The organism is Streptomyces sp. 11x1, assembly GCF_032598905.1.
Taxonomy (GTDB): domain Bacteria; phylum Actinomycetota; class Actinomycetes; order Streptomycetales; family Streptomycetaceae; genus Streptomyces.
The window spans coordinates 1,426,470-1,482,563 of the sequence record NZ_CP122458.1 but is presented as its reverse complement, the minus strand read 5'-3'; the positions used below and the strand labels follow the sequence as shown (position 1 = coordinate 1,482,563).

The 56,094-nt window shown below is 71.2% G+C and carries 54 protein-coding genes and 1 riboswitch (2 of these 55 running past the window's edge); of the genes, 29 read left to right on the top strand and 25 right to left on the bottom strand.

What is annotated here, in order from left to right:
• The 3 genes from P8T65_RS06660 to P8T65_RS06650 form a co-directional block, all read right to left on the bottom strand.
• Positions 1–2,019, bottom strand: partial view of a Tex family protein gene (locus tag P8T65_RS06660; protein ID WP_316724437.1) — the 5' portion only. The gene continues 369 nt to the left of window position 1, outside the view; 2,019 of the gene's 2,388 nt are visible here — the first part of the coding sequence; the start codon lies at positions 2,017–2,019; its stop codon lies off the left edge, out of view.
• Between the two features lie 156 nt (positions 2,020–2,175).
• The gene (locus P8T65_RS06655) at positions 2,176–2,319 is read right to left on the bottom strand and encodes an LPFR motif small protein (RefSeq protein WP_316724436.1); all 144 of its coding nucleotides are present in this window, start codon (positions 2,317–2,319) and stop codon (positions 2,176–2,178) included.
• 86 nt (positions 2,320–2,405) lie between these two features.
• A complete protein-coding gene (locus P8T65_RS06650) occupies positions 2,406–3,272 on the bottom strand; it encodes an SCO6745 family protein (protein ID WP_316724435.1) in 867 nt (288 codons plus the stop codon).
• A 125-nt stretch (positions 3,273–3,397) separates the two neighbouring features.
• Between P8T65_RS06650 and P8T65_RS06645 the strand changes: the two genes are divergently transcribed.
• Positions 3,398–4,360 (top strand): GlxA family transcriptional regulator, encoded by a 963-nt coding sequence (locus P8T65_RS06645; protein ID WP_316724434.1) that lies wholly within the window; start codon positions 3,398–3,400, stop codon positions 4,358–4,360.
• An 11-nt stretch (positions 4,361–4,371) separates the two neighbouring features.
• Positions 4,372–5,007 carry a DJ-1/PfpI family protein gene (locus P8T65_RS06640; RefSeq protein WP_316724433.1) on the top strand — a complete coding sequence of 212 codons (636 nt, stop codon included), beginning with the start codon at positions 4,372–4,374 and terminating at the stop codon, positions 5,005–5,007.
• A gap of 18 nt (positions 5,008–5,025) precedes the next feature.
• Here the strand turns inward: P8T65_RS06640 and P8T65_RS06635 are convergent, their stop codons facing one another.
• Positions 5,026–5,769 carry an enoyl-CoA hydratase/isomerase family protein gene (locus tag P8T65_RS06635; RefSeq protein ID WP_316724432.1) on the bottom strand — a complete coding sequence of 248 codons (744 nt, stop codon included), beginning with the start codon at positions 5,767–5,769 and terminating at the stop codon, positions 5,026–5,028.
• A gap of 243 nt (positions 5,770–6,012) precedes the next feature.
• On the opposite strand from P8T65_RS06635, the gene P8T65_RS06630 reads away from it, so the two are divergent.
• Complete coding sequence (locus tag P8T65_RS06630; protein WP_316731505.1) at positions 6,013–6,528, top strand: ATP-binding protein; 516 nt, start codon at positions 6,013–6,015, stop codon at positions 6,526–6,528.
• A gap of 30 nt (positions 6,529–6,558) precedes the next feature.
• Here P8T65_RS06630 and idi read toward each other — a convergent pair whose 3' ends face one another.
• The 4 genes from idi to galE form a co-directional block, all read right to left on the bottom strand.
• A complete protein-coding gene (idi, locus tag P8T65_RS06625) occupies positions 6,559–7,152 on the bottom strand; it encodes an isopentenyl-diphosphate Delta-isomerase (protein ID WP_184901999.1) in 594 nt (197 codons plus the stop codon).
• 123 nt (positions 7,153–7,275) lie between these two features.
• Positions 7,276–7,794, bottom strand: coding sequence for an N-acetyltransferase (locus P8T65_RS06620; RefSeq protein WP_316724431.1), 519 nt, complete (start codon positions 7,792–7,794; stop codon positions 7,276–7,278).
• Positions 7,785–8,723, bottom strand: coding sequence for a cation diffusion facilitator family transporter (locus tag P8T65_RS06615; RefSeq protein ID WP_316724430.1), 939 nt, complete (start codon positions 8,721–8,723; stop codon positions 7,785–7,787). Before P8T65_RS06615 ends, P8T65_RS06620 begins: the two co-directional genes overlap by 10 nt.
• 178 nt (positions 8,724–8,901) lie before the next feature.
• The gene (gene galE / locus P8T65_RS06610; protein WP_316724429.1) at positions 8,902–9,873 is read right to left on the bottom strand and encodes a UDP-glucose 4-epimerase GalE; all 972 of its coding nucleotides are present in this window, start codon (positions 9,871–9,873) and stop codon (positions 8,902–8,904) included.
• A gap of 403 nt (positions 9,874–10,276) precedes the next feature.
• Between galE and P8T65_RS06605 the strand changes: the two genes are divergently transcribed.
• From P8T65_RS06605 to P8T65_RS06515, 20 genes are all read left to right on the top strand, one after another.
• Positions 10,277–12,088 (top strand): DUF5941 domain-containing protein, encoded by a 1,812-nt coding sequence (locus tag P8T65_RS06605; RefSeq protein ID WP_316731504.1) that lies wholly within the window; start codon positions 10,277–10,279, stop codon positions 12,086–12,088.
• Positions 12,085–12,837 carry a sugar phosphate nucleotidyltransferase gene (locus P8T65_RS06600; RefSeq protein WP_184902007.1) on the top strand — a complete coding sequence of 251 codons (753 nt, stop codon included), beginning with the start codon at positions 12,085–12,087 and terminating at the stop codon, positions 12,835–12,837. Before P8T65_RS06605 ends, P8T65_RS06600 begins: the two co-directional genes overlap by 4 nt.
• Positions 12,825–13,886, top strand: a complete 1,062-nt coding sequence (locus P8T65_RS06595) for an iron-containing alcohol dehydrogenase family protein (RefSeq protein WP_316724428.1) — start codon at positions 12,825–12,827, stop codon at positions 13,884–13,886. The genes P8T65_RS06600 and P8T65_RS06595 overlap by 13 nt, the downstream gene beginning before the upstream one ends.
• 28 nt (positions 13,887–13,914) lie before the next feature.
• Positions 13,915–14,643: a CDP-alcohol phosphatidyltransferase family protein gene (locus P8T65_RS06590; protein ID WP_086801655.1), complete on the top strand. Its 729-nt coding sequence runs from the start codon at positions 13,915–13,917 to the stop codon at positions 14,641–14,643.
• 8 nt (positions 14,644–14,651) lie between these two features.
• Entirely contained in the window at positions 14,652–15,524 is an 873-nt protein-coding gene (locus P8T65_RS06585; protein ID WP_399102997.1) for a glycosyltransferase family 2 protein, read from the top strand.
• Between the two features lie 95 nt (positions 15,525–15,619).
• Positions 15,620–16,549 carry an ABC transporter permease gene (locus P8T65_RS06580; protein ID WP_316724426.1) on the top strand — a complete coding sequence of 310 codons (930 nt, stop codon included), beginning with the start codon at positions 15,620–15,622 and terminating at the stop codon, positions 16,547–16,549.
• Positions 16,542–17,309 (top strand): ABC transporter ATP-binding protein, encoded by a 768-nt coding sequence (locus tag P8T65_RS06575; protein ID WP_316724425.1) that lies wholly within the window; start codon positions 16,542–16,544, stop codon positions 17,307–17,309. The genes P8T65_RS06580 and P8T65_RS06575 overlap by 8 nt, the downstream gene beginning before the upstream one ends.
• A gap of 429 nt (positions 17,310–17,738) precedes the next feature.
• The gene (hpnC, locus tag P8T65_RS06570) at positions 17,739–18,641 is read left to right on the top strand and encodes a squalene synthase HpnC (RefSeq protein WP_316724424.1); all 903 of its coding nucleotides are present in this window, start codon (positions 17,739–17,741) and stop codon (positions 18,639–18,641) included.
• A complete protein-coding gene (gene hpnD / locus P8T65_RS06565; protein WP_316724423.1) occupies positions 18,638–19,588 on the top strand; it encodes a presqualene diphosphate synthase HpnD in 951 nt (316 codons plus the stop codon). Before hpnC ends, hpnD begins: the two co-directional genes overlap by 4 nt.
• On the top strand, positions 19,588–19,725 hold the full coding sequence (locus P8T65_RS47205; protein ID WP_399098453.1) for a DUF6380 family protein: 138 nt from the start codon (positions 19,588–19,590) through the stop codon (positions 19,723–19,725). Before hpnD ends, P8T65_RS47205 begins: the two co-directional genes overlap by 1 nt.
• Positions 19,725–21,152, top strand: coding sequence for a hydroxysqualene dehydroxylase HpnE (gene hpnE, locus P8T65_RS06560; protein WP_316731503.1), 1,428 nt, complete (start codon positions 19,725–19,727; stop codon positions 21,150–21,152). Before P8T65_RS47205 ends, hpnE begins: the two co-directional genes overlap by 1 nt.
• Positions 21,149–22,294 (top strand): polyprenyl synthetase family protein, encoded by a 1,146-nt coding sequence (locus tag P8T65_RS06555; RefSeq protein ID WP_316724422.1) that lies wholly within the window; start codon positions 21,149–21,151, stop codon positions 22,292–22,294. The genes hpnE and P8T65_RS06555 overlap by 4 nt, the downstream gene beginning before the upstream one ends.
• 138 nt (positions 22,295–22,432) lie before the next feature.
• Positions 22,433–24,427, top strand: coding sequence for a squalene--hopene cyclase (gene shc, locus P8T65_RS06550; protein ID WP_316724421.1), 1,995 nt, complete (start codon positions 22,433–22,435; stop codon positions 24,425–24,427).
• Positions 24,427–25,071 (top strand): 1-hydroxy-2-methyl-2-butenyl 4-diphosphate reductase, encoded by a 645-nt coding sequence (locus P8T65_RS06545; RefSeq protein ID WP_316724420.1) that lies wholly within the window; start codon positions 24,427–24,429, stop codon positions 25,069–25,071. Before shc ends, P8T65_RS06545 begins: the two co-directional genes overlap by 1 nt.
• A gap of 5 nt (positions 25,072–25,076) precedes the next feature.
• On the top strand, positions 25,077–26,108 hold the full coding sequence (gene hpnH / locus P8T65_RS06540) for an adenosyl-hopene transferase HpnH (RefSeq protein WP_184902021.1): 1,032 nt from the start codon (positions 25,077–25,079) through the stop codon (positions 26,106–26,108).
• Between the two features lie 4 nt (positions 26,109–26,112).
• The gene (ispG, locus tag P8T65_RS06535; RefSeq protein ID WP_316724419.1) at positions 26,113–27,270 is read left to right on the top strand and encodes a flavodoxin-dependent (E)-4-hydroxy-3-methylbut-2-enyl-diphosphate synthase; all 1,158 of its coding nucleotides are present in this window, start codon (positions 26,113–26,115) and stop codon (positions 27,268–27,270) included.
• A gap of 40 nt (positions 27,271–27,310) precedes the next feature.
• Positions 27,311–29,305, top strand: a complete 1,995-nt coding sequence (gene dxs / locus P8T65_RS06530) for a 1-deoxy-D-xylulose-5-phosphate synthase (protein ID WP_316724418.1) — start codon at positions 27,311–27,313, stop codon at positions 29,303–29,305.
• Entirely contained in the window at positions 29,302–30,711 is a 1,410-nt protein-coding gene (locus P8T65_RS06525; protein WP_316724417.1) for an aspartate aminotransferase family protein, read from the top strand. Before dxs ends, P8T65_RS06525 begins: the two co-directional genes overlap by 4 nt.
• A 93-nt stretch (positions 30,712–30,804) precedes the next feature.
• Entirely contained in the window at positions 30,805–31,437 is a 633-nt protein-coding gene (locus P8T65_RS06520) for an XRE family transcriptional regulator (protein WP_316724416.1), read from the top strand.
• On the top strand, positions 31,434–31,556 hold the full coding sequence (locus P8T65_RS06515; protein WP_184902031.1) for a DUF6126 family protein: 123 nt from the start codon (positions 31,434–31,436) through the stop codon (positions 31,554–31,556). The genes P8T65_RS06520 and P8T65_RS06515 overlap by 4 nt, the downstream gene beginning before the upstream one ends.
• Positions 31,557–31,573: 17 nt before the next feature.
• Here the strand turns inward: P8T65_RS06515 and P8T65_RS06510 are convergent, their stop codons facing one another.
• Positions 31,574–32,371, bottom strand: coding sequence for a tyrosine-protein phosphatase (locus P8T65_RS06510; RefSeq protein ID WP_316724415.1), 798 nt, complete (start codon positions 32,369–32,371; stop codon positions 31,574–31,576).
• A 256-nt stretch (positions 32,372–32,627) separates the two neighbouring features.
• Between P8T65_RS06510 and P8T65_RS06505 the strand changes: the two genes are divergently transcribed.
• The 3 genes from P8T65_RS06505 to P8T65_RS06495 all read left to right on the top strand — a co-directional run bounded on the left by P8T65_RS06505 (position 32,628) and on the right by P8T65_RS06495 (position 37,253).
• On the top strand, positions 32,628–34,703 hold the full coding sequence (locus tag P8T65_RS06505; protein WP_316724414.1) for an alpha-galactosidase: 2,076 nt from the start codon (positions 32,628–32,630) through the stop codon (positions 34,701–34,703).
• Between the two features lie 302 nt (positions 34,704–35,005).
• Positions 35,006–35,164: riboswitch (cyclic di-AMP (ydaO/yuaA leader) on the top strand.
• Between the two features lie 4 nt (positions 35,165–35,168).
• The gene (locus P8T65_RS06500) at positions 35,169–36,182 is read left to right on the top strand and encodes a M23 family metallopeptidase (protein WP_316724413.1); all 1,014 of its coding nucleotides are present in this window, start codon (positions 35,169–35,171) and stop codon (positions 36,180–36,182) included.
• A gap of 285 nt (positions 36,183–36,467) precedes the next feature.
• Complete coding sequence (locus P8T65_RS06495) at positions 36,468–37,253, top strand: SGNH/GDSL hydrolase family protein (protein WP_184903979.1); 786 nt, start codon at positions 36,468–36,470, stop codon at positions 37,251–37,253.
• A 62-nt stretch (positions 37,254–37,315) separates the two neighbouring features.
• Here the strand turns inward: P8T65_RS06495 and P8T65_RS06490 are convergent, their stop codons facing one another.
• The 6 genes from P8T65_RS06490 to P8T65_RS06465 all read right to left on the bottom strand — a co-directional run bounded on the left by P8T65_RS06490 (position 37,316) and on the right by P8T65_RS06465 (position 42,998).
• Complete coding sequence (locus P8T65_RS06490) at positions 37,316–37,999, bottom strand: IS630 family transposase (RefSeq protein ID WP_316724412.1); 684 nt, start codon at positions 37,997–37,999, stop codon at positions 37,316–37,318.
• The gene (locus tag P8T65_RS06485; protein WP_316731502.1) at positions 37,996–38,403 is read right to left on the bottom strand and encodes a helix-turn-helix domain-containing protein; all 408 of its coding nucleotides are present in this window, start codon (positions 38,401–38,403) and stop codon (positions 37,996–37,998) included. The genes P8T65_RS06490 and P8T65_RS06485 overlap by 4 nt, the downstream gene beginning before the upstream one ends.
• A 380-nt stretch (positions 38,404–38,783) precedes the next feature.
• Positions 38,784–39,368 carry a TetR/AcrR family transcriptional regulator gene (locus P8T65_RS06480; protein WP_215454085.1) on the bottom strand — a complete coding sequence of 195 codons (585 nt, stop codon included), beginning with the start codon at positions 39,366–39,368 and terminating at the stop codon, positions 38,784–38,786.
• A 51-nt stretch (positions 39,369–39,419) separates the two neighbouring features.
• The gene (locus tag P8T65_RS06475; RefSeq protein WP_316724411.1) at positions 39,420–39,908 is read right to left on the bottom strand and encodes a hypothetical protein; all 489 of its coding nucleotides are present in this window, start codon (positions 39,906–39,908) and stop codon (positions 39,420–39,422) included.
• Positions 39,901–41,829 (bottom strand): primary-amine oxidase, encoded by a 1,929-nt coding sequence (locus P8T65_RS06470; protein ID WP_316724410.1) that lies wholly within the window; start codon positions 41,827–41,829, stop codon positions 39,901–39,903. Before P8T65_RS06470 ends, P8T65_RS06475 begins: the two co-directional genes overlap by 8 nt.
• Before the next feature lie 182 nt (positions 41,830–42,011).
• Positions 42,012–42,998, bottom strand: coding sequence for a helix-turn-helix domain-containing protein (locus P8T65_RS06465; RefSeq protein WP_316724409.1), 987 nt, complete (start codon positions 42,996–42,998; stop codon positions 42,012–42,014).
• 351 nt (positions 42,999–43,349) lie between these two features.
• Between P8T65_RS06465 and P8T65_RS06460 the strand changes: the two genes are divergently transcribed.
• Complete coding sequence (locus P8T65_RS06460) at positions 43,350–44,840, top strand: APC family permease (RefSeq protein ID WP_316724408.1); 1,491 nt, start codon at positions 43,350–43,352, stop codon at positions 44,838–44,840.
• A 64-nt stretch (positions 44,841–44,904) separates the two neighbouring features.
• On the opposite strand, the gene P8T65_RS06455 is transcribed toward P8T65_RS06460, so the two are convergent.
• The 10 genes from P8T65_RS06455 to P8T65_RS06410 all read right to left on the bottom strand — a co-directional run bounded on the left by P8T65_RS06455 (position 44,905) and on the right by P8T65_RS06410 (position 54,668).
• Positions 44,905–45,339: a carboxymuconolactone decarboxylase family protein gene (locus P8T65_RS06455; RefSeq protein ID WP_215454078.1), complete on the bottom strand. Its 435-nt coding sequence runs from the start codon at positions 45,337–45,339 to the stop codon at positions 44,905–44,907.
• Positions 45,336–45,674 carry an NIPSNAP family protein gene (locus tag P8T65_RS06450; RefSeq protein WP_316724407.1) on the bottom strand — a complete coding sequence of 113 codons (339 nt, stop codon included), beginning with the start codon at positions 45,672–45,674 and terminating at the stop codon, positions 45,336–45,338. The genes P8T65_RS06455 and P8T65_RS06450 overlap by 4 nt, the downstream gene beginning before the upstream one ends.
• Positions 45,671–47,353, bottom strand: a complete 1,683-nt coding sequence (locus tag P8T65_RS06445) for a bifunctional 3-(3-hydroxy-phenyl)propionate/3-hydroxycinnamic acid hydroxylase (RefSeq protein WP_316724406.1) — start codon at positions 47,351–47,353, stop codon at positions 45,671–45,673. Before P8T65_RS06445 ends, P8T65_RS06450 begins: the two co-directional genes overlap by 4 nt.
• Positions 47,350–48,222 carry an alpha/beta hydrolase gene (locus P8T65_RS06440; RefSeq protein ID WP_316724405.1) on the bottom strand — a complete coding sequence of 291 codons (873 nt, stop codon included), beginning with the start codon at positions 48,220–48,222 and terminating at the stop codon, positions 47,350–47,352. Before P8T65_RS06440 ends, P8T65_RS06445 begins: the two co-directional genes overlap by 4 nt.
• 1 nt (position 48,223) lies before the next feature.
• Positions 48,224–48,826 carry an amino acid synthesis family protein gene (locus P8T65_RS06435; RefSeq protein WP_230213839.1) on the bottom strand — a complete coding sequence of 201 codons (603 nt, stop codon included), beginning with the start codon at positions 48,824–48,826 and terminating at the stop codon, positions 48,224–48,226.
• A gap of 65 nt (positions 48,827–48,891) precedes the next feature.
• Positions 48,892–49,419, bottom strand: coding sequence for a VOC family protein (locus tag P8T65_RS06430; protein ID WP_316724404.1), 528 nt, complete (start codon positions 49,417–49,419; stop codon positions 48,892–48,894).
• Positions 49,420–49,421: 2 nt separating this feature from the next.
• Entirely contained in the window at positions 49,422–50,444 is a 1,023-nt protein-coding gene (locus P8T65_RS06425) for a glycosyl hydrolase (protein ID WP_316724403.1), read from the bottom strand.
• A 90-nt stretch (positions 50,445–50,534) separates the two neighbouring features.
• On the bottom strand, positions 50,535–51,329 hold the full coding sequence (locus P8T65_RS06420; RefSeq protein ID WP_316724402.1) for an SDR family oxidoreductase: 795 nt from the start codon (positions 51,327–51,329) through the stop codon (positions 50,535–50,537).
• A 217-nt stretch (positions 51,330–51,546) separates the two neighbouring features.
• Positions 51,547–53,067 (bottom strand): aldehyde dehydrogenase family protein, encoded by a 1,521-nt coding sequence (locus P8T65_RS06415; protein ID WP_316724401.1) that lies wholly within the window; start codon positions 53,065–53,067, stop codon positions 51,547–51,549.
• Between the two features lie 11 nt (positions 53,068–53,078).
• Positions 53,079–54,668, bottom strand: a complete 1,590-nt coding sequence (locus P8T65_RS06410; protein ID WP_316724400.1) for an acetolactate synthase large subunit — start codon at positions 54,666–54,668, stop codon at positions 53,079–53,081.
• Positions 54,669–54,783: 115 nt separating this feature from the next.
• On the opposite strand from P8T65_RS06410, the gene P8T65_RS06405 reads away from it, so the two are divergent.
• Complete coding sequence (locus P8T65_RS06405) at positions 54,784–55,572, top strand: helix-turn-helix domain-containing protein (RefSeq protein WP_316724399.1); 789 nt, start codon at positions 54,784–54,786, stop codon at positions 55,570–55,572.
• 182 nt (positions 55,573–55,754) lie between these two features.
• Positions 55,755–56,094: the 5' end (the start) of an APC family permease gene (locus P8T65_RS06400; RefSeq protein ID WP_316724398.1), read on the top strand. 1,139 nt of this gene lie beyond the right edge of the window; the window shows 340 of its 1,479 coding nt (coding positions 1–340); it begins with the start codon at positions 55,755–55,757; its stop codon lies off the right edge, out of view.

The window sequence follows — 56,094 nt, the reverse complement described above, 5'->3', positions numbered from 1 at the left end:
CGCTCCGAACGCCGCGACGTTCGTCACGACCCCTTCGAGCACCATCCCGGCCTCCAGGTCGGAGATCTTCTCGACGCCCTCCTTGAAGGTGGCGGTCTTGAAGGCGGGCCGGGGATCCCGCCCCGGCTTCTCCAGCTCCTTGAGGATGTCCGACACGGTCGGCAGACCGAAGGTCCCGTCGACGAAGTCCGCCGGCCTGAGCGACCGCAGGACCCCCGTGTTGCCGATGAGCGCCGCCACCTCCTGCCCCGAGCTCTTCACCATCCGCCGGACCACGGGGTACGCCTCCGGGTGCACGCTGGACGCGTCCAGCGGGTCCGAGCCGCCCCGGATCCGCAGGAAGCCCGCGCACTGCTCGTACGCCTTGGGGCCGAGCCGTGCCACGCCCTTGAGCTCGGAACGCGAGGTGAAGGGGCCGTTGGCGTCGCGGTGGGCCACGATGTTCTCGGCGAGCCCGGAGGAGATGCCGGAGACCCGGGCCAGCAGTGGCGCGGAGGCCGTGTTCACGTCCACGCCCACGCCGTTCACACAGTCCTCGACCACCGCGTCCAGGGAACGGGAGAGTTTCACCTCGGACAGGTCGTGCTGGTACTGCCCGACACCGATCGACTTGGGGTCGATCTTGACCAGCTCGGCCAGCGGGTCCTGCAGCCGGCGCGCGATCGACACGGCGCCCCGCAGCGAGACGTCCATCCCGGGCAGCTCCGCGGAGGCGAACGCCGACGCCGAGTACACGGAGGCGCCCGCCTCGGACACCATCACCTTGGTGAGCTTCAACTCCGGGTGCTTGGTGATCAGTTCACCGGCGAGCTTGTCCGTCTCCCGGGACGCTGTGCCGTTGCCGATCGCGACCAGTTCGACCGCGTGCTCCTTGGCCAGGCGCGCCAGCTTGGCGATGGCCTCGTCCCACTTGTTGGCCGGGACGTGCGGGTAGATGACGTCGGTGGCGACGACCTTGCCGGTGGCGTCCACCACGGCGACCTTCACACCCGTACGGAAGCCCGGGTCCAGGCCCAGCGTCGCGCGCGTCCCGGCCGGGGCGGCGAGGAGCAGGTCGCGCAGGTTCGCCGCGAACACGTTCACCGCCTCGTCCTCGGCGGCCGTCCGCAGCCGCAGCCTGAGGTCGATGCCGAGGTGGACGAGGATGCGGGTCCGCCAGGCCCAGCGGACCGTGTCCGTGAGCCACTTGTCGGCGGGCCGGCCCCGGTCGGCGATCTGGAAACGATGCGCGACGATCCCCTCGTAGGAGGAGGGGCCGGGCTGCTCGGAGGGCTCCTCCGGCTCCAGGACGAGATCGAGGACGTCCTCCTTCTCGCCGCGCAGCATCGCCAGGATGCGGTGGGAGGGCAGCTCGGTGAACGGCTCCGAGAAGTCGAAGTAGTCGGCGAACTTGGCGCCCGCGTCCTCCTTGCCGTCCTTGACCTTGGCGGCGAGCCGGCCCCGTACCCACATGCGCTCGCGCAGCTCGCCGATCAGGTCGGCGTCCTCGGAGAACCGCTCGGTGAGGATCGCCCGCGCGCCGTCCAGGGCGGCCTGCGGGTCGGACACACCCTTCTCGGCGTCCACGAACGCCGCGGCGGCGGCCAGCGGCTCGACGGTCGGGTCCCCGAGCAGGCCCTCGGCCAGCGGTTCGAGACCGGCCTCGCGGGCGATCTGCGCCTTGGTGCGCCGCTTCGGTTTGAAGGGGAGGTAGATGTCCTCCAGACGGGCCTTGGTCTCGGCGGCGCGGATCTGCGCCTCGACCTCGGGCGTCAACTTGCCCTGCTCGCGCACCGAGTCGAGGATCGCGCTCCGCCGCTCCTCCAGCTCCCGCAGATAGCGCAGCCGCTCCTCGATCGTGCGCAGCTGCGCGTCGTCGAGCATCTCGGTCGCTTCCTTGCGGTAGCGGGCGACGAAGGGCACGGTCGAACCGCCGTCGAGCAGTTCCACCGCGGCCTTGACCTGCCGCTCCCGTACGCCGAGCTCCTCGGCGATCCTGCCTTCGATGGACCGTACTTCGATGGACCCGGGTGTCGTCACGTTCCCGTACCGCCTTCTCCACTGAGGTTGCGCGGCAATTGTGGCAGGTGGCACGGACAGCGGGGGCTCAGGGCGGCAAACGCGCGGGTCCCGGACAGCGGAGGAGCCGGACGCGATCCCGCGTCCGGCTCCCAGGTCTGTACGGCCTGGCCGTCCTCAGGCCCGGCGGGCCCGCCCGGTGCGGCGCGTCGAGCTCGACGTGCCCCCGAAGAGCCGGGCCACGGCCCGGAACGGCAGCGTGACCACCGTCGCGATGGCCCCACCGATCTGCCGCAACACGTCTGCGATCGCACGGAACACGTACTTCCCCTTTCGTCTCCCGGCTGACTGGGCCAGGAACGATCGAGTACCGCGTCCGGTGTCGTTCATGCCTGCGCGTCGCGCGCTCAGCCCTTGCCGATCATCCCCGCCGGGAACGCCCCCGCGCCGAGCATCGTCGTCACCAGCCCGGTCATCAGCTCGGTCAGCCGCTCCACCCCGGCCGCGCCCAGATGCTCGTAGGGGGCCAGGTCGAGGCGGTCGGTCGCGTCCTCGATGTCCCTGCGGAGCGCCACGCCCGCCTCCGTCAGTCCGCCGTCGGCGTCGAGCAGCCCGCGCTCGCGCAGCCGGGCGTTCGCGGCGTCCCAGTCGACCCGCGTCCAGCCGCGGGTGGCGACCGCCCACTTCGGGGACATGCCCTTCCCGGTCGCGGAGTGGCTGGCCAGTGCCTCGACCGGGTCGAGACCGGCGTCGAGGAGCACCGCGAGATGTCCGTCGCCCCGGTGCTCGCGCAGCAGGGTGGTCGCGTGCCAGAGCGCGAGATGAGGGCGCTCGGGTACGGGCAGGTCGGCGTGCGCGGCGTACAGGGGGCGTGCGGTCCGCACACACGCCTCGGTGGCGCGCAGCGCCAGCTCCGCCGCCTCGGCGACCTCCGCGGAGGCGAGCAGTTCCTCGCCGAGCAGCCGTCGCAGCGTGGCGTCGACAGCGCGCTCACGGGCCGCCAGCACCGTGGACGGCGACGCCGTTTCCCACACGGCGGGCACATGCTCCGCCACCAGTTCGTGACGGAAGTTGAAGAACGTCGCCGTCACGACGCCCGCTCCGACGCGCCCGAGGGCGGCGGCCCGGACGGCGAAGTACGCCGCCCGCGGGTCCTCGACCCCCACGGCGGCCAGTTGCCGCCCGAGGTCCGGCGAGAAGTAGTGCGCGGAGTGGAACGGATTGAGGAGGCTGTGGCAGCGCCGCCCGGCGCGCTCCGGCAGGGAAGAGGTCATGACGGCAGGTTACCGACCGGTTGGTACGTGAGTGCGGGGCGGTCCCGCCCGTCCACCCCCCGATGGCAGGAAAGGTGGGGTACTCGTCATTGCGGTCATGGTCCGGCCGCCGAAGAATCGAAGGCATGCGCACAGTCCTGGTCGTCCTCTTCGACGGCGTGCAGAGCCTCGACGTCACCGGCCCGCTGGAGGTCTTCGCCGGCGCGGAACAGCACACACCGGGGACCTACCGCATCAGCACGGCCTCCCTGGACGGCGCGCCCGTGCGCACCTCCAGCGGCCTCACCCTCGTCCCGGACCACAGCCTCGCCGCCGCCCCCGCCGCCCCGCACACCCTGCTCGTCCCGGGCGGCCAGGGCACACGGAGCCCGGCTCCCGAGATCGTGGACTGGCTGCGCGAGCACGGTCCGCGCGCGGAGCGCCTGGTCTCGGTCTGCACCGGCGCCATCCTCCTCGCCGAGGCCGGCTTCCTGGACGGCCGCCGGGCGACCACCCACTGGGCGTACTGCGACACCCTCGCCCGCCACCACCCGGCGGTCGAGGTCGACCCCGACCCCATCTACGTCCGCGACGGGCACATCGCCACCTCCGCCGGTGTCACCTCCGGCATCGACCTCGCCCTGGCGCTCGTCGAGGAGGACATCGGCCGCGAGGCCGCTCTCACCATCGCCCGCCATCTCGTGGTCTTCCTGCGCCGCCCGGGCAACCAGGCCCAGTTCAGTGCCCAGCTCGCCGCCCAGACCGCGCAGCGGGAACCGCTCCGCGAGGTCCAGCAGTGGATCACCGAGCACCCCGGCGACGACCTGAGCGTCGAGCACCTGGCCGCCCGTGCCCGGCTCTCGCCCCGCCACTTCGCCCGCGCCTTCCGGACCGAGACGGGGACGACCCCGGGCAGGTACGTCGACCGCGTCCGCCTCGAACACGCCCGCCGCCTCCTGGAGGACACCTCCGACGGAGTGGAGGAGATCTCCCGCACCTGTGGCTACGGCACCGCCGAGGCCATGCGCCGCGCCTTCGTGAAGGCCCTCGCCACCTCCCCGGCGGAGTACCGCCGCCGCTTCCGCCCGGCCGCCGATCCCACTCGCTGAAAGGAATCCCGATGCAGATCGCCATCGTCCTCTTCGACCGCTTCACCGCCCTCGACGCCGTAGGGCCCTACGAGACCCTCGGCCGTCTGCCCGACGCCGAACTCGTCTTCGTCGCCGAGGAGACGGGCCCCGTGCGCTCCGACACCGGCGCCCTCGCGCTCACTGCCGACAGGCCGCTCGCCGAGGTCCCGAGTCCGGACGTCGTCGTGGTGCCGGGCGGCCCCGGCCAGTTCGCGCAGATGGAGAACGAGACCCTCTTCGACTGGCTGCGCACGGCCGACCGTACGAGCACCTGGACGACCTCCGTGTGCACCGGTTCCCTGCTCCTGGCCGGCGCCGGGCTCCTCGAAGGCCGCCGGGCCACCTCGCACTGGCTGGCGCTGGACTTCCTGAAGCAGTACGGCGCCGAGCCGACGGGGGAGCGGGTCGTCATCGACGGCAAGTACGTCACCGCGGCCGGGGTGTCCTCCGGCATCGACATGGGCCTGACCCTGGTCGGCCGGATCGCGGGCGACGAGCACGCCCAGGCCGTCCAGCTGATGATCGAGTACGACCCGCAGCCGCCCTACGACGCCGGTGCCCCGCACAAGGCGCCGGCCCACCTCGTGGAGGAGTTCCGGACCAACAGCCGCTTCGCCCTGATGTGACCGCCGTCGCGGCGGCTCTCACACCGGCCAGGTGAAGCGGGGCGGTCTGCGCTCCAGGAACGCGGCGACGCCCTCCGCGGTGTCGCCGCTGCCGCGTGCCTGTTCGGCCCAGTGGGCGTCGCGGTCGGTGCGGCCGTTCGCGAACTCCTTGGCCGCCGCCTGCGTCAGCCGCGAGCGCGAGACCAGGACCCGGGTGAACTCCTCCACCCGGTCGGCGAGTTCGCCCTCACGCAGCACCTCGTCCACCAAGCCCGTGCGCAGCGCCCGCTCCGCGTCGATCAACTCGCCGGAGAACAGCAGGTACTTGGCCGTGCTCGGCCCGACCAGCGACACCAGCCGCCGGGTGGAGGAGGCGGGATAGACGAGGCCCAGCTTCGCCGGGGTGATCCCGAACAGCGCTCCCTCCCGCGCGAACCGCAGATCGCAGGCCGCCGCCAACTGGGCCCCGCCACCCACGCAGTGCCCCCGGATCGCCGCGAGGGTCGGCTTGGGGAAGGCGGCGAGGGCCTCCTCGGCGAGAACCGCCAGCCTCTGGGCCTCGTCCGGGGACCCCCGCAGCGTGGAGATGTCAGCCCCCGCGCAGAACGTCCCGCCCTCCCCGGTGAGCACCAGTGCCCGGACCGCCGGGTCGGCGGCCAGCCGGTCGAGCAGCGGCGGCAGCGCCCGCCACATCCCGGCCGTCATGGCGTTGCGCTTGGCGGGGTGATGGATGACGACGGTCGCGATCCCGTCGGCGACGGTGTCCAGCAGCTGAGGCTCCATGCCCCGGATGCTAACCACCGGCGTCGAGACCGGCTTCGCGACCGGCGTCGAACCCGTACAACCCGAATAGTTCCAAGAGCGACGCAGCTCGAAAAACTGTTGTCATGCGACCGACCGACTCATTCACAAGTGACCCGAAAGTCGCCGATACATGCTGACTTCTGTTCAGTTCGTTGTGTGCGGCGTCGAGTTACCAACACTCGACATGTGGTGACAATCGAGCGCAAGGGTGGCGACCGGACCATGGACGACCAAGGGCGCGGGAGCGACCCACGCCCTGACGGCGACGGGCACCGACCCGACGACCCGAGGCTGCCGGAGCCACTGCCTTACGAAGGGGTCTGGCGGTTCACCGCTGCCGCCGTCGACGCCTCGGTGCCGCAGGCGCGGCGCGCCGTCCGGGAACTGCTCGCCCGCCAAGGCGTGCCGATCTCGGGCGATCTCGTCCAGGGACTCCTGCTGATCGTCTCCGAGCTGGTGACGAACGCCGTGAAACACGCGGCGCTCCTGTCGCCCACGCTCGCCGTCGAGGTCGCCGTCGGAGCCCAGTGGGTGCGGGTCTCGGTGGAGGACAACCACCCCTACCGCCCGACCGCCCTGGAGACCGACCACGGCCGGCTCGGCGGCCGTGGTCTGCTCCTGGTGCGGGAGATCACCCTGGAGGCGGGCGGCGTCTGCGACGTGGAGCACACCGCGAGCGGCGGCAAGGTGGTCTGGGTCGCCCTGCCGCTCGAACCCGCACATCTGATCCAGGGGTGAGGGCCCGAGACCCCGGGCCGGAGCCCGCGCTCACCAGCCCGCGGCGGGCCCCGTCAGCTCCCTGACCGCCGGCCGCGCCGCGTCCAGGACCGTCATGAACCAGGCCGAGAAGGGGTCCTTGGCATGCCGCTCCGCGAGCTCGGCCGGGGTGACGAACGCGGTGTCCCCGACCTCCTCCGGGTCCGGCCGGAGCGGCGCCTGGAGCAGCCCGACGAACAGATGGTTGAACTCCTGCTCCACCAGGCCCGAGTCCGGGTCCGGGTGGTTGTAGCGGACCGTGCCCGCCTCGCCGAGCAGCGCCGGGGAGACCCCCAGCTCCTCGTGGGTCCGCCGGGCGGCCGCCGCGAAGGGGGACTCGCCCGGGTACGGGTGGCCGCAGCAGGTGTTCGACCAGACGCCGGGGGAGTGGTACTTGCCGAGGGCCCGCTGCTGCAGCAGCAGCCGACCGCGCTCGTCGAAGAGGAAGACGGAGAACGCCCGGTGCAGCTGACCGGGCGGTTGGTGAGCGGCCAGCTTCTCCGCGGTGCCGATCGTGGTGCCGTCCTCGTCGACCAGCTCCAGCAGGATCGCTTCCGTGGTGCCGCTCTCGGGACTGTGCATCGCGGTGGCAGGTGTGATCGGCATGCCCATCCTTCGCCTCGTTCTTCGAGCCTCAAGTCTGCCGCAACGAACCGGTGCTTCCGGCACTTCGCGGTCGACCCGCATGTCCTACCCGCACACCCCCGCCGAAGACACCTGGCCCGTGGATCAGACCCCGAAAGCCGCCGGATACCTGATGGTGCCGGACGCGACCGGGGCGGAACCGTCGAGGACCAGCGCCATCATCGCCTCGTCCGGCACTTCGAATCCGGGCCGGATGCCGTACTCGGACGCACGGACGAAGCCGAAGCGCGGGTAGTACCCGGGATGCCCCAGGACGAGGACGAGCCGCTCCCCGCGCGCGCGTGCCGCCTCCAGCACCGCGCGTACGACGGCCGCGCCCGCCCCCTGCCGCTGGTGGTCCGGCAGGACCGCGACGGGGGCCAGCGCCAGCGCGGGCACCTCGTCGACATGGCAGCGGGTGATCAGCGCGTACGCCGCGAGCGTGCCGTCCGGGGCCTCGGCGACGTACGACAGGTCCGGCAGCCAGGCGCCGGGGTCCTCGCGCAGCGCGTCGACCAGCCGGGCCTCCGCGTCGGTCTCGAAGGCGGCGGCGTTGACGCCGTACGCCCCCTCGCGGTCGGCGGACGTCTCCGGTCGCGTGGTCCAGTCGGTGGTCAGTGACACAGCTTCGCCTCGTGTTCCGCGTGGCCGCTCGGCTCCAGCTGGAAGGTGCAGTGCTCGACGTCGAAGTGGTCGCCGATGCAGCCCTGGAGGTCGTGCAGCATCTTCTCGTGGCCGATGGAGTCCAGCGTGTCGGAGCTCACCACCACATGGGCGGAGAGCACCGGCATGCCGGAGGTGATGGTCCAGGCGTGCAGATCGTGGACGTCCTCCACACCGGGCAGGGCCAGTATGTGGGCCCGTACCTCGGCCATGTCGACGTTCTTCGGCGCCGCCTCCAGCAGGACGTCTAGGGTCTCGCGCAGCAGCTTCACCGTACGCGGGACGATCATCACACCGATGACGAGCGAGGCGATCGGGTCGGCGGCCTGCCAGCCGGTGAGCAGGATGACCGCCGCGGAGACGATCACCGCCAGGGAACCGAGCGCGTCCGCGGCCACCTCCAGGAAGGCGCCCCGGACGTTCAGGCTCTCCTTCTGGCCTCGCATCAACAGGGTCAGCGAGATCATGTTCGCGACCAGACCGATCGCGCCGAAGACGACGGTCAGTCCGCCCTGCGTCCCGACCGGTGTGATGAACCGCTGGATCGCCTCGAACAGCACATAGCCGCCGACGCCGAGCAGCAGCAGGCAGTTGGCGAGTGCCGCGAGTATCTCGGCGCGGGCGTAGCCGAAGGTGCGGTTGCCGCTCGGCGGGCGGTTGGCGAAGTGGATCGCGAGGAGCGCCATGCCGAGTCCCACCGCGTCCGTCGCCATGTGCGCCGCGTCGGCGATGAGCGCCAGCGAATCGGCGAGCACGCCGCCGACGATCTCGACCACCATGACGGTGAGCGTGATCGCCAGCGCGATCCGCAGCCGCCCGCGGTACGCGGCTGCCGCCGTACCGCTGGTCGGCGCGTGATGCGCGTGCCCGTGGTCGTGACCGGCCCCCATGGATCCGCCTCTCTCAAGCGTCCGTGTTGCGTCCGTGTGTTCGGCTCCGGAGCACAGTCAACTACGGGTGGGGGGTATCCGGCAACGCGGCACTGAACACCGTTGTCATATCCTCTGACCTGCGGAAACGACCCGCAGGTCAGAGCGTTGCCATGATCGGGGCGGGGACCGGGGAGGGTCAGAGACCGTGGTGCAGCCGCCAGCCCGCCCAGGCCGACTCGACCATCTCGCGCACCTCGCGCCGGGCCGTCCAGCCGAGTTCGCGCCGGGCCCGCTCGGCCGAGGCGACCGCGCGCGGCGCGTCACCGGGGCGGCGGGGTTCGACGAGTGCGGAACGGCGGTCCCCGGTCACCTCGCCGATGAGGTCGACGAGTTCGCGGACCGAAACGCCCTCGCCCCGGCCGATGTTCACGGTCAGGTCGCCCGAGACGTCCCCGGCGGTGAGACGGCGGGCCGCCGCGAGGTGCGCGTCGGCGAGATCGGCGACATGGATGTAGTCCCGGACACAGGTGCCGTCCGGGGTGGGGTAGTCATCGCCGAAGATCCTCGGGGCCTCGTCACGGGTGAGGCGGTCGAAGACCATCGGGACGACGTTGAAGATGCCGGTGTCGGCCAGGGCGGGTTGGGCGGCGCCGGCCACGTTGAAGTAGCGCAGACACACGGTCGCGATGCCGTGTGCCTTCCCCGCCGCCCGGACCAGCCATTCCCCGGCCAGCTTGGTCTCGCCGTACGGGCTCATCGGGGCGCACGGGGTGTCCTCCGTGATGAGGTCCGTGTCCGGGTTGCCGTAGACGGCGGCGGAGGAGGAGAAGAGAAAGCGCTCGACGCCGGCGGCGGCCACCGCCTCCAGGAGCGTGGCGAGTCCGCCGACGTTCTCCTGGTAGTAGCGGGTGGGCTGGGCGACGGACTCGCCCACCTGCTTGCGGGCCGCGAGGTGGACCACACCGGTCACGGCATGCTCGGTGAGGGCGCGCTTGAGGAGGTCGCCGTCGAGGGCGGAGCCGTGGATCAACGGGATGTCCTCGGGGAGGCGGCCCCGGACCCCCGCGGAGAGGTCATCCAGTGCGACGACCTGCTCGCCGGCCCCGCTCATGACCCTCGCCACGTGTGCGCCGATGTAGCCCGCCCCGCCTGTGATCAGCCATGTCATGCGCTCACCTTATGCGGGGGGTGCGTTGTGCCGGTTCGCCGTAGGGGGTGTGGGGGATTGGCGAGTGCGGCGTTCGTCGTGGCTGGTCGCGCGGTTCCCCGCGCCCCCGGAGGGGCGCGGAACGCCGCCGCTCGTCGAGGAGCGCACCCATCCCTTCGTCCCCTATCAACCGATATCCGCACCGGAGTTTGTGGCGCAACCCCCACATCCACGATGATGATCGGCGGCGGAGGGCCGACGGCTTGAGCAGGCCGAACTGATCCGGCCGTGAACGGGCGGTGAACGCCCGCTTCTCTTCATCCGATAACCTCTGCCGACACGCCGCCGGGTCGCAGCGGGCCGGGGCGCCCCCACCACGTACATGTCCGGCGCGGTCGCGTCGGCACCCAGGGAGTGAGTTCGTCTGTCGACCGCCATCCTCACCGGTCAGCCGGTCCCCGGGTCGTCGCTGGAGGGCGATCTGCGGTCGCTCGGCTTCGACGTGCGGACCGCCTCCGACGCCGGTGACGCCGAGACGCTCCTGGCGACGGTGCCCGCGGACCAGCGGGTCGCGATCGTCGACGCCCGCTTCGTCGGCCATGTGCACGCGCTGCGCCTGGGACTGACCGACCCCCGCTTCGACGCCGCCGCCCTCCCGGGCGCCGTGACCGTGCGGCCCGCCGCCCGGCAGGCGCTGACCCGGGCGCTGGCCCGCGAGAACTCGGCCGAGGGCGGCACCGCGGCCGTCGCCGTCGACAGCGTCGGCGTCGCCGACCGCATCGTCACCGCCCTCGACGCCGAGGGTGTCGGCCTCTACCGGCCCGAACTCGGCACCCTGGTCGCCGCCGTCCCAGCCGACCTGCAGGCCCGCGACGAGGCCCGCCGGGCGGTCGCCGACGTCGACGACGAGGCCGTACGGCTGCGCACGGCGGTTAAGTCCCGTGACGGCTTCTTCACCACCTACTGCATCAGCCCGTACTCCCGTTACATCGCCCGCTGGTGCGCCCGCCGGGGCCTGACCCCGAACCAGGTCACCACGGCCTCGCTGATCACCGCCCTGATCGCGGCGGGCTGCGCGGCCACCGGCACCCGCGGCGGCTTCGTCGCGGCCGGCCTCCTGCTGCTCTTCTCCTTCGTCCTCGACTGCACCGACGGCCAGCTGGCCCGCTACTCGCTGCAGTACTCGACGCTCGGCGCCTGGCTCGACGCCACCTTCGACCGCGCCAAGGAGTACGCCTACTACGCGGGCCTCGCCCTCGGCGCCGCCCGGGGCGGGGACGACGTGTGGGCCCTCGCGCTCGGCGCGATGGTCCTACAGACCTGCCGCCATGTCGTCGACTTCTCCTTCAACGAGGCGAATCACGACGCCACCGCCAACACCAGCCCCACCGCCGCCCTCTCCGGCAAGCTCGACAGCGTCGGCTGGACCGTCTGGATCCGCCGCATGATCGTCCTGCCGATCGGCGAGCGCTGGGCCATGATCGCCGTCCTCACGGCCCTCACCACACCCCGTATCACCTTCTACGCGCTGCTCATCGGCTGCGCCTTCGCCGCGACCTACACCACGGCGGGCCGCGTCCTGCGCTCGCTGACGCGCAAGGCCCAGCGGACGGACCGCGCGGCCAGGGCGCTCGCGGACCTCGCGGACACCGGCCCGCTCGCCGAAGGGCTGGCGCGGCTCCTGCCGGGCCCGCCGCGGGGGACGGCACTGCTCAGCGCGGCATTCGGAGCCGTGGCCGTGGTGACCGCCGCCTGGGTCTGGGGCGCTTCCTGGCAGGTCGTCGCCATGGCCGCCCTGTACGTCGGGCTGTCGGCGGAAGCCGTCGAGCGCTCCCTCAAGGGCCCCCTCGACTGGCTGATCCCGCCGCTCTTCCGGGCCGCCGAATACGGCGTCGTCCTGCTGCTGGCGGCCAAGGACGAGGTGAACGGAGCCCTTCCCGCGGCTTTCGGGCTGGTGGCGGCCGTCGCCTACCATCACTACGACACGGTGTACCGCATCCGCGGCGACGCCGGCGCGCCGCCGCGGTGGCTGGTGCGGGCGATCGGCGGTCACGAAGGCAGGACCCTGCTGGTCACCGTCCTGGCCGCGCTGCTCGCGCCCACAGATTTCACAGTCGCGCTCACGGCCCTCGCTGTGGCCGTGGCACTGCTGGTGCTCTTCGAGAGCATCCGCTTCTGGGTGACCGCCCACAAGACAGGCGCACCCGCCGTACACGATGAAGGAGAACCCGCATGATCGGCCTCGTGCTGGCGGCCGGCGCCGGACGGCGTCTTCGCCCCTACACCGACACCCTTCCCAAGGCTCTGGTGCCGGTCGGCCCCGAGGGCGCCGAGGACAGCCTGACCGTGCTCGACCTCACCCTCGGCAACTTCGCCGAGATCGGCCTGACCGAGGTCGCGATCATCGTCGGGTACCGCAAGGAGGCCGTCTACGAGCGCCGCGAGGCGCTGGAGGCCAAGTACGGGCTCAAGATCACTCTGATCGACAACGACAAGGCCGAGGAGTGGAACAACGCCTACTCCCTGTGGTGCGGCCGTGACGCCATCAAGCACTCGGTGATCCTCGCCAACGGCGACACCGTGCACCCGGTCTCCGTCGAGAAGACCCTGCTCGCCGCCCGCGGCGACGGCAAGAAGATCATCCTCGCCCTCGACACGGTGAAGTCCCTCGCCGACGAGGAGATGAAGGTCGTCGTCGGCCCCGAGGGCGGCATGACCAAGATCACCAAGCTGATGGACCCGGCCGAGGCGACCGGTGAGTACATCGGCGTCACCCTCATCGAGGGCGAGGCCGCCGACGAGCTGGCCGACGCCCTGAAGACGGTCTTCGAGACGGACCCGCAGCAGTTCTACGAGCACGGCTACCAGGAGCTCGTGAACCGCGGCTTCCGTATCGACGTCGCGCCCATCGGTGACGTCAAGTGGGTCGAGATCGACAACCACGACGACCTCGCCAAGGGACGTGAGATCGCGTGCCAGTACTGACGAGGCTCATCCCCTCGCCGATCGTCGTCGACATCCGCGCGGGCGCGCTCGACGATCTGGCGACGGTCCTCGCGGACCAGCGGATCTCGTCGTCCGGCCGGCTGGCCGTCGCGATCAGCGGCGGCTCCGGCGCCAAGCTGCGCGAGCGGGTCCTCCCGGCGCTGCCCAAGGCCGACTGGTTCGAGGTCGGCGGCGGCACCCTGGACGACGCGATCAAGCTGGCCGACGCCATGAAGCGCGGGCACTACGACGCGGTCGTGGGCCTCGGCGGCGGCAAGATCATCGACTGCGCCAAGTTCGCCGCCGCACGGGTCGGGCTGCCCCTGGTCGCCGTCGCGACGAACCTGTCGCACGACGGCCTGTGCTCGCCCGTGGCGACCCTCGACAACGACGCGGGCCGCGGCTCCTACGGTGTGCCGAACCCGATCGCGGTCGTCATCGACCTCGACGTCATCCGCGAGGCCCCCGTCCGCTTCGTGCGCTCCGGCATCGGCGACGCTCTGTCCAACATCTCCGCGGTCGCCGACTGGGAGCTCGCCGCCCGCGAGAAGGGCGAGGACATCGACGGTCTCGCTGCCGCCATGGCACGCCAGGCCGGCGAGGCCGTGCTGCGACACCCCGGAGGCGTCGGCGACGACGCCTTCCTCCAGGTGCTCGCCGAGGGCTTGGTCCTCACTGGTATCTCGATGTCGGTCGCGGGCGACTCGCGTCCCGCCTCGGGTGCCTGCCACGAGATCAACCACGCCTTCGACCTGCTCTTCCCCAAGCGCGCCGCCAGTCACGGCGAGCAGTGCGGCCTGGGCGCGGCCTTCGCGATGCACCTGCGCGGGGCGAAGGAGGAGTCGGCGTTCATGGCCGAGGTGCTCCACCGCCACGGCCTGCCCGTCCTCCCGGAGGAGATCGGCTTCACGGTCGACGAGTTCGTCCAGGTCGTGGAGTTCGCCCCGCAGACCCGGCCGGGCCGCTACACCATCCTGGAACACCTCGAACTGAGCACCGAACAGATCAAGGACGCCTACGCCGACTATGCCAAAGCCATCAGTAGCTGAGCTGCGCCCGGTCGTTCACCCCCCGGGTGTGAAGGACCGGCGCAGCGGTGAGCACTGGGCCGGCCGGCTCTACATGCGCGAGATCTCGCTGCGGATAGACCGGCACCTGGTGAACACCCGGGTCACGCCCAACCAGCTGACCTACCTGATGACCGTCTTCGGCGTCCTCGCCGCCCCGGCCCTGCTGGTGCCGGGCATCCCGGGCGCTGTCCTCGGTGTGCTGATGGTCCAGCTGTACCTGCTGTTCGACTGCGTCGACGGCGAGATCGCCCGCTGGCGCAAGCAGTACTCGATGACCGGCGTCTACGTCGACCGGGTCGGCGCCTACCTGTGCGACGCGGCCGTCCTCGTCGGCTTCGGGCTGCGCGCGGCCGACCTGTGGGGCACCGGCCGGATCGACTGGCTGTGGGCCTTCCTCGGCACCCTCGCCGCGCTCGGCGCCATCCTGATCAAGGCCGAGACGGACCTCGTGGGCGTCGCCCGGCATCAGACCGGCAAGCCGCCGGTCCAGGAGTCGGCCGCCGAGCCGCGCTCCTCCGGCATGGCGCTGGCCCGCAGGGCCGCCGCCGCCCTGAAGTTCCACCGGCTGATCCTCGGCGTCGAGGCGTCCCTGCTGATCCTGGCCCTCGCGGTCGTGGACCAGATCCGGGGCGACCTCTTCTTCTCCCGGGTGGGCGTCGCCGTCCTGGCCGGCATCGCCCTGCTCCAGACCCTGCTGCACCTGGTGTCGATCCTCGTCTCCAGCAGGCTGAAGTGAGCGGCGGCATGAAGGTCGGCGCGGTGATCATCACCATGGGCAACCGCCCCGACGAACTCCGCGCCCTCCTCGACTCGGTCGCCAAGCAGGAGGGCGACCGGGTCGAGGCGGTCGTCGTCGGCAACGGCTCGCCCGTCCCGGACGTCCCCGAGGGCGTCCGGACGGTCGAGCTGCCGGAGAACCTCGGCATCCCCGGCGGCCGCAACACAGGCATAGAGGCGTTCGGCCCCAGCGGCCGGGACGTCGACGTGCTGCTCTTCCTCGACGACGACGGTCTGCTCGCGCACCACGACACCGCCGAACTCTGCCGCAGGGCCTTCGAGGACGACCCGAGGCTCGGCATCGTCAGCTTCCGTATCGCCGACCCCGACACCGGCGAGACCCAGCGGCGCCATGTCCCCCGGCTGCGGGCCGCCGACCCGATGCGCTCCTCTCGGGTCACCACCTTCCTCGGCGGCGCCAACGCCGTACGCACCCAGGTCTTCGCCGAAGTCGGCGGCCTCCCGGACGAATTCTTCTACGCGCACGAGGAAACCGACCTGGCATGGCGGGCCCTCGACGCGGGCTGGATGATCGACTACCGGTCCGACATGGTGCTGTACCACCCCACGACCGTGCCCTCCCGGCACGCGGTCTACCACCGCATGGTCGCGCGCAACCGCGTCTGGCTCGCGCGCCGTAACCTCCCCGCGCCGCTCGTCCCGGTCTATCTGGGCGTCTGGTTGCTGCTGACCCTGCTCCGCAAGCCCTCCGGGCCTGCACTGAAGGCCTGGTTCGGCGGCTTCAAGGAGGGCTGGACGAGCCCCTGTGGTCCCCGTCGGCCCATGAAGTGGCGTACGGTGTGGCGGCTGACCCGGCTGGGACGACCTCCCGTCATCTGACAAGCTCGAAATCTGAGAGCATGCGGCCGTACCCGGTCCAGGTTTCCGCCTCGGCCCGACCAGGCTGCGCACTTTGAGGACGAAAGTTTCCATTTGTGAGTGAGACAACGCATGACGGCAGGGTTGTGGTGAGCGACCGTCCGTCGCCCGACGACGGGCTCTCCGCGACGGAACTGGCCGCCAAGTACGGGCTCGCCGTGAGCGGCGCCCGGCCCGGACTCGTGGAGTACGTCCGCCAGATGTGGGGGCGGCGCCACTTCATCCTCGCCTTCTCCCAGGCGAAGCTCACCGCGCAGTACAGCCAGGCCAAGCTCGGCCAGCTGTGGCAGGTGGCCACCCCGCTGCTCAACGCGCTGGTGTACTTCCTGATCTTCGGCCTCATCCTGGGTGCCGATCGCGGCATGCCCCGCGAGGTGTACATCCCGTTCCTGGTCACGGGTGTGTTCGTCTTCACCTTCACCCAGAGCTCGGTGATGGCCGGCGTCCGCGCGATCTCCGGAAACCTGGGCCTGGTGCGCGCCCTGCACTTCCCGCGGGCCTCGCTGCCCATTTCCTTCGCGCTCCAGCAGCTCCAGCAGTTGATGTTCTCGATGATCGTGCTGTTCTGCGTCGCGGTCGGCTTCGGCAGTTACCCGCGCCTGTCCTGGCTGCTGATCCTGCCCGTGCTGGTGCTGCAGTTCCTCTTCAACACCGGGCTCGCGCTGATCATGGCCCGGATGGGCGCCAAGACCCCGGACCTCGCGCAGCTGATGCCGTTCGTGATGCGGACCTGGATGTACGCCTCCGGCGTCATGTTCTCCATCCCGGTGATGCTGGAGGACCACCCCAAGTGGATCGCGGACGTCCTCCAGTGGAACCCGGCGGCGATCTACATGGACCTGATGCGCTTCGCGCTGATCGACGGCTACGGCCGCGAGAACCTGCCCCCGCACGTGTGGGCGGTCGCACTCGGCTGGGCCGTGCTGATCGCGCTCGGCGGCTTCGTGTACTTCTGGAAGGCGGAGGAGAGGTACGGCCGTGGCTGAGTCACTCATCCCCACCGTCATCGCGGACGAACTGCACATCGTCTACCGCGTCAACGGCGCCAGGACCGGCAAGGGCAGCGCGACCGCCGCCCTCAGCCGCATCCTCAAGCGCGGCGAGGAGCGCGGCGTGCGCAAGGTGCACGCGGTGAAGGGCGTCTCCTTCGTCGCCTACCGGGGCGAGGCGATCGGCCTGATCGGCTCCAACGGCTCCGGCAAGTCCACCCTGCTGCGCGCGATCGCGGGTCTGCTCCCCGCGGAGAAGGGCAAGGTCTACACCGACGGCCAGCCCTCGCTGCTCGGCGTGAACGCCGCCCTGATGAACGACCTCACGGGCGAACGCAACGTCATATTGGGCGGCCTGGCGATGGGCATGTCCCGCGACCAGATCAAGGAGCGCTACCAGGGGATCGTCGACTTCTCCGGCATCAACGAGAAGGGCGACTTCATCACCCTGCCGATGCGCACGTACTCCTCCGGCATGGCGGCCCGCCTGCGCTTCTCCATCGCGGCCGCGAAGGACCACGACGTGCTGATGATCGACGAGGCCCTCGCCACCGGTGACCGTGCTTTCCAGAAGCGCTCCGAGGCCCGCATCCGCGAGCTGCGCAAGGAGGCCGGCACGGTCTTCCTGGTCAGCCACAACAACAAGTCCATCCGCGACACCTGCGACCGCGTCCTGTGGCTGGAGCGCGGCGAACTGCGCATGGACGGCCCGACCGACGAGGTGCTCAAGGAGTACGAGAAGTTCACGGGCAAGTAGTCCCGCACGACCCGGGCCCCGCCGGAACTGCTCCGGCGGGGCCCGGCGTCTGCAAGGGAGACCGGGGCGGGCGCTCGTCCGGCAGCCTGGGGGCGGCATCCGCAAAGGAAACGCCAACTTTGGCAAGGAAGCGTCAACTCCGGCCGCCCATAGGAATCTTGGGGGCAATCGGTGCGTTCTTGTGATGTGCAGGACACCCCCACGAAGCATGGTGCGTTGTACAACGTAAGCTGTACCGGTGCCGAATCGCGGCAAGTGGGTCCATAATGCGCGACACCCGGCATCCGCCGCAGACGCCGCCCACTGGGCGGCGTGTCCGAAATAGTGCGTATTGGGTCGGCAGTGTAGAACGGGAGATGTGACGGCCATGGCTACGGAGACTCCCCAGCGCAACCACGCTTCTGCCGTTCCCGCGCCGGGTGACGAGCGGTGACCGAAACCGGGACGGCGCGCACCGGGAACCCGGAGCGCGACACCCTCGACAAGGCCGGGGCCGAGAACTTTCCCGTCGCCCCGTTCTTCCTGCCCCGGGCCTGGCGCGACGACCTCATGGCCGTCTACGGCTTCGCCCGCCTCGTCGACGACATCGGCGACGGCGATCTCGCCCCCGGCGGCGCCGACGCCCGCCTCCTCGGCCTCGCCCCGCAGGACGCCGAGGACCGACTGCTCCTCCTGGACGCCTTCGAGGCCGACCTCGGCAAGGTCTTCGACGGCACCCCGAACCACCCCCTGCTGCGCGGGCTGCGGCACACCGTCCGCCGCCACCGCCTCACCCCCGAGCCGTTCCTCGCGCTGATCGCCGCCAACCGCCAGGACCAGCTGGTCAAGCGGTACGAGACCTACGACGACCTGCTCGCCTACTGCGCCCTGTCCGCCAACCCCGTCGGCCACCTGGTCCTCGCCGTCACCGGCGCGACCACCCCCGAGCGGGTCCGGCACTCGGACGCGATCTGCACCGCGCTGCAGATCGTCGAACACCTCCAGGACGTCGCCGAGGACCTGGGCCGTGACCGGATCTATCTGCCCGCCGCGGACATGAAGCGCTTCCACGTCCAGGAGAAGGACCTCGCCGCGCCCACCGCGGGCGCGTCGGTGCGCGCCCTGATCGCGTACGAGGCGGAACGCGCCCGCCTTCTCCTCGACGAGGGCGCCCCTCTCGTGGGCAGCGTCCACGGCAGGCTGAGGCTGCTCCTCGCGGGGTTCGTGGCGGGAGGAAGGGCGGCGGTCCACGCCATCGCCGCCGCCGCATTCGACGTACTTCCCGGCCCGCCCAAGCCCGGCAAGCTCCGGCTGCTGCGCGAGGTGGGCGCGACCCTGCGAGGAGAGGGGTGATCCGGACCGTGGAGTCGGAACCACACGTGTCCGCGCCGGTACTCGCCGCCTACAGCTACTGCGAGGCCGTCACCGGACAGCAGGCCCGCAACTTCGCCTACGGCATCAGGCTGCTGCCGACGCCCAAGCGCCGCGCGATGTCCGCGCTGTACGCCTTCTCCCGGCGCGTCGACGACATCGGTGACGGTGCCCTCGCGATCGAGGTCAAGGCGGGCAGGCTGGAGGAGACCAGGGTGCTGCTGACCCGGGTCAGGAGCGGCTCCGTCGACGAGGACGACACGGACCCCGTCGCGGTCGCCCTCGCCCACGCGGCGGCCGCCTTCCCGATCCCTCTCGACGCCCTCGACGAACTCATCGACGGCGTCCTCATGGACGTGCACGGGGAGCACTACGAGACCTGGGAAGACCTCAAGGTCTACTGCCGCTGCGTCGCGGGGGCCATCGGCAGGCTCTCGCTCGGCGTCTTCGGCACCGAACCCGGGGCGCGCGGCGCGGAACGCGCGCCGGAGTACGCCGACACCCTCGGCCTCGCCCTCCAACTGACCAACATCCTCAGGGACGTTCGGGAGGACGCGCAGGGCGGGCGAACCTATCTGCCCTCCGACGACCTCGCGAAGTTCGGCTGCTCGGCCGGGTTCGCCGGGCCCCTGCCACCCGCGGACTCCGACTTCGCGGGCCTGGTGCACTTCGAGGTGCGCCGGGCCCGCGCCCTGTTCGCCGAGGGGTACCGGCTGCTGCCGATGCTCGACCGCCGCAGCGGCGCCTGTGTCGCCGCCATGGCCGGCATCTACCGCCGGCTGCTCGACCGCATCGAGCGCGAGCCGGAGGCGGTGCTGCGCGGGCGCGTCTCGCTGCCCGGCCGGGAGAAGGCGTACGTCGCCGTACGCGGCCTGTCGGGTCTGGACGCCCGCCATGTGTCACGCCGTACCGTCAGGAGGCGCGTCTGATGGACAATCCGGTCCAAGGAGAACCCATCGGCGAAAAGTGGTACGCAACCCTCCGCACCGGCGGGGCGTCCCAGACTGCGACGGTCCGCCGCGAACCGCTCCGGCACCCCGGCGGACCGGCAGGGGAGGGTGCATGATGACCGATGGCACGCAGTCCCGGCAACCGAGGGGAACGGACCGTGAGGACCGGCCCCGCAGCACGGCCGTGGTGATCGGCGGAGGGCTCGCGGGCATCACCGCCGCGCTCTCGCTCGCCGACGCCGGCGCGCGGGTCACCCTTCTGGAAGGACGGCCCCGCCTCGGCGGACTAGCCTTCTCCTTCCAGCGCGGCGACCTGACCGTCGACAACGGACAGCACGTGTACCTGCGGTGTTGCACCGCCTACCGCTGGTTCCTCGACCGCGTCGACGCCGCCGCGCTCGCGCCCGTGCAGGATCGTCTCGACGTGCCCGTTCTCGACGCCGAGGGACGGCCGGGCAGGCGGCTCGGCAGACTGCGCCGCGACGCGCTGCCCGTACCGCTGCACCTGGGGCGCAGCCTCGCCACGTACACCCATCTCTCGCTCACCGAGCGCGCCGGAGTGGGGCGGGCCGCGCTGGCGCTGAAGGCGCTCGACCTCGCCGATCCGGCCCTGGACGCACAGGACTTCGGCGGCTGGCTCGCCGCGCACGGGCAGTCGGCGCGGGCCGTCGAGGCGCTGTGGGACCTCGTGGGGGTCGCCACACTCAACGCGGTGGCCGGTGACGCCTCCCTCGCGCTCGCCGCGATGGTGTTCAAGACGGGCCTGCTGTCCGAGCCGGGCGCCGCCGACATCGGCTGGGCCCGGGTGCCGCTCGGTGAGCTGCACGACCGGAAGGCCCGCAAGGCGCTGGACTCGGCGGGCGTGCGCACCGTGCTGCGCGCCCGCGCCACCTCCGTCTCCCGTACGGAGAACGGGAACTGGCGGGTCGAGGTGCCCGGCGAGACCCTCGACGCGGACGCCGTCGTGCTCGCCGTGCCCCAGTGCGAGACGTACGACCTGCTGCCCGAGGGAGCCCTCGACGAGCCCGGGCGGCTGCTGGAGATCGGCACCGCCCCGATCCTCAACGTCCATGTGGTCTACGACCGTAAGGTGCTCGGCCGGCCGTTCTTCGCGGCGCTCGGCTCACCCGTCCAGTGGGTCTTCGACCGGACCGAGGCCTCGGGCCTGCGAGAGGGCCAGTACCTGGCGCTGTCGCAGTCGGCCGCGCGGAACGAGATCGACGCACCGGTCTCCGTCCTGCGCGAGCGGTATCTGCCCGAGCTGGAACGGCTGCTGCCCGGCACGCGAGGCGCCGCTGTGAAGGACTTCTTCGTGACCCGGGAGCGCACCGCGACCTTCGCTCCCACCCCCGGCGTCGGACGGCTCAGGCCCGGCGCCCGCACCAAGGCACCCGGCCTGTACCTGGCCGGAGCGTGGACCGCCACCGGGTGGCCCGCGACCATGGAGAGTGCGGTTCGCAGCGGCATCGCGGCGGCGGAGGCCGCCCTCGCCGCTCCGGGCCGGCCCCGGAACCGCCTCCTCGACCACGAGGAGGCGGCATGACGCTCGAAGCACACCGGACCGGCGACCGCACTCTCGGTACCGCGAACACATCGACCTCTGGAGAGACTGTGCCCACTGTGCCCCCGGCCGTGACGGCCGCCGCGAGGACCGCGGTGGACGTGACCGCGCTCCTGGAGCGCGGGCGGACCCTGGCCACCCCCGTGCTGCGGGCGGCCGTCGACCGGCTGGCGCCCCCCATGGACACCGTCGCCGCCTACCACTTCGGCTGGATCGACGCCCACGGCAACCCGGCGGACGGCGACGGCGGCAAGGCCGTACGCCCCGCGCTCGCCGTCATGTCCGCCGAGGTCACCGGCGCCGCGCCCGAGGTCGGCATCCCCGGCGCGGTGGCCGTGGAGCTGGTGCACAACTTCTCGCTGCTGCACGACGACCTGATGGACGGCGACGAGCAGCGCCGCCACCGCGACACCGTGTGGAAGGTGCACGGCCCCGCGCAGGCCATCCTCGTCGGCGACGCGCTGATGGTCCTGGCCAACGAGATCCTCCTCGAACTGGGCACCGCCGAGGCGGCCCGCGCCACCCGCCGCGTCACCACGGCGACCCGCGCGCTCATCGACGGACAGGCCCAGGACATCTCCTACGAGCACCGCGAGCGGGTCACCGTCGAGGAGTGCCTGGAGATGGAGGGCAACAAGACCGGCGCCCTGCTCGCCTGCGCCTGCTCCATCGGCGCGGTCCTCGGAGGTGCGGACGACCACACCGCCGACACGCTGGAGAGGTACGGCTACCACCTCGGCCTCGCCTTCCAGGCCGTGGACGATCTGCTGGGCATCTGGGGCGACCCGGTGTCCACGGGCAAGCAGACCTGGAGCGATCTGCGCCAGCGCAAGAAGTCCCTGCCCGTCGTGGCCGCGCTCGCGGCCGGCGGCCCGGCCTCCGAGCAGCTGGGCGAACTCCTCGCCGCCGACGCCAAGGCCAGCGACTTCGAGAACTTCTCCGAGGCGGAGTTCGCCGCGCGCGCCGCCCTCATCGAGGAGGCGGGCGGCCGCGAGTGGGCCGTCGAGGAGGCACGCCGCCAGCACCGGATCGCCGTCGATGCGCTGGACTCGATCCGGATGCCCGAGCGGGTCCGGGAGGAGTTCGCGGCCCTCGCGGACTTCGTCGTCGTACGGAAGAGATGATTGCCATCCCCCAGGAGCCGACCGTCATCGGTCGAATAGCCCTCGCGTAGTCGCCGGCCGGTGCCCCGTCACCGGACACGCACCGGCCGACGGCTGACCCACCGCAGAGAGATCCGTCCACTGCACGAAGGGGAAGCCATGACAGCGACGACCGACGGAAGCACCGGGGCACTGCCGCCCCGAGCCCCCTCGGCCAGCGACACCGACCAGGACACCCCGCCGGCGGCAGGGGGCCAGGACGCCGCCGCGCTCGCCGTACGACGCGCCACCGACTTCCTCCTCGCCCGGCAGGACGCCCAGGGCTGGTGGAAGGGCGACCTGGAGACCAACGTCACCATGGACGCCGAGGACCTGCTGCTCCGTCAGTTCCTCGGCATCCGCGACGAGAAGACCACCCATGCGGCCGCCCTGTTCATCAGAGGCGAGCAGCGCCCGGACGGAACCTGGGCCACCTTCCACGGCGGCCCGCCCGACCTCTCCGCCACCGTCGAGGCGTACGTCGCGCTGCGGCTGGCCGGGGACGACCCCGGCGCGCCGCACATGGCGCGGGCCTCCGCGTGGATCCGCGAGCGGGGCGGGATCGCCGCAGCCCGGGTCTTCACCCGTATCTGGCTGGCGCTGTTCGGCTGGTGGAAGTGGGACGACCTGCCAGAGATGCCGCCGGAGATCATCTGGTTCCCGAAGTGGATGCCGCTGAACATCTACGACTTCGGCTGCTGGGCGAGGCAGACGATCGTCCCGCTGACGGTGGTCTCGGCGAAGCGTCCCGTGCGGCCCGCGCCGTTCCCGCTGGACGAGCTGCACACCGACCCCGGGCGCCCGAACCCGCCCAAGCCCCTTGATCCATTGGGTAGTTGGGAGGGTGCCTTCCAGAGGATCGACCGGCTCCTGCACGGCTACCACAAGGTGGCGCTGAAGCGGCTGCGCAAGGCCGCGATGAACAGCGCGGCCCGCTGGATCGTCGAACGGCAGGAGAACGACGGCTGCTGGGGCGGCATCCAGCCCCCGGCCGTGTACTCGCTGATCGCGCTGCACCTGCTCGGCTACGACCTCCACCACCCCGTGATGCGCGCCGGGCTGGAGTCGCTCGACCGGTTCGCCGTGTGGCGCGAGGACGGGGCCCGGATGATCGAGGCCTGCCAGTCGCCGGTCTGGGACACCTGCCTCGCCACCATCGCGCTCGCCGACGCGGGCCTGCCCGCCGACCACCCCCAACTCGTCAGAGCCGCCGACTGGATGCTCGGGGAGGAGATCGTCCGCCCCGGCGACTGGGCGGTGAAGCGTCCCCAACTCCCGCCGGGTGGCTGGGCCTTCGAGTTCCACAACGACAACTACCCCGACATCGACGACACCGCCGAGGTCGTCCTCGCGCTGCGCCGGGTGGCCCACCCCGACCCGGAGCGCGTGGCGAAGGCCGTCCGGCGGGGGGTGCGCTGGACCGTCGGCATGCAGTCGCGCAACGGGGCCTGGGGCGCCTTCGACGTCGACAACACCAGCCCGTTCCCCAACCGGCTGCCGTTCTGCGACTTCGGCGAGGTCATCGACCCGCCCTCCGCCGACGTCACGGCGCACGTGGTGGAGATGCTCGCGGTCGAGGGCCTGTCCCACGACCCGCGCACCCGGCGCGCCATCGAGTGGCTGCTCGCCGAACAGGAGCTGAACGGCGCGTGGTTCGGGCGCTGGGGCGTCAACTACGTGTACGGCACCGGCTCGGTGGTCCCCGCGCTGGTGACCGCCGGGCTGCCCGCCGCGCACCCCGCGATCCGCCGGGCCGTGGCCTGGCTGGAGACCGTGCAGAACGACGACGGCGGCTGGGGCGAGGACCTGCGGTCCTACCCCGACCCCGCCGAGTGGGGCGGCAAGGGCGCCTCCACCGCCTCCCAGACCGCGTGGGCGCTGCTCGCGCTGCTGGCGGCGGGGGAGCGGGACGCCAAGTCCACCGAACGCGGCGTCGAGTGGCTGGCCCAGACCCAGCGGGAGGACGGCTCCTGGGACGAGCCGTACTTCACCGGCACCGGCTTCCCCTGGGACTTCTCGATCAATTACCACCTCTACCGGCAGGTCTTCCCGCTCACGGCGCTCGGCCGGTACGTCCACGGCGAACCGGCGGTCCTCACAGCCCAGGGCCGCTGATGGACACGCCCGCCGCCCCGGTCCCGCTGCTGATCGCCTGCGCGCTCGGCATCGAGCACCTCGCCCTGCGCAGCGGCGACCGGGGCGGCGCCGGGGGCCCGGTCACCGTCCTGCGCACCGGCATGGGGCCCCGGGCCGCCGAGCGGTCCGTCGCCCGGCTGCTCGCCGGCCCCGAGATGCGCGACGCGGCGGTCCTGGCCACCGGGTTCTGCGCCGGACTCGCCCCGGGCATGCACCCCGGCGACCTGGTCGTCGCCGAGGAGGCCCGGGGACCCGACGGCGCCGTCACGCCCTGCGTGGGTACCGAACTGCTGGTCAAGGAGCTGGCGAAGGCCGTACCGGGGCGCACGATCCACACCGGCCCGCTCACCGGATCGGACCATGTCGTACGGGGGCAGGAACGGTCGGACCTGTTCGCGACCGGCGCGATCGCGGTCGACATGGAATCCGCCGTCACGCTCCACCGCGCCGTGAGATCGGGCGCACGCCCGGTTGCGGCCGTCCGGGTGGTCGTGGACGCTCCAGAACATGAACTGGTCCGGATCGGCACGGTACGCGGTGGAATATCAGCCTTCCGCGTCCTTCGTGCTGTCCTCCCCGCTTACTACGAATGGCACCGTTCCTTGCTGCTCCCCAGGAGGTGAGCCAGATGGCCATGCCGCTCCGCCAGTCCATCAAGGTGGCGACGTATCTCGCCGAACAGAAGCTCCGCAAGCGGGACAAGTTCCCGCTGATCGTCGAGCTGGAACCGCTCTACGCCTGCAATCTGAAGTGCGAGGGCTGCGGCAAGATCCAGCACCCGGCGGGTGTGCTGAAGCAGCGCATGCCGGTGGCGCAGGCCGTGGGCGCCGTTCTGGAGTCCGGCGCGCCGATGGTGTCGATCGCCGGCGGCGAGCCCCTGATGCACCCGAAGATCGACGAGATCGTGCGGCAGTTGGTGGCGAGGCGGAAGTACGTCTTCCTGTGCACCAACGCCCTGCTCATGCGCAAGAAGATGGACAAGTTCAAGCCCTCGCCGTACTTCGCGTTCGCGGTGCACATCGACGGGCTGCGGGAGCGGCACGACGAGTCCGTGGCGAAGGAGGGGGTGTTCGACGAGGCCGTGGCCGCCATCAAGGAGGCGAAGCGGCGCGGCTTCCGGGTGACCACCAACTCCACCTTCTTCAACACCGACACCCCGCAGACCGTCATCGAGGTTCTGAACTTCCTCAACGACGACCTCAAGGTCGACGAGATGATGATCTCGCCCGCCTACGCCTACGAGAAGGCCCCCGACCAGGAGCACTTCCTCGGCGTCGAGCAGACCCGCGAACTGTTCAAGAAGGCCTTCTCCGGCGGCAACCGGCGGCGCTGGCGGCTCAACCACTCACCCCTGTTCCTCGACTTCCTGGAGGGCAGGGTCGACTTCCCGTGCACGGCGTGGGCCATCCCCAACTACTCGCTCTTCGGCTGGCAGCGGCCCTGCTACCTGATGAGCGACGGGTACGTCACGACGTACCGGGAACTGATCGAGGACACCGACTGGGACGCGTACGGCCGGGGCAAGGACCCGCGCTGCGCCAACTGCATGGCGCACTGCGGCTACGAACCGACCGCCGTCCTCGCCACCATGGGATCGCTGAAGGAATCCCTGCGCGCCCTGCGCGAGACCGTCTCCTCGAACCACGGGAACCAGGGGTGATGTGATGACCGCCGTGTCGCTGGGCGTCCCCGAGCTGCCCGTCCGGCCGATCGCGCAGCGCCGCACCTCGCGGCGCATCCAGGTCGGCCCGGTGGCCGTGGGGGGCGGGGCCCCGGTGTCGGTGCAGTCGATGACGACGACCCGTACGTCGGACGTCGGCGCCACCCTGCAGCAGATCGCCGAACTCACCGCGTCCGGCTGCCAGATCGTCCGGGTCGCCTGCCCCACGCAGGACGACGCGGACGCCCTCGCCACCATCGCCCGCAAGTCGCAGATCCCCGTGATCGCGGACATCCACTTCCAGCCGAAGTACGTCTTCGCGGCGATCGAGGCCGGCTGCGCGGCGGTACGGGTGAACCCCGGCAACATCAAGCAGTTCGACGACAAGGTCAAGGAGATCGCGCGGGCGGCGAAGGACCACGACACCCCGATCCGGATCGGGGTCAACGCCGGCTCGCTCGACCGGCGGCTGCTTCAGAAGTACGGCAGGGCCACGCCCGAGGCGCTGGTGGAGTCCGCGCTGTGGGAGGCGTCGCTGTTCGAGGAGCACGACTTCCGGGACATCAAGATCTCGGTCAAGCACAACGACCCCGTCGTGATGATCGAGGCGTACCGGCAGCTTGCCGCCCGGTGCGACTACCCGTTGCATCTGGGCGTGACGGAGGCCGGTCCGGCCTTCCAGGGCACGATCAAGTCCGCCGTCGCCTTCGGGGCGTTGCTCAGCGAGGGGATCGGCGACACGATCCGGGTCTCGCTGAGCGCCCCGCCGGTCGAGGAGATCAAGGTCGGCATCCAGATCCTGGAAGCGCTGAACCTGCGGCAGCGGCGGCTGGAGATCGTCTCGTGCCCCTCGTGCGGGCGGGCGCAGGTCGATGTGTACCGGCTGGCGGACGAGGTGACCGCCGGTCTGGAAGGCATGGAGGTCCCGTTGCGGGTCGCGGTCATGGGCTGCGTCGTCAACGGCCCCGGGGAGGCGCGGGAGGCGGACCTGGGGGTCGCCTCCGGCAACGGCAAGGGGCAGATCTTCGTCAAGGGCGAGGTCATCAGGACCGTGCCCGAGTCGAAGATCGTGGAGACCCTCATCGACGAGGCGATGAAGATCGCCGAGCAGATGGAGAAGGACGGCGTCGCGTCGGGGGAACCGGCGGTCACCGTGAGTTGACGACACGGGCTGAAGAGCACGGACCGAGAGGGGGCCCGACGTGACGATTCTGGAGAGCATCCGGCAACCGCGCGACCTGAAGGCGCTGACCGAGGCGGAACTCGGGGAACTGGCCGATGAGATCCGGGAGTTCCTGGTGCACGCGGTCGCCAGGACCGGGGGTCACCTGGGGCCCAACCTGGGGGTGGTGGAACTGTCGGTCGCGCTCCACCGGGTCTTCGAATCACCAGTGGACCGGATCGTCTGGGACACCGGTCACCAGAGCTATGTGCACAAACTTCTGACGGGCCGTCAGGACTTTTCGAAGCTGCGCGGCAAGGGCGGCCTGTCCGGCTACCCCTCGCGTGAGGAGTCCGAGCACGACATCGTCGAGAACAGCCACGCCTCCACCGCCCTCGGCTGGGCGGACGGCCTCGCCAAGGCCCGCCAGGTGCGGGGGGAGGAGGGCCATGTCGTCGCGGTCATCGGCGACGGCGCCCTGACCGGCGGTATGGCCTGGGAGGCCCTCAACAACATCGCCGCCGCCAAGGACCGGCCGCTCATCATCGTCGTCAACGACAACGAACGCTCCTACTCGCCCACCATCGGCGGCCTGGCCAACCACCTCGCGACCCTGCGCACCACCGACGGCTACGAGCAGTTCCTCGCCTGGGGCAAGGACGTCCTGCTGCGCACCCCGATCGTCGGCAGGGAGGTCTACGAGGCGCTGCACGGGGCGAAGAAGGGCTTCAAGGACGCTTTCGCGCCGCAGGGCATGTTCGAGGACCTGGGCCTGAAGTACGTCGGACCGATCGACGGACACGACACCAGGGCGGTCGAGTCCGCGCTGCGCCGCGCCAAACGCTTCCACGGGCCCGTCCTGGTGCACTGCCTGACGCAGAAGGGCCGCGGCTACGAGCCCGCCCTCGCGAACGAGGAGGACCACTTCCACACCGTCGGCGTGATGGACCCGCTGACCTGCGAACCGCTCACGCCCGCCGGGGGACCGTCCTGGACGTCGGTCTTCGGCGACGAGATCGTGCGGATCGGGGACGAGCGCGAGGACGTCGTGGCGATCACGGCCGCCATGCTGCACCCGGTGGGCCTCGGCAGGTTCGCGGAGAAGTTCCCCGATCGGGTCTGGGACGTCGGGATCGCCGAGCAGCACGCCGCGGTCTCGGCCGCAGGGCTGGCGACGGGCGGGCTGCATCCGGTCGTGGCCGTCTACGCGACCTTCCTCAACCGGGCCTTCGACCAACTGCTGATGGACGTGGCCCTGCACCGGTGCGGAGTCACCTTCGTCCTGGACCGCGCCGGGGTGACCGGTGTCGATGGTGCGTCGCACAACGGCATGTGGGACATGTCCGTCCTCCAGGTCGTCCCGGGGCTGCGGATCGCCGCCCCCCGCGACGCCGAGCAACTGCGCGCACAGCTGCGCGAAGCGGTGGCCGTGGACGACGCCCCCACCCTGATCCGGTTCCCCAAGGAGTCGGTCGGGCCGGAGATCCCGTCCCTGGAGCGGGTGGGCGGCATGGACGTGCTGTACCGCTCCCCGTCCGGGAGGACCCGTTCGCCGTCCGGGGGGACCCTCTCCCCGTCCGAGGGGACCGCCGAGTCCTCGGAGCGCCCGCAGGTGCTGCTCGTCGCCGTCGGTGTGATGGCGTCGGTGTGTCTCCAGACCGCCGAACTGCTCCGGACACGGGGCATCGGCTGCACCGTCGTCGACCCGCGCTGGGTCAAGCCGGTCGATCCGGCGCTGCCGTGGCTCGCCGACGAACACCGGCTGGTGGCCGTCGTGGAGGACAACAGCCGTGCCGCCGGCGTCGGTTCGGCCGTCGCCCTCGCCCTGGGGGACGCCGAGGTCGACGTACCCGTACGGCGGTTCGGCATCCCGGAGCAGTTCCTCGCGCACGCCAAACGCGCGGAGGTGCTGGCGGACATAGGGCTGACGCCGGTCGAGATCGCCGGACGGATCAGCGCGTCGCTGGCCGCCCGGGACGACTTCGCCGAGCACCCCCCGTCGAAGCCCGAACCCGCCGAGGAGAAACCGGAATGACCACCCTCGAACCAGCGCCGGACACCGAGCAGTTCGACCTCGGCGCACTCCTCGCCGAGCGTGGAGCCGAACGCTACGAACTCCACGCCCGGTACCTCAACCACCAACTCCCGCGCATGCTGCACACCATCGGCTTCGACAAGGTCTACGAGCGGGCCGAGGGCGCGTACTTCTGGGACACGGACGGGGCCGACCACCTCGACATGCTCGCCGGGTTCGGGGTGATGGGGCTCGGCCGCCACCACCCCGTGGTCCGCAAGGCCCTGCACGACGTGCTCGACGCGGGGCTCGCCGACCTGACGCGCTTCGACTGCCAGCCGCTGCCCGGACTGCTCGCTGAGAGACTGCTCACCCACAGCCCGCACCTGGACCGGGTGTTCTTCGGCAACAGCGGCACGGAGGCCGTCGAGACCGCGCTGAAGTTCGCCCGGTACGCCACCGGCAGACCCCGCGTCCTCTACTGCGAGCACGCCTTCCACGGACTCACCACCGGCTCGCTCTCCGTCAACGGCGAGGACGGCTTCCGGGACGGCTTCGCACCGCTGCTCCCCGACACGGCCGTACCGCTCGGTGATCTCGACGCGCTGGAGAGGGAGGCGCGCAAGGGCGATGTCGCCGCCCTCGTCGTCGAGCCCATCCAGGGCAAGGGCGTGCACGAGGCGCCGCCCGGCTATCTGCGCGCCGCCCAGGAACTGCTGCACCGGCACAAGGCCCTGCTGATCGTCGACGAGGTGCAGACCGGGCTCGGCCGCACCGGGGACTTCTACGCCTACCAGCACGAGGACGGCGTCGAACCGGACCTGGTCTGTGTGGCCAAGGCGCTCTCCGGCGGCTATGTCCCCGTCGGCGCGACCCTCGGCAAGGACTGGATCTTCAAGAAGGTCTACTCGTCGATGGACCGGGTCCTCGTCCACTCCGCGAGCTTCGGCTCCAACGCCCAGGCCATGGCCGCCGGGCTCGCCGTCCTCTCGGTCATGGAGAACGAGCGGATCGTGGCGCACGCCCGAACCACCGGGGAACTGCTGAAGAGCAGGCTCACGGCCCTGGTCGACAAGTACGAGCTGCTCAGCGACGTACGCGGTCGTGGTCTGATGATCGGCATCGAGTTCGGCAGGCCCAGCTCGCTCAAGCTGCGCGGCCGCTGGACCATGCTCCAGGCGGCCCGCAAGGGACTCTTCGCCCAGATGGTCGTCGTACCGCTGCTGCGACGGCACCGCATCCTCACCCAGGTCTCGGGCGACCACCTGGAGGTGATCAAGCTGATCCCACCGCTGATCATCGGGGAACGGGAGGTGGACCGGTTCGTCGCGGCCTTCACGGAGGTGATGGACGACGCGCACAACGGGGGCGGACTGATGTGGGACTTCGGCAGGACACTGGTGAAGCAGGCGGTCGCCAACCGCTGAACCGCGGGGGCGGTCGGGGGTGCGGTCCCGCCGGGGTTTGCCTCTGAGGCAAGAAATTTGCCGCTGAGGCAAAGGTGCGGCTGAATGGAGGGCATGAGCCCCTCCGAGGGTACGCACCCTCCCGAGCCCCCGGTCGACACGGAACTGCCCGCCGTCGCCCCGCAGCTGCGGGGCCTGCGCCGCCGGGCCGCCCTCACCCTGGAGGCCGCCGCCCGCGCCGCCGGGCTGTCACCCGCCCACCTCTCCCGGCTGGAGACCGGACAGCGCCAGCCCTCGCTGCCGATGCTGCTCGCGCTGGCCCGCGTCTACGGTACGACCGTCTCCGAACTGCTCGGCGAGACCGTCGCCGAACGGGACGCCGTGGTACGGGCGTCCGACATGGAGCCCACCCGGGCCGGCGGCTGGACGTACTGGCAGGCGGGCGCGTCCGGGCGCGGGATGCAGGCGCTGCGCGTCCATGTGCCGCACGGCTCGCAGGGCGACATCGTGCGGGTGCATCCCGGCGAGGAGTGGCTGTACGTCCTCAAGGGGCGGCTGCGGCTGCGCCTCGGGGACACCGCGCAACTGCTGGAGCCGGGGGACAGCGCGCACTTCGACTCGCTGACCCCGCACCGCATCGCCGCCGCCGACCACGACGGCGCCGACCTCCTGTTCGTCCACACCCTGCTGCAGAGCCCGAACGCCGCGTTGTGCCTCGGGCCGACCATCTCCGGAGAGACGCCATGAGCGACCTGGAAGAGAAGTTCCCCCGCGCCCTGTGGGTGCGGCTCATCATCTACATCGCGGTCGGCCATGTCTTCGCGGCCTTCATCTATCTGCTGTTCGAGGTGGGCGCCAACCAGTAACGGCTCATCAGAAGGGCCTAGTCGAGCAGGCGCTCGCGCAGCCGCTCCCGGGTCTCCGGGGTGACTCTCAGGCCCTGCTCCAGATACGTGTCCACGTCCCCCCAGGTCTCCTCGACGGTGTCGAAGGCCGTCTGGAGGTACTCGGCGCGGGCGTCGAAGAGCGGGCTCAGCAGCTCCATGACCTCCGGGGAGTAGGCGCTGGCCGCGGTGCTGCTGCGGTGCACCTTGTAGCGGCGGTGCTTGGCGTTCGACTCCAGGTAGTCGGCGACGATGGCCTCGCGTTCCACACCGAGGGCGAGCAGTGTGATGGCGACGGAGAGGCCCGCGCGGTCCTTGCCCGCCGCGCAGTGCATCAGCGCGGGCACGCTGTCCTCGGCCAGTGCGTGCAGCACTCGGGAGTGCTCGGCCGTGCGGTCCTTGATGATCCGCCGGTAGGAGGCGATCATCCGGCCGGCCGCCCTGCCGTCGTCCAACAGGTCCCGCAGCTGGTCCAAGTCGCCGTCGCGGACCATCTTCCAGAACTCGGCGCCGTCCGCCGGGTCGCTCAGCGGCAGGTTCACATTGAGGACGCCGGGCAGCTCGACATCCGGGCCCTCCAGCTTCTGATCGGCCGCGTTACGGAAGTCGAAGACGGTGTGCAGGCCCAGGGAGGCCAGGAACGCGGCGTCCTCGTCGGTGGCGTGCGCCAGGTGGCCGCTGCGGAACAGCACCCCGTGACGCACCCGACGGCCGTCCACGGTCGGCAGGCCGCCCACATCGCGGAAATTGCGCACTCCGGTCAGCTCGGGCTCGGTCGACGGGATCTGCTGCGTCACTGGGGCTCCCTCCCATCCGGCCGTCCGCGCGGGCCGCCGACGGCCGCGCACTCGGCATCGAGGCGCGCACTCGACGATACGACATGGGTGCGTACACCAATGAGTTGTCCACAGCCGGGCGCCCGAGCCCCGAGCAGTTGTCCACAGGCCGCTGTGCCGGCGTCTCGGCGGTTGTCCACAGGCGCCGTCGAGCGCCCGCGGCGACCTGCGATGATGTCGGAACCCGATCGCACCTGTTCGAATCTGTGAGGGCTTGATGTTGGACATCGGAACTGACGGCCGGACCTGGCTTCTCAGCGGACCCGGGAGCAGCTATGCCCTGCGGCTCACCGAGAACGACGAGCTGCTGCACCTGCACTGGGGTCCCCGGATCTCCCTCGCGGACGCAGAGGAGCTGGCCGCACGGCAGCGGCTGCCGTACCGGCCCTTCGAGGCCCCGGTCGACGGACACGAGGAGTACCCGGTCGAGGGCGGACCTCGCTTCACCCGCCCCGCGCTCTCCGTGCGCACGGAGAAGCGACGCGGCACCGAGTGGACCTTCCAGGAGTACGAGACCGACGGCGACGAGCTGCGGCTGCGCTTCACCGACGACGGACTCCGGATCACCCTGCACTACCGGATGCGCGACGACGTGGTCGAGCGCTGGGTGACCCTCGTCAACGAGGGCCCGGCGGCGGAGCTGCTGCGGGCCGACTCGGCGACCTGGACGCTGCCCCGGCGTGAGGAGGACACCTGGCGTCTCTCCCAGCTGCACGGGCGGTGGGCGGCCGAGTCCCGGCTCGTGCGCGCCGACCTCACCTACGGCGAGAAGGTCCTCGGCAGCCGGCGCGGACACACCGGTCATCAGCACCTGCCCTGGGTCGCCCTCGACACCGACGCCATCGAGGAGCGCGGCGAGGTCTACGGCTGCGCCCTGGGCTGGTCGGGTTCCTGGCGGATCGCGGTGGCCCAACTCCCGGACGCCCGTGTGCAGATCACCGGCGGCGCCGGCTACGACGAGTCCGGACTTCTGCTGCTGGAGACGGGCGGGACGTTCACCACGCCCGTCTTCGCCGGCCTGTGGAGCGACGGCGGCTTCGGCGGGGCGAGCCGCGCCTGGCACGCGTACCAGCGGGCGTATGTCATCCCGGACGCGGACCGGGATCGGCCTGTGCTCTTCAATTCCTGGGAGGCCACGGAGTTCGACATCTCCGAGGAACAGCAGGGGGCGCTCGCACGGCGGGCCGCCGCGATCGGGGTCGAGCTGTTCGTCGTGGACGACGGCTGGTTCGGGGCGCGGACCAGCGACCGGGCCGGCCTCGGCGACTGGACCCCCAATCCGGACCGCTTCCCGAAGGGACTCAAGCCGCTCGCCGAGCAGGTGCACGCCCTCGGGATGCAGTTCGGCATCTGGGTCGAGCCGGAAATGGTCAACCCGGACAGTGAGCTGTACCGGGCGCACCCCGAGTGGGCGCAGTTCCAACCGGGGCGAAAGCGGACGGAGCTGCGCAATCAGCTCGTACTTAATCTCGCGCGCGAGGACGTCCAGGAATACCTCTGGGAACGGCTCGACACCCTCCTGTCCAGCGCCCCGATCGACTATGTGAAATGGGACTTCAACCGCTGCTTCACCGATGCCGGCTGGCCCGGCGAGCCCTATCCGCAGAAGCTGTGGGTGGAGCACGTGCACGCCTTCTACGCCCTGCTGGACCGGCTGCGGGCCGCCCACCCGGGGGTCGCGTTCGAGTCGTGCTCGGGTGGCGGCGGCCGGATCGACCTCGGGGTCCTGGCGCGGACGGACCAGGTGTGGACCTCCGACAACACCGACCCGCTCGACCGGCTCGCCATCCAGCACGGCTTCAGCCAGATCCATCCCGCCCGGAGCATGGCCGCGTGGGTCACCGACAGCCCGAACAACCAGCTCAACGGGCGCGCCAGCTCGCTGCGGTTCCGGTTCGTCAGTGCGATGGCGGGTGTGCTCGGCGTGGGCGGCGACCTCACCGAGTGGAGCGAGGGGGAGCTGGTCGAGGCCCGGGAGTGGGTGGAGCTGTACAAGGAGATCCGGCCGGTCGTGCAGCGGGGCGACCTGTACCGGCTGCGGCCGCCGACGGGAGGACTGAGCGCCGTGGAGTACGTCCACGGTGACGAGGTGGTCGTCCTCGCGCTGCTCCAGGCCCAGCACTACGGAGAGTCGCTCGCCCCGCTCCGGCTGCGCGGGCTGGATCCGGGGGCGACGTACGAGTGCCGCGAAACGGGCGAAACGTACCGAGGTGCCGTGCTGGCGCACCATGGATTGCCGACGGGGTTGCGCGGCGACTTCGATGCGAAGGTTATCCGCCTACGTCGCACTTGAGCGATCTGCCCGAAATGAAGCTGTAATTCCAACAAGCCCTGGAATAAAGCTTACTGGGCCGTAGGTGCGTGAGCAGCGTCATATTCGTGACGTTCCGTTGCCGACATGTCCACGTAATTCGCGCTGATTTCCAGGGAGGTTGGAATACGCGCTAGACCGGTCATTGACGGAGCGTGATGGCGAATTGAAGTAAGGATCAGGGAGGAAGAGGCACAGGAAGTCCCAATGGTTGTCTCTGTGGGCACAAGTCGCTTACGTTCGGCGTCAATCCGGACGGACGCCCAATCCTGCCGCCGACCGGAGCCGCGTACCGACCCGATCCACGGCAGGAGCGGGGGACCCACAGGAATCACCGCCTGTTCCGGTCTCCGGAACGGCTAGGGGTAAAGCCGTGCGCAAGCACGGCCGGACATCTCCAGTCCGCACCCGACAGCTCACCTCGCAGGCGCCGGAGAGGAATTCGCCATGCCCGCGAAGGGTAAGCACCGCCGTCCGAAGTCCCAGCGCTTCACCCGCTCGATCGCCGCCGCCGGGACCGGTGGCGCGGCGCTCGCGCTGCCGTTGATCGGAGCCGCAGGCGTCCACGCCGCGACCCCGAGCGCCACCGTCTCCGGTGTCTCCGAGAAGGCGACCACGATCGCCGCCGAGAAGGCCGCGGCCGAGGCGGGCGCACGGATCGAGCAGGCCGAGAAGGCCGCGCAGGCGGAGAGAACCACCACCAAGAAGGCGGCTCCCAAGACCTACTCGGTCAAGGTCGGCGACTACCTCGCGAAGATCGCGGACGAGCAGGACGTCGAGGGAGGCTGGAAGCAGCTGTACTCGGACAACCGTGAGGCGGTCGGCTCCGACCCCTCGCTCATCCACCCGGGGCTCAAGCTCACCATCGGTGAGCGGGCCGCGTCGAGCGAGACGTCGCGCTCGTCCTCCAAGCCGCAGCTGTCGCAGTCCTCGAAGCCCGCCGAGTCCTCCCAGACATCGAAGTCCTCGAAGTCCTCGGGTGCGGCGAAGCAGGAGTCGAAGGACACCCGGGCGTCGACCTCCACGGGCAGCGGCCAGTCGTCGTCCAACGCCTCCGGCTTCAGCCGGCCCATCCTGAGCGCGACCGTCGGTACCGCGTACAAGGCCGCCGGCAGCATGTGGTCCAGTGGCTACCACACGGGCGTCGACTTCGTGGCCCCGACCGGGACCAGCCTGAAGGCCGTGGGCGCGGGCACCGTCGTCTCGGCCGGCTGGGGCGGCGCGTACGGCAACCAGGTCGTCATCAAGCTCGCCGACGGCTACTACGCCCAGTACGCCCACCTGTCCTCGATCTCCGTCTCCGCCGGCCAGTCCGTGAGCGGCGGCCAGCAGATCGGCCTCTCGGGCGCGACCGGCAACGTCACCGGACCGCACCTCCACTTCGAGATGCGCACCAGCCCGAACTACGGCTCGGACATCGACCCGCTGGCGTACCTCCGCTCGAAGGGCGTCGGCATCTGATCCACGCCGCCGCACCCGCCGAAGGCCGGACCCCATGACCGGGGTCCGGCCTTCGGCGTTCCCGGGAAGGGCCGCGGGCGCGGGCCGGACCACTGGGGCCACTTCCGGTTCGAGGGCTTCCGGGTATGGGGGGCTCCACTGACGGGGCCCGGGTATTCCGGGTTGATCGACACTTGACACGTGGTCTATCTCACCGTCCGTCAAGCCCTTGTTACGGTCGCGTAGGTCACATCCGAAGGTGAATCATGGCCCGATGTGACAGACGATTCGAAGGGCAGCAAAGCAATGATCGGGTCGTACGTGGCGCTGGGGGACAGCTTCACCGAGGGCGTCGGCGATCCCGGGCCCGACGGGCGGTTCGTCGGCTGGGCCGACCGGTTCGCGGTGCTTCTCGCGGACCGGTTGCCCGAGGGCGACTTCGACTACACCAACCTGGCCGTGCGGGGGAAGCTCCTCGACCAGATCGTGGAGGACCAGGTGCCGAGGGCGCTGGAGCTCGCCCCCGATCTGATCTCCTTCTGCGCGGGCGGCAACGACATCATCCGGCCGGGCACCGATCCCGACGAGGTCGCGGAGCGGTTCGAGCGGGCGGTCGTCAGGCTCACCTCGGCCGTCGGCACGGTCATGGTGACGACCGGGTTCGACACCCGTGACGTGCCGGTGCTGAAGCATCTGCGGGGCAAGATCGCCACGTACAACCTGCATGTCCGGGCCATCGCCGACCGGTACGGGTGCCCCGTGCTGGACCTGTGGTCGCTGAAGACGGTGCAGGACCGGCGGGCCTGGGACCTGGACCGGCTGCATCTCTCCCCGGAGGGGCACACGCGGGTCGCCCTGCGGGCCGGGCAGGTGCTGGGGGTCGAGGTTCCGGCGGATCCCGATCAGCCGTGGCCGCCGTTGCCGCCGCGCGGGACGCTGGAGATGCGGCGGGACAACATCCAGTGGGCGCGGGAGTATCTGGTGCCGTGGATCGGTCGCCGGCTGCGGGGGGAGTCCTCCGGGGACCATGTGTCGGCGAAGGGGCAGCTGTCGCCGGACGACATCAGGTTGCGGATCGAGACGGTGGCTTGAGGGCCGAGTTCGTGGCTTGAGGGCCGAGCGGTGGCCTGAGAAACCTAGTAGATTGTCGCGGCTTAATTTCGTCGTGTGGTTGGGTAGAGGTGGCGCAGTTTCACGCGTGCGTCGTCGGTGGTGAAGTGCCAGTCGACTTGGCGCTGGTTGCTGTTGGTGTGCTGCTGCCAGGCGGCGAGTTCGGTGTTGAGCACGGTGAGGTCGTCGATGCGGCGGTCCAGGCACTGACGGGTGAGCGCGGAGAGCTCGATCTCGGCGATGTTGAGCCAGGACCCGTGTTTGGGGGTGTGGTGGATCTCCAGGCGCTGGGCCAGCGCGAAGGCCTTTGCCGGGTCGAACGCCTCGTAGAGCGAGGCGGTGGTGTGGGTGTTGAGGTTGTCCATCACCAGCACGACCGTGGCGGCGTCGGGATAGTCCACGGTCAGCAGGTGCTCGACCTGGTGCGCCCAGTCGACCCTGGTCCGGCGGGACTGCGCGTCCACGCGCCGCCATCCGCGCAGCGGCTCGACCCAGCAGAAGATCGAGCAGGTCCCCGAGCGGACGTACTCGTTGTCCTCGCGCCGGTCACGGCCCGGCCGCGCGGGGAGCGGATCACGGACGTGGCCGAGCAGCTGGTACGGCTTCTCGTCCATGCACACCACCGGGCGCGCCGGGTCGAAGGGCCGGTGATAGACCGCCAGGACGTCCTCCATCGCCGCGGCGAAGGCCGCGTTCGCGGCCGGCGGGATGGTCCAGCACTTCTTCACGTGAGGGCGCAGTTCCGTTTTTTTAAGACCCGCCCGATCGTGGAGTGGTCCAGATCCGGGATGTCCTCGGCCAGCGCGACGTGCTTCTCCAGCAGGCGCAGCGACCAGCGGGCGTGTCCTTCGGGCGGCGTCGAGCAGGCCAGCGCAATCAGTCTTGCCTCGACCTCGCCGGTCACCGGGGAGGGCACCGGCGGCAGTGCGCGTTCCTTCCGGCCGACCGTGGCCCACACATCGCCGCCGGTCTCCGCATACCGCTTCGAGATCAGGCGGACCGAATCGCACGAGACCCCGACCCGCTCCGCGATCACCGCCCGCGGAGCGACCTCGCCGGCCGAGGTGTCCAACGCGAGCAGCACCCGCGCCCGCCTGATCATCGACGCGCTGCGGACCCCCGTCGTCGTCACACGCTCCAACGCCCGACGGTCTTCGGCACTCAAGACAACCGGATACTTCTTCTGCGAGGACACAGCACCCCCTGCCCGGCCGGACGGAAGCATCAAGCGAAGCCTGCCCGACACCAACTCCACCAACCATAACGACACTTAGTCGCGACAGTCTACTAGGAGGCCTCAACCACCGGTTCCTCTCGTATACCTCTCCGTCTTGCTTGCCGGACTGTGCCCAGGCCCGAGCCGTGCGGTTGGCCGCGTCGGGCGATCTTCGGAAATGATGCCGCGCTCGCGCAGGGCGGTGGTGGCGAGGAACGCCCCCCACATGCAGGTCCCGGGCGGACCTTCGGGTTCATGATTCGGGCTCATGAGATGAATGGGCGGCCTTCCTGGCACTAGAAGGACGCCAGCAGGCTGTCGAGGGCGGCCCGTTGGTGGTCCGGCGTCGCGGTGTGCGGTACGAGCAGCGCGTTGACCTGGAAACCGGCCAGCACCGCGAGCAGCGCGTCGGCGCTCCGCTCGTCCGGCGCGGCGCCCCGGATCTCGCCGGCCGCCCTGGCCTCGGCCAGACAGTCGGTCATCCGCTGCCGCCACCGGTGCACGGCGGTGACGTGGACGGTCGCCATCCGCGGGTCGTGCAGGGCACGGCCCCAGAACGCGACGACGACCCGGGCCTCCAGAAGCCGTGTCTCGTCCAGCGGCATGATCTCGTGGCACAGCCGGCGCAGCGCCACGAGCCCGGTGGTGTCGCCGATGGCCCGCGCGGCACGCACGTCGGTGCTCTCGACCGCGTACTGGAAGGCCGCCAGCAGGATGTCGTCCTTGCCGCGGAAGTACGGGGCGAGGGCCCCGTTGGCGTACCCCGCCTCGGCGGCGAGATCGCGCATCGTGACCGCGTCGAGCCCCTCGCGGGCGATCAACGCCCACACCGCCGTGACGATCTCACGACGGCGCGCGTCATGGTCGACGATCTTCGGCATGAGCCCGCCGACTCCCTTCCTCCGACGGGACCGGCGCCCGCCTGTGCCGCTTCACCATGCCATGGCGGTCATCGCCGCGATCATGAGGACCGCCGCCGCGTCCTGCCGTCGCGCCGACGGGCCGTGTCCACCGCGTAGTTGAGAGAACATCACGGTCCCCGTCCGCGTCGCCGCCCAGCAGCCGGCCACGAGCAGCGCGAGCTCGCCGGCCCCCGTTCCGGCACCGGCTCCGTGGTGCGGCACGGCCGTTCCCCACGGCATGGCCGCCGCCGTCAGCAGTGCCATCGCCGCGAGGTCGGCCGTCTCGGCGGCTCTGCCGAGCCCCGGGCACCCCGCGCACAGCCGCCACACGGCGGCCGCCGCGACGGCGGCGGTACCGGCGAGCGCCGCCCCGCCCGACCGCTCGCCCGGCAGGACCATCACGGCCATCACCACCGTGACGGCGGCGTGCGGCCCCCAGCCGCGCACCGGCCCCGGCAGATGACCGGCCAGGCAGACCACCGCCGCCGCCAGACCGGCCACCGCAAGCAGTTCATGCATCGCAGCAGCCGTGGGAGACGGCCGCGGCCGGTGGGACGTCCAGTGTCGGGTTGCGGTCGAAGAAGCCCGTCGGGGTGAGCTTGAAGCCCGTGCGGTCGACGGGCATGATCGGCCAGTCCTCCGGGCGGGGGGCGTGCGTGAGGCCGAAGGTGTGCCACACGACGAGCGACCGGCCGTCGAGGGAACGGTCCGCGGCCGTGTAGGCGGGCAGGCCCGCGCCGCCGGGATGCTGGTTGACGAAGTCGCCAGCGGGGTAGCGCTCGCCGGGATCGTAGGCGGTGACCCACAGATGCCGGGTGGCGAAGGCGGCGCGGGCGGCGATGGACGAGCCCGGGTCGGCGAGCAGTGTCGGCCTGCCCTCCGGGTGGAGGGTGTACCCGACGGGCGTGCCCAGGGAGTTGAGAGACTCGGGGTTCGAGATGTGCCACACCCGGCCGACGGCGGGGTCGGCGTCCCGCTGGGCCTCCGACTCGGTGCGCAGCGGTGTGCGCCGGAAGGCGAACGCGTTGCCCCGCGGGTTGTCCGGTCCCATCGGTACCCGGACGGCGTCGATCTCCTCCACCCGGTTCGCCGGGCCGTCGACGGCCATGTCCAGGCGGGCGCAGAACAGGTGCTGGTGGTACGGGGCGCCGAGCCCCGGGGCGATCTCGGAGGCGTACGGGTAGCCGGGGCCCGGGTAGGCGGAGGGGAAGACGATGCCGGTGGCCTTCGCCTCGAACTCGATGGCGCCGTCGAGGTAGAGGTACCAGTAGAAGCCGTAGTCGTAGTTGCCGATGGTGGTGAAGAAGGAGAGCACCATCCGGCGCTGACGGCGGGTCTCCGCGCGGCCGGTCCACAGGTCGGTGTGCTTCCAGAGGATGCCGTGGTCCTCCTCGTGCAGACAGATCGCGTTGCGCAGGGTGCGCGGCGCGCCCGTGTCGTCGGCGATGACGGCGTCCAGGTAGGTGATGTCGCCCAGGCAGTCACAGCCCAGTTCGAGGGCGTTCGCCATGCGGCCGATCAGGAACTCACCGGTGTCGAAGTAGTTCTGCCAGGAGCGCACCGGCGACGGGTCGGCGTAGGGGACGACCATCTCGGCGATCGAGGCGCGGTGGATGACGGGACGGTCGCGCCCCTTGTCGCCGTCGTGGAAAGCGATCTGGTGGAGGACCAGGCCCTCGCGGGCGTCGAAGCCGATCCGCAGGGACCAGTTCTCCCACTCCAGGAGGTTGCCGTCGAGGGTGAAGCTCGGCCCCTCGGGCTGGGTGATCTCGATGGGCTTCTGGCTGGTGCGGCGGCCGGTGACCGCCGGGTCGCCGAAGTCGACGGACACATCGGGCAGCGGCACCGGGTCGAGGTCGATGATCCGGTCGACGGCCTTGTTCAGCACGTCGACGTAGACGACGAGGCCGTCGACCGGATTCCCCCAGGCATAGTCCTCCGGGTTCTTCTGGACGAAGGCGAGGCCCCGCAGGACACGGCGTCCGGCCTCCTCGGGGTACTCGTCCGTGTACACCCCCGCGGAGAGCGGGGCGACCCGCACCAGTGCCCCGTCGAGGCCGCGCCTGGCGAGCGCGGCCCGCCATCCCCCGTCGGCGGCCACGATCTCCTCGATCAGATCGAACTCCTCCTCCAGGATGGGGAGTTGCCCGTCCTTGACGGCATCGAGCGGGTGGTCGGAGTGGATCGTGCGGCGGGTCAGCGAGAGCACGATGTCATGCGCGGGCGCCCCCGCCGTGTCGTGCAGCATGACCCGCACACGACGATCGACGGGATCGCCCGGGGCGTGCGCCATCAGGAGGTCCTTCTCCGGCTCTTCCAGGCCGAGGTACGCGAAGCGGCTGGTGTCGGTCAGCAGACCGGCTTCGGCGAGGATCGCGCGGGCCGCGGTGATCTCACTCGGGGTGAGCGGTGCGAGAGGGTGAGGGGCAGGGGAGGTCATCGCGTTCCTTCCGGGGGAGGCCGCCGTTTTTTCAACGTGCGTAGATGAAAAACGCGCGGCCCGTGCTCCGTCCAGAGCCCGGCAGGGGCTTTCCCGCCCGGAGCACCGTGCTCAGCCGAGCCCGTGCACGGAACGCCACCTCGCAGTGCACTGAGCGGCGGAACCGGGGCGAAGCGGCACCGTCAGCCGCCCAGGCGCGCGGGCTGCACCGGCGCCTGACCCCGTCCGGCCCGCCGCCGGTAGTCCCGCGGGGTCTCGCCGTAGACCGCCTTGAAGACGCGGGCGAAGTGACGGCCGTCGAGGAGCCCCCAGCGGGCGGCGATAGCGGCCACCGGCTGGTCCCGGGTCGCCGGGTCGGAGAGGTCACGGGCGCACTGCTCCAGCCGCCGGGTGCGGATCCAGCCGGCGACCGTCGTCTCCTCCTGCGCGAACAGCTTGAAGAGATAGCGCCGCGAGATGCCGTGCGCCCCGGCGATCACGTCCGGTGTGAGGTCAGGGTCGGCGAGATGGCGCTCGATGTAGTCGCGGATGCGCAGCATGGTCGCCAGATGGGGTGCCACCGGCGCCGCCCGGTTGAGCCGCTCGCACAGCAGCGCCGTGACCAGGGACACCGCTCCGTCCGCCAGCCGCGACACCTCGGGCCCCGCACAGTGCGCGCTCTGCTCGGTCAGCGACCGCAGGAACGGCGCCACGACCGCGCCCACCCCCTGGTCCGGAGCCATCCGCCGGGCCGTCACCGCACGCAGGGTCTCCGGTCGCAGCGGGATCAGCGGGCGCGGCACCAGCACCAGCACCGTGCTGAAGGGGCTCTCGTAGGTGAAGCCGTACGCGCGCGAGGTGTCGCACAGCGCCAGGTCACCCGGTGTGAGCCGGCTCCGCGCGCCGTCCTGCTCGAGCACCGCGGAGCCCGAGACCTGGAGGGCCAGCTTGTAGAAGTCCTCCTCGTGGCGCGCGGCCGACGACTCCGTACGCCGTACCCGCAACGGTCCCGCGCTCAGCGAACTCAGCCGCAGCGCGCCGACCCGGCCGGTGGCGGCCGTGCCGTGGAAGACATCGGTGGCCGTCCGCGTGGTGTCCAGCGGCGCGACCATCAGACGGGCCATCTCCTCGACCCAGAAGTCGAACCGCTCGTCCGGGGAGACCTGCTCGGTCGTCACGACGGTTCGCATGGACGCGCTCCATCCGGTCGTTGCTGCTCCGCCACCGTATCGTCAACTCCCCTTGACCGGAAGATCGTTCCCGTCGGCCGGGGCGGACCGGCGGAGCGCTGTCCGTGCCCCCTCGGTTCCGCTCCGTGCATGCAGTGGCGAAAGCGCGTGCACGGCCGCGCACCCTCCCCGGGCCCGGATGGCAGGACAGTGTCCCCCATCACATCCGGACGGCGGTCACCAGGATCCGACACGGTCCCGGCGCGAACGCGACCGTCCTCGGCCTGACGCCCCCTCCCCGTGCGGCGTCCCCCGTCCGGGTCCCGTGCCGTGTTCCCCGCCGGCGCGCTCCGTACTGATCAAGGAGTCCCCTTGTCCCAGCAGTCACGCGATCCGGGACACCGCACGCACCTACGCCGTGGTGCGGTCGGTGTGGCCGGCATCCTCTTCTTCGTCCTGTCCGCGCAGGCCCCCCTCACCGGCATCGTGGGCACCCTGCCGGTGCCGCTCGGCCTCGGCAACGGCGGTGGAGCGCCCGCCGCGTACCTCGTCGTCGGCGCCGTCATCGCCGTCTTCGCCGTCGGGTTCATCACCATGAGTCGGCACGTCACGGACGCGGGAGCCTTCTACACCTATGTGACACGCGGGCTCGGCGGAACCGTCGGAGTCGGCGCCTCCCAGACCGCCCTGCTCTGCTACGGCGCCACCCAGGCGGGCATGTACGGCCTGTACGGCGTCGTCGTCAAGGGCCTGGCCGTGCAGTACCTCTCCGTCGACCTGCCCTGGTGGCTCTGGGCGGTGGCGACGATGGCCCTCGTGCAGACCCTGGGCTCGCTCAACATCGAACTCGGCGCCAAGCTGCTGGCGTTCCTCGTCGTCGCCGAGAGCTCGCTGCTCGTGGCGTTCGCGATCCACGAGTTCGTCACCGGCGGAGGCCCCCAGGGGCTGAACCTCACCGGTAGCTTAGCGCCGTCCGCGTTCCTCGCCGGCGCGCCCGGTGTGGCCCTGACCTTCGCCATCGCCTCGATGATCGGATTCGAGTCCGCGGCCATCTACGCGGAGGAGGCCAGGAACCCCGCGCGCACCGTGCCGAGGGCCACCTACCTCTCCGTCGTCGTCATCTCGGTGTTCTTCAGCTTCGTCTCCTGGATGGTCGTCAGCCACCACGGCGCGGACAGGGTGCAGGACGTGGCACGCGCAGCCCTGCGCGACGGCGACGCCACCTCGGTGGTCCTGGCGCCCGTGACCGACACCCTCGGCCCGTGGGCCACCGACACCATGGCCGTCCTGCTCGCCTCGTCACTCCTCGCGGGCATCCTCGCGTTCCACAACGCGATCAACCGCTACCTCCACTCGCTCGGCTCCACCGGCGTCCTGCCCGCCCGGCTGTCGCACACCAACCGGCACGGGGCGCCCCACATCGCCGGGCTGACGCAGACCGTCCTCGCCCTCTCCATGGTCGTGCCGTTCGCCGTGGCCGGCGCCGACCCGGTGGTCACCCTGCTGACCTGGGGCGGGGGAGTGGCGGTGCTGTCGCTGCTGGTGCTGTACATCCTCACCTCGCTCTCCATCGTGGCCTTCTTCCGGCGGACCCGCCTGGACACCCGTCCCTGGCACACGCTGATCGCGCCGAGCGTCTCCGTCCTGCTGCTGCTCGGCGTCATGGTCATGGCCATCGCCAACTTCCCCACCCTGATCAGCGCCTCCGGCGCCACCGCCCTGCTCCTGGAGCTGGGCGTCCTGCTGGTGTTCGTCGGCGGGCTCGTCCTGGGCGCCGTGCGGGGCGGCCGTCTCGGCGGCGGGCGCCGGACGGCCGGCAGGGAGACGGAGCCGGCGCTGCCCGAGGTGCCCTCGTCCCTGTGAGGACTCCCGCACCCGAAAGGGGCGGTCTCCTTGGAGACCGCCCCTTCTCGCCGTGCCGCGCCACTCACTCCACCGAGCCCGAACCGCCCTCCCCGTCGACGGAGTTCGGTTCGATGCCGACGGCGCCGACCGTCTCCCGCCAGGCCTCCAGCCCGGCCTGGAAGGCGACGATGCCGGCCTCCGGCAGGGCGATCTCGATCGCCTCCAGGATCTCCCGCGGGGTGACCCCGAGGTCGAGGGCCACCCGGATGTGGCTCTGGATGTGATGCCGGTCCGCGCGCATCACGGTCAGACTGAGGATGAACAGCAGTTCCTTGGTGCGGCGGTCCAGACTGCGGGGCGCCAGATAGGCCGCCCGGACCAGCTCGTTCGCCGCCCGTAGGACGTCGAGGTCGTACCGCGCCATGACCTTGTGGTAGTCGAGGACGTACCCGCGGTCGCGGGCCATGGCGTCGACGTACTCCTGCGCGGCCGCGGAGGGGGCCGGATCGGCGGTCATCCCCGGCCTCCCCCGGACGGGCACACATGGACGTGCTCGGTGGCGGGGACGAGGATCCGGTTGGTCTGCCGGACGAGCAGCTCCCGCACCCGGCCGCGGAACGACGCGAACTCGTCGTCCTCCGCCAGCGCGGCGCGTCTCTTGGCGCGGTCCTCCAGGCTCTCGAAGCCCCAGAGGTAGACCAGCGTGTTGAGGTCGCCGACCTCGGTGGTCCAGCAGCCGAGGAGGTTGCCGAGGATCCGCACCTGGGGCTCTCGGCCGTACTCCTCCCACAGCCGCACGTAGTGCGCCGCCGCGCCCGGCTTGAGCAGGTAGTCCCGCTGCTCGACGATCACGAGGCCTCTCCCTCCGGGACGGGCACCGAACGCCAGGCGTCCTTGGACTCCGCGGCCCGCGACGGCGCGATCAGCCGCTCGAACGCGTCGGTCACCGCCCCGAGGTCGCGGGGCACGGCCAGGGCCGCGAGATACCGGTCCGGCCGGACAACGGCGACACCGCCCTCGTGCGCGGCGAACCAGTCCCGCAGGGTGCCGTCGACGTCCTCCACCGTCACCGAGTCCGTCGCCGACGTGCGCCGCTCGGTACGGGACCGGCCCGAGCGGGACTCGACCACCGTGAGGTACCGCGTGCCGATCCGGTCCCAGAAGGTACGGCTGTCGGGATCCAGATGGACGAGCGGATCGGTGCCGTAGCCGATGAGGGCGAACCCCTCGCCGAGGGTCTCGTCCAGCGGGACGACCCGCCCGTCGGCGGTCTCCACCCTCGGCTGGACGAACATCCGGCCCACCGGGGAGTTCCGCCTCTCTGCCCGTCGGCCGTGCAGCATGATGCCCTCGGTGTACCGGGGGACGGGCTTGAACCTCATGTGCACCAGCCAGCTGCGCACCGGCGGTGCGACGGTGAGGCCCCGCACCAGCGTGTCGCGCGCCCGGGCCACCGTGGTGTTCGTCGGCGAGAGGAACCGGCCGATGGCGTCCGACAGCTTCACCATCGCGTGGGCGTGCTCACGCCGCTCGGTGTCGTAGGTGGCGAGGATCCGCGGATGGGCGCGACCGCTGACGACGGCGGCCAGCTTCCACGCGATGTTGGTCGCGTCCCGGATTCCCGTGTTCATGCCCTGCCCGGCCCACGGCGGCATCAGGTGGGCGGCGTCGCCCACGAGACAGACCCGGCCGTCCACGAACCGGTCGGCCACCCGCGAGTGGTGTGTGTACACGCGGGCCCGGATGATGTGGAGCGCCGTGGGATCGGGCACATGACTGGACAGCAGCTCGTGCACCTTCTCTGGCCGCAGCATCGCCTCGGCGTCCTCGCCGGGGAACAGCATGAACTCCCAGCGGCGGTAGTTGTACGGCAGGTCCAGACAGACGTACGGGCGTTTCGGGTCGCCGTGCAGCCCCGTGTAAGGGGCGTCGAGCGGATCGTTGTCGCACTCGATGACCACCCACTTGCGCGGGTGGGTGTCCCCGCTCAACGGGATGCCCAGCTGCTCGCGCACGGTACTGCGGCCGCCGTCGGCGGCGACCACGTAGTCGGCGTGCACCAGCCCCCGTTGTCCGTCGGGCCCGACGACGTGGAGCCGGGCCTCGGTGCCGTCCTGCTCCAGACGCACCAGCTCGTGCCCCAGCAGGGACCGCACGCTCGGATAGCGGGTGAGACCCTCGCGCAAGGTGCGTTCGGCGAGTTGCTGCATGAAGATGTTCCGCCGGGGCCAGCCGAACTCCTTGGTGTCCGGCCGGATGTCGGCCAGGCAGTGGCCGTTCGCGGCGAACATCTTCAGCGGCACGTTCTGGATCATGTCACCGAGCATCTCCTCGGCGAGCCCGATGCCCTGGAAACTGCGCAGGCACTCGTCGTCCATGCCGACCGCGCGGGGATAGTCGACGATGTCCTCGCTGCGGTCGATCAGCAGGGTGCGCACTCCGTAGCGGCCCAGGTAGTTGGCGACTGTCACACCGACGGGTCCGGCGCCGACGACGGCCACCTGGGCGCGGTGCACGACGGGTTCGGTCATCGCACGGCCTCCGCGCTCCTGAGGAATCGGGTGAAATGGTGGTGGAAGGGCTCCGGGGCGTCGTCGTGCACGTAATGGCCCGCGCCCGGGACGTCCACCAGCCGGATCCGCGGGTTGCGCAGCGTCATCGCCACCGCCGTGGCGGCGGGCAGGAAGTCGGACTCCCCGCCGCGGACGACCAGGGTCGGGCAGCGCAGCGCCTCGACATACGGCCACAGGTCGACCTGGCGGGCCGGATCCGGGTCGAGGCGGGCCGCCGCGATGCCCGCCAGGTCGAACTTCCAGCGCCAGCGCCCCTGTTCGTCCGGTGTGAGGGTGTGCCGCAGCCTGGATTCGAGGGCCTCTTCGGAGATGTGCGGCCGGATGCTCCGCCAGTACCGGCGGGCCGCCTCCTGGTCGGGGAAGTCACGCGGGGTCTCGGCCACTTCCCTTCTTATGCGCTCGGCGCCCGCACCGGACAGCGAGGAGCCGGGTCCGATGTCCTCGACGACCGCCGCACGCACCCGTTCGGGGTGGCGTGCCGCGTAGACGTACGTGGTGGCGCCGCCCATGGAGTGGCCGAGCAGCACGAATCCGTCCAGGCCGAGAAGGTCGGTGAACTTCTCCAGATCGGCGACGTAGGACTCCGTGTGGTACGCGCCGTTCGGGTCCCAGTCGCTGTCGCCCCGCCCGCGCGTGTCGAGGGCCAGGACGCGGTACCGGTCCTGCAACCGCCCGGCCAGCGGCTCGAACGTCCGGGCGTAGCTGCGCAGTCCGTGCAGCATGACGATCGCGGGCCGGTCCGCCTCGCCCCACTCCACGTAGTGGGCGCGCAGCCCGTTGAGCGTGAGGAACCGGTCCCGCCCGCCGGAGGTGGTGTCGACGGCCATCTCAGCGCAGCCCGTCCTGGCCCTGGACCTCGTCGGCGGCGATACCGCCCAGCCGGGCGTGCAGCCGACCGCGGGTGGCGAACGCGAACACGACGACGACCTCGTCCGGGTTCGGGGCGTCGGAGAAGCTCACCGTGATGGTGTCGTAGTGGGAGCGGACGTACAGAGCGTCCTTGTGGGCCAGCGGAACGTCGAGGACCGTGCCGGGCCCGCCCCGCTTGCCTGTCGACGGCACCCAGGCCCTACCGCCGCCGACCGCCTCGCGTACCGGGTCCGCGAAGACCGCGGTGAGGAAGGCGTTGCCATGCTCGTACTCGCCGGCCGTGCCCACCAGGCACGCCTTTCCGTAGCTCTGGATCGCGAGGCCACCGGCCGCTTCCAGGGCGCGCCGGCCGAACTCCTCACCCAACTTCGGCGAATCGGCCACGATGTGGCCGAGGTCCTGGCTGAACCGCCCGGCGTAGGGGTTGTGGACCGCCGCCGCGATCACGATCTTACGGACGGGGTCGCCGTCCGCGAGGACACCGGTCTCGTTGGCGAGGGTGTCCTCGGTCTGGGTGAACCACTTGCGTATGTGGTACCCGGCGAAGTTGGGCTGGGGCATGGGTCTTTCCTCCGGGTCGGTCAGGGGTGAGTGAGGGACGGTGGGGCGAGTGAGGGGCGGCGGGGTCACCCGCGGAGCGGTTCGATCTCCACGGGTTCGCTGGGGGCTCCGTACCGGCCGAGGACGCGCTTGCCCTCCTCGTCGTCGGTGACCGTCTCGTGGAAGAACTCGAAGCGGTTGCCGTCCGGGTCGGTGAAGTAGAGCCCGAAGCCGATCTTGTGATCGGTGGTCTTCACCACGGGCACGTCCTTGGCCAGGAGCATCCCGTACAGCCGCCGCCACTCGTCGCGGTCGCCCTCCACCTCCAGCCCGTAGTGCTGGAGACCGAGGCCTCCGGAGATCGCTCCCTCCTCGGCGCGGATCAGGGCGATGTCGTGGTGCTTCCTGCCGAAGGACAGGAACACCCACTGCGGGCCGCGCGCGGTGACCTCCATGCCCAGGACGTCCTCGTACCACGCGGCCGAGGCCTCCGGGTCGCGGACGAACAGCGACAGATGGGTCCGCCGCACCCGCGGCCGCACGACGTCACGCGGGTCGGCGGGGATCGGCGTGGGCTCCTCGTGCGGGGCCAGTACACGCTCGTCGGGCTCCATGCTCAGTGTCCTTCCGTGGTGGGCGCTACGGCGGGGGTCCAGGTCACATCGGTGATCTCGCTGAACTCGCGCCACTCCTTGCGCCAGCGGCGCCCGGCGTCCGTGGAGCGCAGGAGATGGCCGTACTTCGTGCCCGCGAAGACCAGTTCCGGGTCGGCGGGGTGGGTGCCGAAGGCCCAGACGGTCGAGTTGGCGGGCGTTTCCATCACCGTGTCCTGCCAGGTGCGCCCCAGATCCTCGGAGCGCAGGATCCGGGTGGTGGTGCCGGGGGTGCCGTCACCGATGCCGAGCAGCAGGTCGTCGGTGCCGGGGAGCTGCTTGACCAGCCGGGTGTAGTAGATGCCGAACGTCTTGCGGGAGTCGGTGCGGGTCCAGGTGGCCCCGTCGTCATGGCTCACGAACAGCGCGTTGACGACCGCGACGACGATCGTCTTCGGCGGGCCTTCGAGGACGACGACACAGTGCACGTCCGAGTTGGTCACCCCCTGGGGCAGGGAGGCCGGGGTGCCGTCGATCCGCTCCCAGGTGTCGCCGCGGTCGCCGCTGCGCCACAGGCCGCCCTCCTCGACGCCGAACCACATGTTCTTCGGCTCATGGCGGTCGACGACGCAGGTCAGGATGCGGGGACGGTTGACGCCCGCACAGAATTCCGGAATCTCGGGCGGCAGTTGCTCCCAGCTCGCCCCGCTGTCCGTGGTGCGGAACATGGCGGCCCGTGAGGGGGCGCCGGTCCCGACGAGCATCGTGTCCGGGTGGGTGGGGTCGATCGCCAGAGACCAGATGGTCCGGTCGTTCATCGGTGAGTCGACACGGTGCCAGGTGACCCCGGCGTCACCGCTGCGCACGAGTCCCGCGTCGGCGCCGGCGAAGACGACCTCGGGCTGTTCGGGGTGGACGGCCAGGCAGCGGACGACGGCGTCGAACTCCAGGGCCTGCCCGAGTCCGAGCCGGGACCAGGTGGCGCCGTCGTCGGAGGAGCGCAGGATGCCCTGGCCTGCGGTGGCGACCAGGATGGTGCCTTCCATGTGGGGTTCTTCCTTTCGGAGCTGCGGAACGAGGGGGTGTGTGAGGGGTGTTGAGGGGCGCGGGACTGCGGTGGAGACGTCCGGGGGCTGTCAGAGGAAGATGCCGCGGGTGAGGCCGCCGTCCATGCCGAGCGACTCCCCGGTGATCGCGGCGGCCCTGGGGGAGGCGAGGAAGCAGACGGCCTGGGCGATCTCGTCCGCCTCCAGGACCCGGCGGATCGGTGTGCGGGCGACGAAGTCCGCCTCGACCTCGGCCGCGGTGACGCCGCGCTTGGCGGCCTCCTTCTCGTACAGCTCGTGGATGTGCTCGGTCTCCACCACACCGGGGTGCAGCGTGTTGACGGTGACGCCGGACGGGCCGAGCTGGTCGGAGAGCACCTTCGTGAGGTGGACGACGGCGAGATTGCGCATTCCGGAGAGCGCGTGGCTGGAACGGCCGGTCAGCCCGCCGATGTTGATGATCCGGCCGTAGCCGTTCGCCTTCATGTGCGGGGTGACGGCCTGCGCGCAGCGGAAGTAGCCGACGACCTTGGTGTTGAGGTCGGCGAGCAGCAGCTCCGGGTCGGCCTCCTCGACCGCGTTGCGCACCAGCCCGGACGGGGCCGCCGCGCCGTTGACGAGGATGTCGACGCGTCCGAACTCGTCGGCCACGCGCCGCACCATGGCGCGCACGGACTCGGTGTCGTCGGTGTCCGACACGAGCGGGACGACCCGGCTGCCGGTCTCCGCCTCCAGCTCCTTGGCGGCGCGTTCCAGCAGGGGCAGCCGACGGGCGGTGACGACGACGGCCGCGCCCTCCGCGGCGAGCGCGCGAGCGGTGGCCCGGCCGATACCGAGGCTGCCGCCGGTGACGATGGCGGTCCTGCCATCCAGTTCGAGGTCCATGCATGGCTCCACAGGGGTGATCGGGACATGGGGGTACGACGACGAGGGGGTGTGGAAGCGAGGCGGCACGCGACGTCAGGGGGGACGCTGCGCCGAGGGGCACCCGCAGCCGAGTGCCTGCGGTGCCAAGGGGGAATGCGGAATTGCGCGCCTGTGGCGCCGAGGGGCGCGCTGTGCGGCGCGACCGCGGCTGCCCGCCCGGGAGGGGACCTCGACCTCAGCCTAGGTTGACCCAGACGCTCTTGATCTCGGTGTAGTGGTCGAGCACGGTCCGGCCCATTTCGCGGCCCCAGCCGGACTGTTTGAAGCCGCCGAAGGGCGACGCGGGATCCGTGAGGTTGTAGCAGTTGATCCACACGGTGCCCGCCTGCAGTTCGTCGGCGATGCGGTGCGCGTGGCCCAGGTCGGACGTCCAGATGCCGGCCGACAGCCCGAAGGGCGAGTCGTTGGCCCGCTCGACCAGATCGTCCACGTCGTCCCAGCTCATCGCCGCGAGCACGGGGCCGAAGATCTCCTCCCTGACGATGCGCAGACCGTCGTCGGGCGCCACGAACACCGTCGGTTCGACGAAGTAGCCCGCGTCGTACGGCGCGTCGAGTCCGGGCCGCCCGCCGCCCGCGGCGAGCCGTGCCCCCTGTTCCCGGCCGGCGGCGATGAACCCGGTGACCCGCTCGTGGTGGCGCGCGGAGACCAGCGGACCCATCTCGGTGGCCGGGTCGCTGCCGGGACCGACGACGATGCCGCGGGCGCGCTCGGCCACCGCGTCCAGTACGTCGTCGAAGATCTTGCGGTGCACGTACAGCCGGGAGCCGGCCGTGCAGACCTGTCCCTGGTTGAAGAAGACGGCCTGCGCGGCGGCTTCGGCGACGGCCTCGGGGTCGGCGTCCGGCAGCACGATGTTGGGGGATTTCCCACCGAGTTCGAGGGAGACCTTCTTCAGGTTCCCCGCGGCGGCGCGGACGATGGCGCGGCCCGTCTCCGTGGACCCGGTGAAAGCGATCTTGTCGACCCCGTCGTGAGCGGCGAGGGCGGCACCCGCCGAGGCACCACGCCCGGTGACGACGTTGACGACACCGTCCGGCACCCCCGCCCCCTGGAGCAGCTCGGCGAGCCGCAGCGTGGACAGCGGGGTCTCCTCGGCGGGCTTCAGGACGACCGCGCAGCCGGTGGCCAGCGCGGGCGCCAGCTTCCAGCACGCCATCGACACGGGGAAGTTCCACGGCACGATCAGTCCCGCCACGCCCACCGGTTGCCGCGTGGTGTAGTTCAGCACGCGCAGTCCACCGCGCGGCGACACGGGGATCGTGCTGCCCTCCAGCTTGCTCGGCCAGCCCGCGAAGTAGCGGAACAGCTTCACGCTGGTGCCCACGTCCACCGTGCGTGCCACGGAGACCGGCTTGCCGTTGTCGCGCGACTCCAGCAGGGCGAGTTCGTCCGCGTGCGCCTCGATGACGTCGGCGACCCGGTTCAGCAGCACGCCCCGCTCCAGCGGGCTCATCCGCCGCCAGCCGGGGTCGCCGAACGCGCGGCGCGCCGCCGTGACGGCCCGGTCGACGTCGGCGGCGTCGCCGTCGGGAACGGTCGTGAGCACGGCGCCGGTGGCGGGGTCGACACTGGCGAACGAGCGGCCCGAGAGGGCGCCGACCCAGTGGCCGCCGATGAGCATGGTCCGCGGCGCGGCGAGGAAGCGGTCTACCGCCCCCGCCGCGTCCGCGACCGGGTCTGCTGTGCTGTGCATGGCGGCTCCTCTCACAGGGCCATCTCGATGAGCTGGGGACCGTCGGAGGCGAGCGCGCGGCCGAGCGCGCGCCGCAGTGCCTCACCCGTCTCGACCCGGGTGCCGGGTACGCCGTAGGCGCGGGCCAGCGAAGGCCAGTCGAAGGCCGGTGCGTCCAGGCTGGTGAGCGCCATCGCGTTGGGACCGGGACTGCTCTGGCCGTGCCGGTCGAGTTCGGTGCGCAGCACGTTGTAGACGCGGTTGGACGCGATGAGGGTGACCACGGGCAGCTGCTCCCGTGCCATCGTCCACAGCGACTGGATCGTGTACTGCGCGCTCCCGTCGGACTGGAGGGCGACGATCTTGCGGCCGGGTGCGGCGATCGCGGCACCGACGGCGGCGGGCAGGCCCTGTCCGATGGCTCCGCCGGTGTTGGTCAGGGTGGTGTGCCGGGCGGCGTGCGACGAGGCGGTGAAGAAGGGATAGCCGCAGGTGCCGCCCTCGACGGAGACGACGGCGTGTTCGGGGAGCAGCGCCGAGACGATGCGGCCGACCGACTGCGGCGTCAGCGCTCCGTCGGGGAGCCCCGCGTCGTCCGGCCGGGCGGGTGACGGCGGTTCGGGCGCCCCCAGGGTGTCCGCGAGGACCTCCAGCGCGTGCGCGCCGTCCTCCTCCGGTGTGCTCAGCACCTCCACGGTGCCGGGGGGAGCGAGCAGGCTCGGGATCCCTTCGTAGCCGAAGTACGACACGGGTTCCAAGGCCCCTGCCAACAGGACGAGTTGAGCCCCGGCGAGGGCCTCGACCGCCCTCTCCGGGAAGTAGGGGAGGCGGTCGAGGTCCGGGAGACCGCCGCCGCGTTCGGCGGCGGCCGGGAAGGTCTCGCTGTACAGCATCGCCCCGGTGGCGGCGGCGATCCGCGCGGCCGCCCGCTGCCCGCGCTCGTCGAGCGCTGTCCCGCCCAGCAGGAGGACGGCGCGCTCCCCGGCCCGCAGCCGCCTGGCGAGGGCGTCGACGACCTCGGCCGCCACCTCCCGTCGGCGCGGTGTGCCGGGCAACTCGACGTCCACCGGGCCCTCCAGGACCTCCTGCTGGAGGTCGGCGGGGGCGATGAGGGTGGCCCCGCAGCCGGGCGCGGCGCCGGCGGCCCCGATGGCGCGGGCCGTCAGTTCGGCCAGACCCGCACCGGAGGCGGCGGTGCCGACCCAGCCGGAGACGGGGCGCGCCAGCGAGACGATGTCCGAGGTCAGGGGCGCGTCATGGGCGAGATGCCAACTGGCGTGATCCCCGACGACGTTGAAGACGGGGGAGTGGGCCCGGCGCGCGTTGTGCAGGTTGGCGATGCCGTTGGCGAAACCCGGGCCCAGGTGGAGCAGCGTCATCGCCGGCCGGCCGGCGATCCGGGCGTAGCCGTCGGCAGCTCCGGTACAGACGCCCTCGAAGAGCCCGAGCACCGCGCGGGTGCCGGGGACCGAGTCCAACGCGGCGACCAGCGGCATCTCGGTGGTTCCCGGATTGGCGAAGCAGACGTCCACTCCGGCGGCGAGCGAGGTTTCGACCAGCGCCTCCGCCCCGGTCATGACGCCGAACCGGTTCGCCTGCCAGACGGTCGTGGCGTGGTTCATGGACTTCCCTTCGTGCACTATGCGCACCGTCTGTGCGTATGATGCACAGGATTGGCAGGGGAGGGCCCCGACGTCAAGCCCCGGGGCCGGTGGATCCGTGGCCTACGCTGAACGTGTGAGCGGAACCGGGAAGGTGGTACGCGGGGTGCGGGCAGAGGCCGCGAGCGGCACGGGAAGCAGTGCGCACGGCGGGAGCGAGGAGGGCGGGCAGGCGGTCAAACGGCCCAGTCAGCCGCCGTCGCAGACGCTCGTCCGGGGTCTCGCCGTCCTGCGGGCCGTCGCCCACCAGCCCCGCGGACTGACGGTCGCCGAGATCGCCGCCCGGACGGGGCTGCACCGGACCGTCGTCCACCGTCTCGCGGGCACGCTGGCCGTCGAGGGGTTCCTGGCGAGGAGTGCGGACGGCGCGTACGTGCCCGGCGGGGAACTCCATACGCTCGCGGGCTCCTCCCGGCCCACCCTCGCGGAGTTCGTCCAGCCGCTGCTGCAGCAACTCGCCGACCGCTACGGCGGTACGGCGATCCTGTTCTTCCCGGAACCGGACTGCGTCGTCGCCGTAGCCACGGCTGTCCCTCGGAATGCCGACTACCACCTCGCCTACCGCAAGGGCTCCCGTCAGCCGCTGGACCGCGGGGCCGCGCCGTGTGCGATCCGCGCCGGACGGGCCCCCGCCGACGACGACCCGGAGGCGGTACGGGATGCGCGCCGCCGGGGCTGGGTCACGAGTCATGGCGCGGTCGAGCCGGGTGCCCACGCGGTCGCGGCGCCGCTGGCCCGGGGAGGGGACGTGCTGGACGCCTGCGTCATGTTCGTCTCGCACCGCCAGGACCGCGTCGACGAGGCCACGCCGGACGTGGTCTCCGCCGCGCACTCCGCCCGGGCGTTCCTGCTCGGGTCGCGGTAGGCCGCCGCCCGGCTCCTTCTTCTCGGTCAACGGCCGCCCCCGTCGCAACAGTTCGGTGGGGGCGGCCTCCTTTGCGTCCGGCGGGTCTTGACACCCACCACCAGCCACCACACCATGTGCTACCAACAAACGTACAGCATGTACGAATATCGCACAGTGGTGAAAACTGGAGGCTGATCGGGATGACAAGCCCTGATCGCACCACCCTGGCCCACGGCCGCCTGTCCCTGATCGGCGTCCTCACTCAATCCATCGGCTTCATGGGGCCGGTCTTCTCGGTCGCGGCCCTGCTGCCCCTGGTCGTCGGCCTGTCGGCCACTGGGCGCGGCGCCGGCGTCGCCACCCCCGTCGCGATCGCCATCGCCGGCATCGGCATCTGTGGAGTCGGATGGGTCATAGCCCAGTACGCGAAGCGGATCCATCTGTGCGGTTCGCTCTACGAGTACGTGAGCGACAGCGCCGGCCCGCGCGTCGGCGTGGTCGCCGGATGGCTCTACTACGGCGCCATGATGGTGCTGGGGG

What these genes read in the sequence shown, in the direction of transcription:
- P8T65_RS06650 (WP_316724435.1), bottom strand. Translation starts at nt 3,272, where the DNA reads ATGACCTCTTCCCTGCCGGAGCGCGCCGGGCGGCGCTGCCACAGCCTC.
- P8T65_RS06645 (WP_316724434.1), top strand. Translation starts at nt 3,398, where the DNA reads ATGCGCACAGTCCTGGTCGTCCTCTTCGACGGCGTGCAGAGCCTCGAC.
- P8T65_RS06640 (WP_316724433.1), top strand. Translation starts at nt 4,372, where the DNA reads ATGCAGATCGCCATCGTCCTCTTCGACCGCTTCACCGCCCTCGACGCC.
- P8T65_RS06635 (WP_316724432.1), bottom strand. Translation starts at nt 5,769, where the DNA reads ATGGAGCCTCAGCTGCTGGACACCGTCGCCGACGGGATCGCGACCGTC.
- P8T65_RS06630 (WP_316731505.1), top strand. Translation starts at nt 6,013, where the DNA reads ATGGACGACCAAGGGCGCGGGAGCGACCCACGCCCTGACGGCGACGGG.
- idi (WP_184901999.1), bottom strand. Translation starts at nt 7,152, where the DNA reads ATGCCGATCACACCTGCCACCGCGATGCACAGTCCCGAGAGCGGCACC.
- P8T65_RS06615 (WP_316724430.1), bottom strand. Translation starts at nt 8,723, where the DNA reads ATGGGGGCCGGTCACGACCACGGGCACGCGCATCACGCGCCGACCAGC.
- galE (WP_316724429.1), bottom strand. Translation starts at nt 9,873, where the DNA reads ATGACATGGCTGATCACAGGCGGGGCGGGCTACATCGGCGCACACGTG.
- P8T65_RS06600 (WP_184902007.1), top strand. Translation starts at nt 12,085, where the DNA reads ATGATCGGCCTCGTGCTGGCGGCCGGCGCCGGACGGCGTCTTCGCCCC.
- P8T65_RS06585 (WP_399102997.1), top strand. Translation starts at nt 14,652, where the DNA reads ATGAAGGTCGGCGCGGTGATCATCACCATGGGCAACCGCCCCGACGAA.
- P8T65_RS47205 (WP_399098453.1), top strand. Translation starts at nt 19,588, where the DNA reads ATGGACAATCCGGTCCAAGGAGAACCCATCGGCGAAAAGTGGTACGCA.
- hpnE (WP_316731503.1), top strand. Translation starts at nt 19,725, where the DNA reads ATGACCGATGGCACGCAGTCCCGGCAACCGAGGGGAACGGACCGTGAG.
- P8T65_RS06555 (WP_316724422.1), top strand. Translation starts at nt 21,149, where the DNA reads ATGACGCTCGAAGCACACCGGACCGGCGACCGCACTCTCGGTACCGCG.
- shc (WP_316724421.1), top strand. Translation starts at nt 22,433, where the DNA reads ATGACAGCGACGACCGACGGAAGCACCGGGGCACTGCCGCCCCGAGCC.
- P8T65_RS06545 (WP_316724420.1), top strand. Translation starts at nt 24,427, where the DNA reads ATGGACACGCCCGCCGCCCCGGTCCCGCTGCTGATCGCCTGCGCGCTC.
- hpnH (WP_184902021.1), top strand. Translation starts at nt 25,077, where the DNA reads ATGGCCATGCCGCTCCGCCAGTCCATCAAGGTGGCGACGTATCTCGCC.
- ispG (WP_316724419.1), top strand. Translation starts at nt 26,113, where the DNA reads ATGACCGCCGTGTCGCTGGGCGTCCCCGAGCTGCCCGTCCGGCCGATC.
- P8T65_RS06525 (WP_316724417.1), top strand. Translation starts at nt 29,302, where the DNA reads ATGACCACCCTCGAACCAGCGCCGGACACCGAGCAGTTCGACCTCGGC.
- P8T65_RS06520 (WP_316724416.1), top strand. Translation starts at nt 30,805, where the DNA reads ATGAGCCCCTCCGAGGGTACGCACCCTCCCGAGCCCCCGGTCGACACG.
- P8T65_RS06515 (WP_184902031.1), top strand. Translation starts at nt 31,434, where the DNA reads ATGAGCGACCTGGAAGAGAAGTTCCCCCGCGCCCTGTGGGTGCGGCTC.
- P8T65_RS06505 (WP_316724414.1), top strand. Translation starts at nt 32,628, where the DNA reads ATGTTGGACATCGGAACTGACGGCCGGACCTGGCTTCTCAGCGGACCC.
- P8T65_RS06500 (WP_316724413.1), top strand. Translation starts at nt 35,169, where the DNA reads ATGCCCGCGAAGGGTAAGCACCGCCGTCCGAAGTCCCAGCGCTTCACC.
- P8T65_RS06495 (WP_184903979.1), top strand. Translation starts at nt 36,468, where the DNA reads ATGATCGGGTCGTACGTGGCGCTGGGGGACAGCTTCACCGAGGGCGTC.
- P8T65_RS06480 (WP_215454085.1), bottom strand. Translation starts at nt 39,368, where the DNA reads ATGCCGAAGATCGTCGACCATGACGCGCGCCGTCGTGAGATCGTCACG.
- P8T65_RS06475 (WP_316724411.1), bottom strand. Translation starts at nt 39,908, where the DNA reads ATGCATGAACTGCTTGCGGTGGCCGGTCTGGCGGCGGCGGTGGTCTGC.
- P8T65_RS06470 (WP_316724410.1), bottom strand. Translation starts at nt 41,829, where the DNA reads ATGACCTCCCCTGCCCCTCACCCTCTCGCACCGCTCACCCCGAGTGAG.
- P8T65_RS06465 (WP_316724409.1), bottom strand. Translation starts at nt 42,998, where the DNA reads ATGCGAACCGTCGTGACGACCGAGCAGGTCTCCCCGGACGAGCGGTTC.
- P8T65_RS06455 (WP_215454078.1), bottom strand. Translation starts at nt 45,339, where the DNA reads ATGACCGCCGATCCGGCCCCCTCCGCGGCCGCGCAGGAGTACGTCGAC.
- P8T65_RS06445 (WP_316724406.1), bottom strand. Translation starts at nt 47,353, where the DNA reads ATGACCGAACCCGTCGTGCACCGCGCCCAGGTGGCCGTCGTCGGCGCC.
- P8T65_RS06440 (WP_316724405.1), bottom strand. Translation starts at nt 48,222, where the DNA reads ATGGCCGTCGACACCACCTCCGGCGGGCGGGACCGGTTCCTCACGCTC.
- P8T65_RS06435 (WP_230213839.1), bottom strand. Translation starts at nt 48,826, where the DNA reads ATGCCCCAGCCCAACTTCGCCGGGTACCACATACGCAAGTGGTTCACC.
- P8T65_RS06430 (WP_316724404.1), bottom strand. Translation starts at nt 49,419, where the DNA reads ATGGAGCCCGACGAGCGTGTACTGGCCCCGCACGAGGAGCCCACGCCG.
- P8T65_RS06425 (WP_316724403.1), bottom strand. Translation starts at nt 50,444, where the DNA reads ATGGAAGGCACCATCCTGGTCGCCACCGCAGGCCAGGGCATCCTGCGC.
- P8T65_RS06420 (WP_316724402.1), bottom strand. Translation starts at nt 51,329, where the DNA reads ATGGACCTCGAACTGGATGGCAGGACCGCCATCGTCACCGGCGGCAGC.
- P8T65_RS06415 (WP_316724401.1), bottom strand. Translation starts at nt 53,067, where the DNA reads ATGCACAGCACAGCAGACCCGGTCGCGGACGCGGCGGGGGCGGTAGAC.
- P8T65_RS06410 (WP_316724400.1), bottom strand. Translation starts at nt 54,668, where the DNA reads ATGAACCACGCCACGACCGTCTGGCAGGCGAACCGGTTCGGCGTCATG.